Below are 57671 nucleotides of genomic sequence, written 5' to 3'. Positions count from 1 at the left end.
TTTTGGCCGGGCGGTTTTCTTTTTTGGTTTGAGCCTTACTCGCCGCTGCCGAAGCGCCGTGACCACCAGCCCGCCTTGCGTGGCGCGCCCTCGTCCGATGTGGCCGGCGCCGGCTCGGTGGTCGGAGCAGGCGCGGGAGACTCGAACGGCTCCGGCGCGCTCTGGCTGACGGAGGAGGGCGCCGGTTCGACCGGAGCGCTGCTCACGAAGCTGACTTTCTCGCGCACCGTCGAACGCCGCCGCGCCGCGGCCCGCTCGGCCTCTTGCGTGGTTTCTTCAGCTGATGGTGCAGGTGCGCTCTCGACCGGCTCGGGCTGGGCGTAGGCCGCGGGCTGCATCTCCGCCGGCTGCGAGACTGGTTCGGGCTGAAAGTCAGCCTGCGCCAGCGATGGCGCGGGCTCGGACGCGCCGCCGTCGAAATCGGCAACCGCGCTGGTCACTTCGGGAGCCGAGGTCGGCGCGAGTTCGTCCGCGATCGATCCGGCCAAGCCATCTTCCAGCTCGGCACCACGCCGGCGGCGTCCGCCGCGACGGCCGCGACGGCGCGGGCGCCGCTCGCCACCGGCAGGCTGATCGCCGCGGGCCATGCCGGGCTGTTCATCACCTTCGTCCTCGTCGGCTTCGCCGTCCTCGGCGGTCACGCCTTCGACGGCCTCGCCCGCGACGCGCACCGCGTCACTGTCCTCGCGCGGGGCGCCGCCTTCACGGGGCTCGCCACGGCCGCGTCGGCGCCGGCGCCGCTTGCGGCGGTGACCGTCTCCTTCGCCTTCGCCCACTGCGGCTTCGGCGGCATCCTCGGTCAGCCCCTCGGTCTCGTCGGTTTCGATCTCGGATTCGGCTTCGATGTCGAACGCCTCGTCGTCGTCATAGGCTTCCTCGACCTGCGGCGGGAAGGCGGTGGCCTGCGCCGCCAGCAACGCCTTGGCGGCTTCCAGCGTATGCACCTGCTCGCCGCGGTCGATGACGTACGACTGCTGGCCGGCAACGGTTGGATCGGCGCTCACCGCGAGCGACACCTTGAAGGCATTTTCGAGGTCGCGCAGATGGCCGCGCTTGTGATTGAGCACATAGAGCGCGACGTCGGTGCGGGTGCGCACCACCAGATTGTGGGTCGCGCCTTTCATCAGGATTTCCTCGATGCCGCGCAGCAATTGCAGCGCGACCGACGAGACCGAGCGCACATGACCGCTGCCGCCGCAAACCGCGCAGGGCTCGGTCGAACTCTCCAGCACGCTGGCGCGGATGCGCTGGCGCGACATTTCCAGCAGGCCGAAATGCGAGATGCGTCCGACCTGGATGCGCGCGCGATCCTGCCGCAGGCAGTCGGACAGCTTGCGCTCGACGGCGCGGTTGTTGCGCTTCTCGTCCATGTCGATGAAGTCGATGACGATGAGGCCTGCGAGATCGCGCAGGCGTAATTGTCGCGCGACTTCCTCGGCCGCCTCCAGATTGGTCTTGAGCGCGGTGTCCTCGATGTGGTGTTCGCGGGTCGAGCGGCCGGAGTTGACGTCGATCGAGACCAGCGCTTCGGTCTGGTTGATGACGATGTAGCCGCCGGAACGGAGCTGCACGGTCGGCGAGAACATCGCATCTAACTGGCTCTCGACGCCCATCCGCGAGAACAGCGGCTGGCCATCGCGATATTGCCGCACTGCCCGCACGTTCGAGGGCATCAGCATCTTCATGAAGTCGCGCGCTTCCTGGTAGCCGGATTCGCCCGCGACCTGGATTTCGTCGATTTCCTTGTTGTAGAGGTCGCGCAGCGAGCGCTTGATCAGCGAGCCTTCTTCATAGACGAGGGTGGGGGCCTGCGACTTCAGCGTCATGTCGCGCACGGTTTCCCACATCCGGATCAGATATTCGAAGTCGCGCTTGATCTCGGGCTTGGTCCGCGAGGCGCCGGCAGTGCGCAGGATGATCCCCATGCCCTCGGGCACGTCGAGGTCCTGCACCACTTCCTTCAGCCGCGAACGGTCCTGGGCCGAGGTGATCTTGCGGCTGATGCCGCCGCCGCGGGCGGTGTTGGGCATCAGCACGGCATAGCGGCCGGCCAGCGACAGGTAGGTCGTCAGCGCGGCGCCCTTGTTGCCGCGCTCTTCCTTGACGACCTGAACCAGCATCACCTGGCGGCGCTTGATGACTTCCTGGATCTTGTACTGGCGGCGCGGGCGGAACGGGCGTTCCGGAACTTCCTCCAGCACGTCGTCGCCACCGACGGATTCGACGACTTCCTCTTCGGCGTCCTCGGCGTCGTCCTCATCGTCATGGCCGTCGTCGCGTTCGGAGGCCGGGGCGAGTTCGTCGGGAGAAGCAACGGCGTAGCCTTCACCGGCGTGCTCGATATGCGGCGCGTCGTCGGCATGGGCCGCGTTTTCGCGCGCCCGTTCCTCGTCATGATGCTCATCATGCGCGTGTTCGTCGTGAGCGGGTTCGGCCGTCGCCTCAGGGGCGGCCGCCTCGACCGGCGCCACGGCGGGCACGCCGGATTCCAATTCCGCGACCGGTGCTTCGCTTGCGGCATCTGTCCGAGTGTCAGGACCTTGCGCATCGTGATCGTGGTGACGTTCGTGGTCGTGCTGAGGATCGTGATCGTGCGAATGGTCTTGATCGTGACCATGCGTCTCATGCGCATCATGGTCGTGATGCGCCGTGTCCTCATGATGCTCATCGTGATGTTCAGCGTCGTGCGGATGCACTTCGCCGGCATACGCGCCTTCGTGCTGATGCGCCTCGCCTTCATAGGGCTGGGCCGCCTGCGAGGGATCCTGGCCGGCGTTCTCGACGACGCCGCTCTGGACACGGTCGCCATGGCCGCGTCGGCGCGCATTGCGGTGGCGCGAGCGGCCACGGTGGCGGCTAGAGGAGCGGTTCTCGCTCTCTTCCTCGGCCTCGCGATGGGCGCGCTCGTCGGCCTCGATCAGCGCCTGACGATCGGCGACCGGGATCTGGTAGTAGTCCGGATGGATTTCGCTGAAGGCGAGGAAGCCGTGGCGGTTGCCGCCATATTCGATGAACGCCGCCTGCAGCGACGGTTCTACGCGCGTGACCTTGGCGAGGTAGATATTGCCGCGCAGTTGCTTGCGCTGGGCGGTCTCGAAATCAAACTCTTCGACGCGGTTGCCGCGGACCACAACGACCCGGGTCTCTTCCGGGTGGGTGGCGTCGATCAACATCTTGTTGGGCATTTTTGAACTCTTGACGGCGGCGGGCGCGGTGCATGGCGCGCGCAAATTGCGCGGCCCGGTGACGCGACGGTCCACCTGATTCGGGGGTGAGGGGAAGGCCAAAACGCACTTCTTGGCGCCGCGCCGAACGGGGAGCCACCGGAGCGAGGCGACGTGCGAAGCTTTCGCCTCGCGTCGGCGCGATCGTTCCGTGGATCCTGGTCGGCAACACAGTCTGGCGCATCAAGCGTCGGCCCGTCTAAACATGTTGGCGGAAAAGGATACCGCCGCATTTATCGCTGAAGGCCCGGTTCGGCGCCTAAACGCCCGCCGGCCATCGCATATCGGACCGTTTGGGGTCCGGATAATCAGTTTTGCCGTGTCTCAAACCGTCCCTGGAAAAGGTACCTGGGACCGGACGCCGCTCGGGCTCGAAACCGCCACTCCGTGTCAGCCGCGCGCGGCGCTGGCTGTGGAGGGATCGGGAAAGACGCAGGTTCCTTCGACTTGGAAGGCTCCAGCGCTGCACCGGGAGGCTGAACGCGACACAACCGGGAGTATTAGCCGTCAGCACCTCGTACATACGTGGATTGGCGGCTGCGTGCAAGGGAAGCGCAACGAAGGCACAAAAAGGAACCAGCCGCCGGGCGTCGCAGCGCGGCAACACTCGCTCCTTTTCACAGATTCGACCTTAAGGTCTGATTAACCCTGCGGTTCTAATGCGGTAAGGGAGGGCTCCTCCGGAGGCACCGAATCGTTGGCGAGCCGCGCAAATCACCTTGTTTTGCTGGGATGTGGTCTATTGTGCGCCGCAGCATTGCTGCGCACCCAAATGGCCGGCCCCAGCGCGGCCCAGGCACAGGTTTATCAAGCACCCGCCTATCAAACGCCGCTTTATCAAGGACCGGCCGCCATTCCGAGCCCGGCGGCGGCATCGAATTTCCCGATCGCGTCGGACGCTCGCCTGGCCGGCGATACCAAACAGACCCGCTTCATCCTCGATCTCGACAAGCCGGTCCAGTTTCGGGCCTTTGCCCTGGCGGACCCCTATCGCGTGATCGTCGATCTTCCCCAAGTCAGTTTCCAGCTTCCGGCCGGAGTCGGTGTCGCGGGACGGGGATTGGTCAAGGCGTTCCGCTACGGTCTCGTCATGCCGGGCGGATCGCGGATTGTGTTCGACCTGACGGGACCTGCCAAGATCGCCAAATCCTATGTGCTGGAGGCGGCCAACGGCCAGCCGCCGCGGCTGGTGCTCGAATTCGAAGAGGTCGACCGCACCGCCTTTGTACAGTCGCTGGCGCCCGAAAGCCGCCCCGAACTGCGGCCTGCGATCGCCGAGGCCAACGCCGCCGCTGCGCGGGCGGAAGCGCCAGCCGCGCCTCCGTCGCCGCCGGACAAAAGGCCGGTGGTCGTGATCGATCCCGGCCATGGCGGCGTCGATAACGGCACCGAGGCCGGCGGCGGCGACATCATGGAAAAGAATCTGGTGCTCGGCTTTGGCCTCGCGCTGCGCGATCGGATCGAGAAGTCGGGCAAGTATCGCGTCGTCATGACCCGGACGGACGACACCTTCATTCCGCTCGGCGACCGCGTGAAGATCGCGCGCAACGAGTCGGCGGCGCTGTTCGTTTCGATCCACGCCGACGCCCTGCGTCGTGGCGAGGGCGACGCCCAGGGCGCCACGATCTATACGCTCTCCGATAAGGCCACCGACTCCGAAGCCGAGCGGCTCGCGGACACTGAAAACAAGTCGGACGCGATCGGCGGGGTCAGTCTCGCCGACGAGCCGACCGAAGTCGCCGACATCCTGATCGACTTGGTGCAACGGGAGACCAAAACCTTTTCAAACCGGTTCGCGCGGATCCTGATGGGCGAAATGAAGACCACGGTGCGGATGCACAAGCATCCGCTGAAATCGGCCGGCTTCCGGGTCCTGAAGGCCCCCGACGTGCCCTCTGTCCTGGTCGAGCTCGGCTACGTCTCGAACAAGGGCGACCTTGAGCGTCTGGTGTCCGAAAACTGGCGGAACCGGACGGTCGGGGCGATGGCGCAGGCAATTGATGCGTTTTTAGCCAAACGGCTGGCAACTGCCGGACCGGGCAAGTGAAAAGTTCAGTGCGCATTGCGTAGGCGCAGGCTGAAAAGCGTGCCGTCCGGTGGCCCAAGCCCTAGTTTGGCCACAGCGGCAACGGTATAGAAAATCGACTGCTGGTCTTCGGAATCGGTCAATATTGTCCGCCGGACCCTCTATTGTTCGACCGCGTGGCGGCAACTCGTTCGGTGGGATTGCCGTATTGGGATAGACGCCGCAGATTTCGGCGCACAGGTTGGAACGGAACTTCGACAATGCGCTTTCTGGTCCGGTTTTTGGGTTTCCTGTTCGCCGCCGGGACTGTCGTGTTCCTGGTCGGCGTGGCCGGCGTCGCGGGCGCGATCTGGCATTTCTCCAAGGACCTGCCTGACTACTCACAGCTTCAGGATTACGAGCCTCCGGTGATGACGCGCGTGCACGCGTCCGACGGTGCGCTGCTCGGCGAATATTCCAAGGAGCGCCGCCTCTATCTGCCGATTCAGGCGGTGCCGAAGCTCGTCATCAACGCCTTCCTCGCGGCCGAGGACAAGAACTTCTACGAGCACGGCGGCATCGACTTCACCGGCATGGCGCGCGCGGCCGTCCTGTATGCGCAGAACTTTGGCTCCAACAAGCGTCCGCAGGGTGCCTCGACGATTACCCAGCAGGTTGCCAAGAACTTCCTTCTGACCAATGAAGTGTCGTTCACGCGCAAGATCAAGGAAGCCTTGCTGGCGATGCGCATCGAGCGCGCCTATTCGAAGGACCGCATCCTCGAGCTCTATCTCAATGAAATCTATCTCGGTCTTGGTGCCTACGGCATCGCGGCCGCATCGCTGGTCTATTTCGACAAATCCGTGAACGAACTCACGATCGCGGAAGCCTCCTATCTGGCGGCGCTGCCCAAGGCTCCCGCGGTACTGCACCCGGTTCGCAATCGCGATCGCGCGGTCGAGCGGCGCAATTACGTGGTCGATCGCCTGCTGGAAAACGGCTGGATCAAGCAGGCCGACGCCGACAAGGCCCGCAAGGAAGCGCTCAACGTCACCAGCCGCGGCAACGGCGCGCATATCTTCGCCGGCGAGTATTTCGCCGAGGAAGTCCGACGCGACATTTTCGAGCGCTACGGCGAAAAGAAGCTGTACGAAGGCGGATTGTCCGTCCGTGCTACGCTCGATCCGAAGATGCAGGTGATGGCGCGCAAGGCCATGGTCGCCGGTCTCGTCAAATATGACGAGGCGAGCGGCTGGCGCGGCGCACCGTCCAAGCTGGATATTTCCGGCGACTGGGGCGTGAAGCTCGCCGACATCAAATCGCTGGGCGACATTGCGCCGTGGCGGATGGCCGTGGTGCTAGAGACGTCCGACCAGTCGGCGCGGATCGGTTTCCAGCCGGGCCGCGAGCTCGGCGGCGCCATTAGCAAGGTCAGGCAGACCGGCATCGTCACGCTCGATGGCGTGCGGTGGGCGAAGGCCGCATCAGGTCCCGCAAAGGGCAGGACACCGACCTCGGTGGCGCAAGTTCTGGCGGCCGGCGACGTGATCTATGCTGATCCGCTGTTCGACAAAGAGGGCAAGCCGGTCGAAGGCCAGTTTCGGCTGCGCCAGTTGCCGGAAGTTTCGGGCGCGATGGTTGCCATGGATCCGTGGACCGGCCGCGTGCTGGCGATGGTCGGCGGCTTCTCGTTCGATCAGAGCCAGTTCAACCGCGCGACCCAGGCCTATCGGCAGCCGGGTTCGTCCTTCAAGCCGCTGGTGTATTCGGCGGCAATGGACAACGGCTACACCCCGTCGACGGTCGTCGTCGACGCGCCCATTGAAATCGATCAGGGACAGGGCGTCGGTGTCTGGCGCCCGGAAAACTATTCGTCGGGAAAATACCAGGGACCGGTCACGCTGCGCAACGCGCTGCGGAATTCGCTGAATACGGTGACGGTGCGGCTGGCCCAGGACATCGGCATGCCCTTGATCGGCGAGTATTCCAAGCGTTTCGGCGTCTACGACGAACTGCCGAACTATCTGTCCTATGCACTCGGCGCCGGCGAAACCACGGTCATGCGGATGGTTACGGCCTATTCGATGTTCGCCAATGGCGGCCGCCGCGTGAAGCCGACGCTGATCGATCGCATTCAGGACCGCTACGGCCACACCATCTTCAAGCATGACGCCCGCGAATGCCGCGGTTGCGACGCGCCCGGTGGCTGGAAGAATCAGGCCGAGCCGCAGCTCGTGGACCGCCGCGAGCAGGTGCTCGATCCGATGACCGCATATCAGATCACCTCGATGATGGAATATGTGGTGCAGGCCGGCACCGCGACGGTGGTCAAGGAAGTCGGCAAGCCGATCGCCGGCAAGACCGGCACCACCAACGATGAAAAGGACGCCTGGTTCATCGGCTTCTCGCCGGACCTCGTGGTCGGCATCTATGTCGGTTTCGACAAGCCGCGCAATCTCGGCCGCGGCATGACCGGCGGTCATCTGGCCGCACCGATCGCCAAGGACTTCCTGAAGCTCGCGCTCGCCGACAAGCCCGCTATACCCTTCAAGGTGCCCGCCGGCATCAAGCTCGTCCGCGTCGACCCCAAGAGCGGCATGCGCGCCGGTCCGGGCAGTGGCGGCCTTCTCGAAGCCTTCAAGCCGGGCACCGCGCCGCCGGATAACTACTCGGTCATCGGCGTGGCCGATGCGGACGGTCGGATGCCGCAGCAAGGATACCCGCAAGGGTATCAGCAAGGGTACCAGCCCGACTCCGGCAATATCATGCGTCCGGGAACCGGCGGGCTTTACTGATCCGCACGACGTGTTCACAACCTCAAGGCGCATCTTCGGACATCGCGTTATAAACATGCTTGGATCCCGCGGATCTCTGCGATCCGGGTCGCGGGAGAGGAAATGTCCGATGGACATGAGGACAAGCGCTGACTGCTACGGCGCCAAGGTTGGAATGGAACTTCGGTAATGCGTTTTCTGGTCCGGTTTTTGGGTTTTCTGTTTACCGCCGGGACTGTCGTGTTCCTGGTCGGCGTGGCCGGTGTCGCGGGCGCGATCTGGCATTTCTCCAGGGACTTGCCGGACTATTCGCAGCTTCAGGATTACGAGCCGCCGGTGATGACGCGCGTGCATGCCTCGGACGGCGCGCTGCTCGGCGAGTATTCCAAGGAGCGGCGTCTCTATCTGCCGATCCAGGCGATGCCAAAACTCGTCACCAACGCGTTCCTCGCGGCCGAGGACAAGAATTTTTACGAGCACGGCGGCATCGACTTCACGGGCATGGCGCGCGCCGCCGTGGTGTATGCGCAGAACCTTGGCTCCAACCGCCGGCCGCAGGGCGCCTCCACGATCACCCAGCAGGTCGCGAAGAACTTCCTTTTGACCAACGAGGTCTCCTTCACACGCAAGATCAAGGAAGCCCTGCTGGCGATGCGCATCGAGCGCGCCTATTCCAAGGACCGCATCCTCGAACTCTATCTCAATGAAATCTATCTCGGCCTCGGCGCCTACGGCATCGCCGCCGCATCGCTGGTCTATTTCGACAAATCCGTGAACGAACTCACGGTTGCGGAGGCCGCCTATCTCGCGGCGCTTCCGAAAGCGCCGGCCCAGCTGCATCCGGTGCGCAACCGCGACCGCGCGGTCGAGCGGCGCAATTACGTGATCGACCGCCTGGTGGAAAACGGCTGGATCAAGCAGGCCGACGCCGACAAGGCGCGCAAGGAACCGCTGGCCGTGACCAGCCGGTCCAACGCCGCGCATACCTTTGCCGGCGAGTATTTTGCCGAGGAGGTCCGGCGCGACATCTTCGAGCGTTACGGCGAAAAGAAGCTCTATGAAGGCGGCCTGTCGGTCCGCACCACGCTCGATCCGAAGCTGCAGGTGATGGCGCGCAAGGCCGTGGCCGCCGGTCTCGTGAATTTCGACGAGGCGCAGGGTTGGCGCGGAGCTATCAGCAAGCTCGACATATCAGGCGATTGGGGCGTGAAGCTCGCCGATGTCAAATCGCTGAGCGACATCTCGCCGTGGCGGATGGCCGTGGTGCTGGAGACTTCCGACCAGTCGGCCCGTATCGGTTTCCAGCCCGGCCGCGAACTGGGCGGCGCGATCTCCAAGGACCGGCAGACCGGTCTCATCACGCTGGACGGTGTCCGATGGGCGAAGCCGGCCGCGGCGCGCGGCAAACCGGCGACGGCTTCGGTCTCGCAGATTCTGTCGCCGGGTGACGTGATCTACGCCGATCCGCTGTTCGACAAGGAAGGCAAGGTGGTCGAGGGCCAGTATCGCCTGCGGCAATTGCCCGAAGTGTCCGGTGCCATGGTCGCGATGGACCCGTTGACCGGCCGCGTGGTCGCGATGGTCGGCGGCTTCTCGTTCGATCAGAGCCAGTTCAATCGCGCGACACAGGCCTATCGGCAGCCGGGATCGACGTTCAAGCCGCTGGTCTATTCGGCGGCGATTGACAATGGCTACACGCCGGCGTCGATCATGATCGACGGGCCGATCGAGATCGACCAGGGGCAGGGCAACGGCGTCTGGCGGCCGGACAATTTTTCGGTGGGCAGCTATAAGGGTCCGATCACGCTGCGCGATGCCTTGAAACAGTCGCTCAACACCGTCACGGTGCGGCTGGCGCAGGATGTCGGTATGCCCCTGATCGGCGAATATGCCAAGCGCTTCGGTGTCTACGAAGAATTGCCGAACTATCTTTCCTATTCGCTGGGTGCCGGCGAGACCACGGTCATGCGGATGGTCACGGCGTATTCGATGTTCGCCAATGGCGGCCGGCGGGTGAAGCCGACGCTGATCGACCGCATCCAGGACCGCTACGGACGGACGATTTTCAAACATGACGCGCGCGAGTGTCGCGGTTGCGACGCGCCGGAAGGCTGGAAGAACCAGCCCGAGCCCCAGCTCGTCGACCGCCGGGAGCAGGTGCTCGATTCGTTGACCGCCTACCAGATCACTTCGATGCTCGAGGGGGTGGTGCAGGGTGGAACGGCGACAATCCTGCGCGAGGTCGGCAAGCCGATCGCCGGCAAGACCGGCACTACCAGCGACGGCAAAGACGTCTGGTTCGTCGGCTTTTCGCCCGATCTCGTCGTCGGTCTCTATCTTGGTTATGACAAGCCGCGCAGCCTCGGCAGGTCCGCGCAGGGCGGCCGTATCGCCGCGCCGATCGCCAAGGATTTCATGAAGCTCGCGCTCGCCGACAAGCCAGCGACCCCGTTCAAGATTCCCGCCGGCATCAGGCTGGTTCGTATCGATGCCAAGAGCGGCATGCGCCCCGGTCAAGGCGAGGGCGGCCGCATCATCCTGGAAGCGTTCAAGCCGGGCACCGCGCCGCCGGATAATTACGCCGTCGTCGGCATCGCCGACGACGGGCGAGTGCCGATGCAGCCGGGAATCCCGCCTGACACGACCAATATCATGCGCCCCGGCGGGCTCTGGTAGCCCGCTGGTATCAACAAAACCCGAATTCATCGGTCTGAGCCGATTGCGCTTTGCGGCATACGCCGCTACATCCGGCCCGTTGAACATCTATCCAGTAGCGGTTCCAGCCGCAGACAGAAGAGACCATGCGCGCCGAAATCGAACGCCTCGTTGAAGAGATCAAGCAGTCAGTCGGGCTGCTGAGGAGGCATCTTTGACGTCGAGAAATCCACGGCTCGCCTCGCGGAGCTGAACAAGCTCGCCGAAGATCCCAATCTCTGGAACGATCCCCAGAAGGCCCAGAAGCTGATGCAGGAGCGCACCTCGCTGGTGGACGCGCTCGAGGGCATCGGCAAGGTCGAGCGCGAGCTTGACGACAATGTCGAGATGATCGCGCTCGGCGAGGCCGAGAACGATGAAGGCGTGGTGGTCGAGGCGGAGGGCGCGCTAAAAGCCCTGAAGAAGGAAGTCGCCCGCCGCGAGCTGGAAGCGCTGCTATCGGGCGAGGCCGACCGGTTCGATTCCTATCTCGAAGTGCATGCCGGCGCCGGCGGCACCGAAAGCCAGGACTGGGCGTCGATGCTGCTGCGCATGTATACGCGCTGGGCCGAGGAGCACGGCTTCAAGATCGAGTATCTCGAAGAGACTCCCGGCGAAGAAGCCGGCATCAAATCTGCGACCATCCAGATCAGCGGGCACAATGCCTATGGCTGGCTGAAGACCGAAGCGGGCGTGCATCGCCTGGTGCGGATCTCGCCGTTCGATTCCAACGCGCGGCGGCACACCTCGTTTTCTTCCGTGGCGATCTTTCCGGTCGTCGATGACTCGATCAAGATCGACATCAAGGAATCGGACGTGCGCACCGACACCATGCGCTCGGGCGGCGCCGGCGGCCAGCACGTCAACAAGACCGAATCCGCGGTACGCCTGACCCATATTCCGACCGGCGTCGCGGTGGTCTGTCAGGCCGGCCGTTCGCAGCACAAGAACCGCGCCCAGGCCTGGGACATGCTGCGCGCGCGGCTCTATGAAATCGAACTGAAGCGGCGCGAGGAACAGGCCGCCGCCGATCAGGCCGCCAAGACCGATATCGGCTGGGGCCACCAGATCCGCTCCTACGTGCTGCAGCCCTACCAGATGGTGAAAGACCTGCGCACCGGCGTGCAGACCTCCGATACATCAGGCGTTCTCGACGGCGACCTGGACGAGTTCATGGCGGCGACGCTGGCGCAGCGCGCCTTCGGCACCACGCCCGGCGCGGTCGAGGATGTGGATTAATCCATGACCAAAGTGGCCTTCATCGGGCTCGGCCGCATGGGCCATGGCATGGTCGGCCGCTACCTCGATGCAGGCTTTTCGGTTGCAGTCTGGAATCGCAGCAAGGCCAAGGCGGAAGACCTGATCGCGCGCGGCGCACGCTGGGCTTCATCTCCGGCGGACGCTGCCGATGGCGCTGATGCCGTCGTGACCATGGTCGCCGACGACGCGGCGTCGCGTGCCGTCTGGCTCGGCAAGGACGGCGCGGCTGCAACGATGAAGGCGGGCAGCCTCGCGATCGAATGCTCGACCGTCTCGCACCAGCACGCGCTCGACATGGCGCGCGAACTGCGCGGCCGCGGCCTGATCTATATCGATTGTCCCGTCACTGGCCTGCCGCAAGCGGCGGCTGCCGGAAAGCTGACTTTGCTGGTCGGCGCTGACGCGGCCGATCTCGATTCCGCAAAACCGTATCTCGCGCCGATCGGCGATGTGGTCAGGCACTTCGGCGCGGTCGGCACCGGCACTGTCTTCAAGCTGATCAACAACCTGATGGGCGCGGTGCAGATCGCGAGCCTCGCCGAAGGCGTCGCCATGGCCGAGCAGGCCGGGCTCGACATGAATCTCGTGGCGGAAGCCTTGGCGACCAGTGCGGTGGCGAGCCCGCAGGTGATCCGGCATTCAAAGCGCATGGTGGCGCGCGATTTCGCCGGCGCGTCGTTCACATCGGCGCTCCGCTACAAGGATGCGGTCTACGCGGTGAAATTGGCCGAGAGCCTGCTTGCAGAAGCACCGCTGTTGGGGCAGGCCGCGGTCGAGGCCTACGCCCGGGCAAAGACCGAGATGCCCGATGACGACGAGGGCAGGATGATCGAGATCGTGTCGCGGCCGAAATAGCCGCCGCGAACCTGCATTCGGGACGAACCTGCATCCGGGAATCGGGTGGCAAAGTCCGGCGCGGCTGAATAGAGCTGTCTGTCCCGGATTTGAGTCGCCATGACCGCCAATGACACTTCGATTGACGCCCGCGACTGGTCGCTGCTTGGCCTGCTCTCGATCCTGTGGGGCGGGTCGTTCTTCTTCAACGGCGTGGTGCTGAAGGAATTGCCGCCGTTTACGGTGGTGTTCCTGCGCGTGGCGCTTGCGGCCCTCATGCTGCTGCCGCTGTTATCGCTCTACCGCATCCGCTTTCCGGCCGGCCTGTCAGGCTGGCGGCCGTTTATCGCCATCGGCCTTTTCAATAACGTGCTGCCGTTCTCGCTGATCGTGGTCGGGCAGACCTTTATCCCGGGCGGGCTGGCCTCGATCCTGAACGCCACGACGCCGCTGTTCACGGTGGTCGTGATGGCGATGGCGGGTGAGGAAAAGCTGTCCGCGCGGCGGATCGCGGGCGTCATCGCGGGCCTGATCGGCGTGGTCATTCTCCGCGGCGACGGTTTTGGGTTGGAGGGCCGGCAGGGCGTCGGCATTCTGCTCTGCCTTGCGGCCGCCTTCTCTTACGGACTGTCGGCGCTGCTGGCGCGACGGCTGCTGTCGAATTCCCCACCGCTCGGCACGGCGACGTTCCAGATGCTGGCCTCGGCCGCGATGATGACCATGGTCGCAGGATTCGTCGAACGCCCCTGGCTATTGCCGATGCCGGGGCCATCTACATGGCTCGCCGTGATCGGGCTTGCCGGGCTGTCGACCGCGCTCGCCTATATCGTGTTCTTTCAGATCCTGCGGCGTTCCGGCGCCACCAATGTCATGCTGGTGACGTTGCTGATCCCGGTTACCGCGATCCTGCTCGGCTACCTGGTCCTAGGCGAAACGATCTCGCTGCGCGAGATTACGGGCGCGCTCGTGATCGGCAGTGCGCTGCTCGTGATCGACGGACGCGTGCTGAAGTTCTTGCAGCGGCAAGTTACGCGCGACCGGCCTTCCAATCCGCGCACCAGCCGGTGAACCTTCCGCTGTCGCGCTCGCCGCCATGCCAGGCCGCATAGACTTCGCCGCCGCCTGCCACCAGCACGACGACATCGAGCCCCTTGGAGCGGCGCAGCGTGTCGATCGCCTGTTGCGGGGTCTGGGCTATCGGTCCCGCAACATTGAAGGACGTGTTGATGGACAGCTCGACGCCGATATGGCGGCCGAGCGCCTTGAGATAGGCATAGGTGAGGGGATCGTCTTCAGCGCGCACGATCTGGATACGGCCGGTGCCGTCGGCGTGAATGACGGCCGGGATTTTCTCGCGCGCGTGCGGCTTCGAATGCGCCGTCAGCACCATGTAATTATAGGCGTTGTAATCGGCATCCGAGGCGCCGGGCAGCAGTTCGAAATATTCTCGCGCGGCTTCCAGCGTCGCCATCGGCGCCAATGGGCGAATGGCCTCGCGGTATTTGACGCGCTCGTTCAGCCGTTCGCGCGCTTCCGCGTCGCAGGGGTTGGCGAGGATCGAGCGATGGCCGAGCGCGCGGGGACCGGTTTCGGCCGCGCCCTGATAGAGCGCAATCACGCCGCTCTGCGCGACCATGAATGCCATCAGGTCGGCGATCGCGTCGCGGCCTTCAGGCGTCGAGATATCGCCGATGCGTTGCGAGGCGATGTCATTGGCCTCGACCGCGCTGACGATATCCTCTTGCGATGGCGGCGTGCCGCAATAGAAAGCATGCGTCATCGGCGCGCCGCGCGGGGCGCTGGCGAGATGCGCGAATAGCCAGGCGGCGCCGATGGTGACGCCGGGATCGCCGGGAACCGGCGGCACCCAAAGACCCAGCCGCGTGTTGCGCTGCTGGGCTTTGGCGAACCAGGCCTCATCGAAATATTCGAGCAGCCGCATATTGCCGACCGCGTTCAGCGCCACGCCGCCGGTCAGCACCAGCCGGTTGGCGCCCGTGGTGCGCAACAGATGATCGACGACATGGATCATCGCGTCCTCGAACACCAATTGGGTCGCGGCGGCCTTGTCGAGGCGGTCCCTGGTATCGGGGCGGTGATGGATGTCCTCGACGCGCAGCACCGCATCCGGATTCCAGAGCTGGTCCGGCTTGAGCGGTTCGCCGAGTATCTCCGTCAGCGTCTGCTTGTAGGGATGATCGAAGGGGTCGCAATACCAGTTAGCCATCGCGCGGTTGAGCCGGACTTCGCCATCGCGGCCGAAATGCAGCACGTCGCGCAACCGCGCATAATAGGGATTGCTGGCGCGGTCCATGTCGCCCCACGCGGCGGCGCCCATGTAGCGGCCCTCGCTGGACAGCCAGGTCCAGCCGCCCTGTGTCGAGGAAATCACGCTGTAGAACGCGCCGAGTGAATCGAACATGCTGTCGTTGCAGTAGAGCCGGCGCATCGCGCCATGCTCGACGACATAAAGTGAGATCGATCCCTGGTCGCCGGTGCCGTCAAGTACCGCAATCGCCGTCGGCTCGCCATCGTCGGCGAACGGCGAGGCGGCGTAGGAAAACCAGGCGTGGTTGTCGTGATGCGGCAGGCAGATCAGCGGCACGCGCTCGGCAAGCCCGAGTTGGCGGGCAAGGATTTTTGGCGTCCGCGTCATCTGGTCGAGGCGGCGGCCATCGAAGCCAGCGGCCTCGGTGGTGCGCACGAGTTTTATACTCTGCGGCATTTCCTCGATCACCGAGCGCGCCAGCGTGCCGGCGAGCGTCGGATAATCCCAGCTCGTGAGCCAGGCATCGATGTCGCCGATGTCGCGGCCGATCTCCCGTAGCGTCGCCACCGCGGCGTCGACCGACAGTTTTGGATACTCTGTCGTGTGCTTGTTGCCGGAAAAGCGCTCTTCCTCGTTGTTGACGATCAGCCGCGGCCCGTGAGCCTGCGTCACCTCGACCAGCGCCAGACCTGAATTATGCGTGCCGGGTGCGCCGAGGCCAGCGAGATAGACCGTTTCGCCGCGCGCAAGTTTGTTGCGGACATGCGCGATTCGCGCATCGGCGAATTCCGAGCCGAGCTGGTGAAATCCCGCAGCCCCCATGGTTGTCGCCGCCAGCCAGCGTGCGAAACGGAAACCGAGGCCAGCGAGCCTGGGATGCCGCGGACCAATTCGTATGTCTGGTTTCAATCTGTCCAACCTCCGGGACTTGAACGTATGGCCTTGCACGCATGGTAATGACGCGAACCTGCATCAATCACAATTGCCGCCGGGCAACAATGCTGTTTCGTCATACGGAATAAGCACATGCTTGCAAGTGTTGATGTGACTTGCGACACTTGCCCGCAACAAGACAGAAAAAAATAGGGGGAGAAAACGATGCCGGTTCGCATGCAGAACCTTGTTGCCCTGACCGTGTTCGCCGTCGCCGCAACGGTCGCCACCACAGCCCACGCGCAGAAGAAATACGATCCCGGCGCCAGCGATACCGAAATCAAGATCGGCAACATCATGCCCTACAGCGGCCCGGCGTCGGCCTATGGCACGATCGGCAAGGCGCAGGCGGCCTATTTCAACAAGGTCAACGCCGAGGGCGGCATCAACGGCCGCAAGATCAATTTCGTCAGCTATGACGACGCCTTCAGCCCGCCGAAGGCGGTCGAGCAGGCGCGCAAGCTGGTGGAAAGCGACGAGGTGCTGCTGATCTTCCAGCCGCTCGGCACGCAGTCCAATTCGGCAATCCAGAAATACATGAACGCCAAGAAGGTCCCGCAGCTCTTCGTCGCGACCGGTGCGACCAAATGGGGCGATCCGCAGAACTTTCCGTGGACCATGGGCTGGCAGCCGAATTACCAGAGCGAAGGCCGGATCTACGCCGCCTATATCCTGAAGAACTTTCCGAACGGCAAGATCGCGGCGCTCTGGCAGAATGACGATGCCGGCAAGGACCAGATGAAGGGCTTGCGCGATGGCCTTGGCGCCAAGGTCGGCATGATCATCGCCGACAAGTCCTATGAGGTCTCCGATCCCACCATCGATTCGCAGATCGTCGCGCTGAAGGATTCCGGCGCCGACATCATGATGACCTGGGCGGCGCCGAAGGGCGCGGCGCAGGCGATTCGGAAGGTGGCCGAGCTCGGCTGGAAGCCGGTCTATTTCATCGGCAATGTCTCGACCTCGGTGGCGGCGGTCCTCAAGCCGGCCGGCCTCGATAATTCGAAAGGCATCATTTCAACGGCCTATCTGAAGGATCCGACCGATCCATTGTGGAAGGACGATGCGGGGATCAAGACCTGGCTTGCGTTCATGGACAAATATTTCCCTGACGGAGACAAGACCAACGCCAACAATATCTACGGCTATGCGACGGCGCAGACCATGGTGCAGGTGCTGAAGCAGTGCGGCGACAATCTCACGCGCGAGAACGTGATGAAGCAAGCCGCGAGCCTGAAGGACTTCACCAGCGAGGTGCTGCTGCCCGGGATCAAGATCAACACGGCCGCCAACGACTTCTTCCCGATCGAACAGATGCAGTTGATGAAGTTCAACGGCGAAGCCTGGGAAGTGTTCGGCGACATCATCGCCGGGGAGGTCGGGCATTAGACTCCGGTTCTGAGTTAATCAGAACCGGACTCTAGAATCTTCTTTTGACGCCTTTTCTTAACGCGAACCGGTGTCCGCTCTGGAGGGATAAGGCACCGCAGCGTGGTGCCTCTCCTCGACCCTCACTATCCCGGAATATCCGGCTCCACGAGCAACGCGAGCTGGGCGAGCGACTGTTGCCAGCCGAGATAGCAGGCTTCGACCGGAATCACCGTCGGCACGTTCGTCTGTTCGATGTTGATTTCGGTTCCGACCGAAACCGCTTTCAAGGTCACGGTGACCTCGATGACGCCAGGCAAATTGGGATCGTCGAAACGATCGGTGTAGCGGATACGCTCATTGGGCACGATCTCCAGATATTCTCCGCCGAACGAATGGCCCGAGTTCGTGGTGAAATTCGTGAACGACATCCTGAATGTGCCGCCAACCTTCGGCTCGAAATGGTGGACCTTGCAGGTGAAGCCGTAGGGCGGCAGCCACTTGGCCATGGCCTCCGCATCGAGGAAGGCGCGAAAAACCTTCTCCGGCTTGGTGGCGAGGACACGGTGCAAACGAACGGTATTGCCTTGGGAATTGCCTTGGGACATGACGTTATTTTCTCCATCACTGAGCGGAGTATATCGCAGGATTTAGTTGGGTTAGCTCCGTCTCTGCCACAAGGACGCCTGGCCGCCCTGCGAGCCGACATGGCGGCAAAAAAATTCACCGACGCGGGGCGCGCGCCGGTTCCATGTTAGGTGACTGTGGAACGGCGAGGGTAGGAGCGCGACGCCGGCCAGTCCCATTGCACCGAGTGCGTCCTGCCAAACAGGTCGGGATAGTGGACCTTGAAGATATGAAGCACCGACAGGCGCCGGGCGGTGTGGTGTACTGGGATCAGACGGCTCATTGATCTTGGGTTTGCTCTTCGCGGAGGCGTTCGATCCGCCTGTTCAGGAATTTCTGAATCTCGGAGATGTCGAACTCGATCTTCTCGGATCGCGCTGGCGCCTGTGATTCGAGCTCGACCACCACACGCTTGCCGCCGTGTGACGTGGCGACGATAGCGACGGATGTCGTGTCCGCGTTGGCTCTCAGCGCGTCATGCACGCGACTTGCATATTCGCCAGCCCGCAGGACGTTGAGACCGAAGGCAAGCAACCGGCCATAGACGTAGAGTGCGAGCAGATCGGTTTCGTCGAAGGTGCGGCGAGAGCCGGGAGCGCTACCCGGCAGGCAGGGGTAACCACCGATAGCGATCGTCAAGATGAAGTCGTCATAGGAGACGTCCGCCGTCCTGCACGCATCCGCCAGCCACAAGTCAAAGCACATAGACCTATCACCGTTGGTTAACCCGCCGTCGCGCCTGTCGCGCTCGGTCAGGACATCGCCGGTGGTGGAGGCGGAAACTCGAACCGAACGGCCAGACATGCGTCGATCCCCATGGTTGACGGTTTTTAATATGTGGGAAGATTTCACACGTCAATCAAAAAGTGGGATTGTGTCCCACGCGGCGTGCCGGTACAATTTTGCCATGAATGCCAAATCCCTGATCTCGAAGCCGGCTTCGCACCAGCCGAACGCCGCGGCGAAGCTGCATGCGCCGCTGGCGCGGCTGTTGCGGCCGCTGGTCCGGCTGTGCATCCGCAGCGGCATGACATTTCCGGCACTGGCGCAATTGTTGCGCGAGCTCTTTGTCAACGTCGCCGAGCACGACTTCGCGCTGGAGGGAAAAGAGCAGACCGACAGCCGCGTCAGCCTGCTCACCGGCATCCACCGCAAGGAGGTGGCACGGCTGCGCGGCGCCGGCGCGCCGGTCCACGAAGCGCCGGCCACGCTGTCGCGCACCAGCGCGATCATCGCGCGCTGGCTCGCCGCGCCAGAATTCACCGATGCGAAAGGCGAGCCGCTGCCGCTGCCACGCACGGCAGAAGACCATGCGCCGTCGTTCGAGCAACTGGTCGAGTCGATCACAAAGGACGTGCGCCCGCGCGCGGTGCTCGACGAATGGCTGGACCGCAAGCTCGTCACCATCAATGGCGACGACGAGATCGTGCTGATCGAGACCGGCTTCGTCCCGCGCGGCGACGACGATCGCAAATGGCACTATCTCGGCCGTAACCTGCATGATCACGTCGCGGCGGCAGCGGAGAACGTTTCCGGGCCGGCGCCGCGCTTCCTCGAGCGCGCAGTGCATTACGACGGTCTCTCGCCGAAATTGGCGAAACGGCTGGAGGCGCGCTCGCGCGAACTTGCGATGGAGGCGTTGAAGGTCGCAAACCGCGAAGCCAACCGCGCGCTCGCCAAGGACAAGGGCGGCAACAGCCGGTGGAATTTCGGCGTCTACATCTATTCCGAAGATCCGGACGGTGCGGCTGATGATGCAGGTGAAGGCGGTCAGTGTTGACGAAGCCCCCAATCATCACGCGTCGCTTGCTCCTGGCGGGATTTTGGCTCGCCGGAACGTCCCCACTATGGGCACAGGCCAAGCGCGGCAACGACCAGGGCATCGGTGGCACCGGGATTTCGCGCGGCGATGATCACGGGATCGGCGGCACCGGCATTGTCGGCGTCATCCAGCGGTTCGGCAGCATCTTCGTCAACGGTGAGCGCATCGGCTACGCACCGGACGTGCCGGTGCGGATCGACGGCGAGGCTGCGTCAGTGAAGGCGTTGCGGATCGGGCATATCGCGCGCGTGGTGGCGCAGCGCCAGTCGAACGGCACGCTGACCACCAGGCGCATCGACGCGGTCAGCGAAGTCATAGGGCCGATTGAAAGTATCAAGGGCGGCGAGATGACCGTCCTCGGCCAGAAGGTCGTGTCGACGGGTCGTGAAAGCTGGCGCGTCGGCACGCAGGTGGCGGTCTCGGGACTGCGGCGCACCGACGGCGTGATCGTCGCAAGCTTGGTCGAGCAGCGTTGCAACGCCACCACGCGGGTGACAGGACCGTTGGAACGCGATCGTGACGGCTTGCGGATCGGTGGCTTGCGGCTCGGCGGCGTCAATGCCGCGCTTGTTGGTCAACGCGTTCAGGTCGAAGGAAGCATTCTGCAAGGCGCGATGCAGGTCGCACGCGCAAGAGTCGATGATCTCTCTGAATTGTCTGGCGCCACGCGCTTGTCGATTGAAGCCTATGTGCGGCGCGTCGGCCCGAATCTGCAGCTCGGTTCAGGATATGTGGCGCGCGACACCTCGCGCTTCGAGCCGGGCCAGGATATGCGCGTGGTGGTAAATGCCGTTCGCGATGGCGCGCAGGGCCTGCGCGTTGAATCGGTCCAGTCGGTAAGTCATTTCCCGGGATCTTCGATGCAGGGTCCGCCCGGGCCCGATCGGGCCCCCGGCGGAGCGCCAGGGCACGGTGGTGGCGGTGGATCCAATGTCCCCGGTGGCAGCCGCCCTGATGCGCCCAGCGGGCGCGGCGGCCACGGCGGCTTCGGTCCAGGCGAGCCCCCAGGCGGCGGTCCCCCGGGACCGGGCGGCTTTGGTCCTCCGGGAGGTGGTCCTGGTGGCTTCGGCGGCGGTCCCGGCGGCGGCGGTCACGGTGGCGGCGGCTTCGGCAGAGGTGGGCGACACTGACGGCTGGTCTCAGCGTGGCGCGGCTTCTTTCGGAGATGAGCTCTCAGCCCGCGCTGAGCCTCACGCCCGCGCGCAGAAATTTCTGCGGGTCGACCGCGTCGCCATCGATCCGTGTTTCGTAGTGCAAATGCGGGCCGGTGGAGCGGCCGGTGGAGCCGACGGCGCCGATCACCTGTCCGATCCTGACGACGTCGCCGACCTTGACGTGAATTTCCGACAGGTGGCCATAACGAGTCGACAACCCGTTGCCGTGGTCGATCTCCACCATGCGGCCATAGCCGCCCATCCATCCCGATGACAGCACCTTGCCGTTCGCGGTGGCGCGGACGGGATCGCCGGTGGCGGCGCGGAAGTCGAGGCCGGTGTGCATGGCGGGGCGGCCGAGGAAGGGATCGCTTCGGACACCGAAGCCCGAGGTGAATTCGACCTCGCCAACAACAGGCTTGCGGTAGGGCACCAGCGCCAGGGTCGCGTTGAGACGCTGCATCTGCGAGCGGGTGATGTTGATCCGGTTGAGCTGGCGCTCGAATGCGCCGGCATCGGCCGAAAGCTTTACCGGTACGAACGGGCCGCCAATGGCCGAGCGCGGCGTCGCCGCTTCGAGCTGCGCCATGTCGAGGCCGAGATCGTTGAACACGCCGCGCATCCGGCGGACACGCGATTCCATGCTGTCCTCGACCGCGGTCAGCGCCGCCATCTGGCGCCGCTCGACGGAATCGAGCGAGGTCTGCAGGCGGACCAGCACGTTGTCGAAGCCCTGAACCTTGGCAAACTGATTTGGTTGCGGCTTGACGGCGATGGGCGCGCGCGATTCCAGCCGCGCTTCGCGATCCGGTGGCGCCACGAAGATCACGGTGTCGCTGATCGGGGAGGGTTTCAGGGTGCCGGAAGCCGGCGTCTCCATAGCCGCGCCGCGCGCCGGAGGCCTGATCGAACCGGTGGCCGCGGCATCCGGGATCGCGCCGAGGGCGGTGGCGCGCGATTCCAGCGCGGTCTGGCGGCGCATGATCTGGTCGAGCTTCTGGTCGAACTGCTCCTGATCGAGCAACTGGCGGCTGGTGGTGCGGTCGACCTTGGCGCGCAGCTCCGCGATGCGGTCTTCATAGGCGTATTGCATCTCGGCCTGACGGGCGATCAGCCGGGTCAGGACGTCGTCGCGAAACGCGAAATAGGTGGCGGTCGCCGCCGACCACATGCCGAGCAACACGATCGTGCCGACAACGATCCAGAACACGACAGGGCCGAGCCGGACCTGCTTGCCGGCATGCACGATGGTGTAGCCGTCACCGTCGATCGCGGCCGCCTTTGCCGCATAGTTGGCGGGACGGCGGGGCGGCGTCCGGCCGTGATCGTGGGGATGGTGGTGATCGGAATAATGATGACCGGAACGGTACGACATCGGCACTCCCGCGCCGGTCGGAGATGAGTTCCGTACGGCTCAATTTGCGTGCCGATTTGACCCTTTCATGGTTAATTTTTGGGAAATGGAACCTGTCAAATCAGATGGCGCGGACGGCGGCCAGCACGTCGTCGGCATGGCCGTCGACCCGCACATGGCGCCAGATTTTGGCGACCCGACCATCGGCCCCGATCAGAACCGTCGTTCGAATGATTCCCATGAAGCTCCTGCCGTACATCGATTTTTCGCCCCAGGCGCCATAGGCCTCCAGCATCTCATGCTGCTCATCCGAGATCAGAGGAACCGAAAGCTGGTGCTTGCTGCGGAAGGATTCCTGGGCCTTTACGGTGTCGGCCGAGATGCCGAGTACCGCGGCTCCCTCGTCGGCAAACGCGCTCTCGAGCCGGGTGAAGTCGATCGCTTCACGGGTGCAGCCGGGGGTGTCGGCGCGGGGATAGAAGAACAGCACCAGTTTCTTGCCTGCATAGTCGGCCAGCGAGACGCTACTGCCGCCATCGCGGGGCAGGCTGAAGGAGGGAGCCATCGCGCCCTCGACCAGTTCGGTTCCCAGATCCGGTTTGGGCGGAGCCGATAGATTGGATTTTAACGGTTTCGATGGCGGCTTGTGCGACGCTTCGGCAGGAGCGGCTTTGGCGGTTTTGGCCATCTTGTCCGGCTTTCTGACGGTTGCCTTGGCGGCGGATTTGGCTGCCTTGCTGGCGACCTTGGCGGCAGGCTTTTTGGCCGATGTCGTGTCGCTGCGGCTAGCGGCTTTGCGAGCGGGTTTGGCCGCGACTGGTTTTGGGGCGGGCGTCTTGCGGCTTTTGGGGGCTGGCTTGGAGGATTTCTTGCGCGTTTTCTTGGACATACGCCTTCCTTTCGTCGCTTTCCGCAGATCAACCATTAGGGTATTGCGGGTCTTGCCTCTGACCGTCGGATTCGCTCCGGCCGCTGGGCAAGTTTGATGACCCGGGAGTATGGTTACAAGGAATTCGACGCTACCCCCGTCCGCTCGTCGATGGGACCGCCCAATCAATCCTTGGGCCCGACCACGAGTAACAGTATTAATCGAGGATTGGCAGCGATGCCGGCACAGGAGCGCTCGATAACGATCGAAGAGCGCGCCGTTGGCGGCGATCAACCTCAGCGCCGACACCGAGAGGCAATGGCTAGGAACACTTCGCCCAAGGGGTCGAATCCGCGTGCCGAGGCCCACAACTCTCAGTGGGATGATGCGGGCGGCTGGGATCAAGAGCCTGACGAGGCGGCGCGCCATCGGGCAAAGCGGCTGCTCGCCCGCCCCAGTTCCGGCCGGCTGGGCGACAAATTTGCAGCGCTGCAGCTCCGGCTGACCGGCGAACGCTGGGTCAAGCGCCTGGCGATCGTGGTTGCCGTGCTGGCGGTAATCTTCACCAGTTGCTTCGGCGGTCTGTGGTGGCGGCTCGGCGCCGGGCCCATCAATCTCGATATGGCAACGCCTTGGCTGGCGGCCGCGATCGAGGAAAATATCGGCCATGGCAATACGGTCGAAGTCGGCGGTACGCAGATCGAGCGGGCCGGACGGATTCGAATCGCGGTGCGAATCCGCGACATCGTGGTTCGCGACCGTGACCAGGTCGTCGTCGCCACCGCGCCGAAGGCCGAGGTGAAACTGTCAGGCACGGCGCTTCTGATGGGGCGGCTGCGTGCCGAAAGCCTCAATCTGGTCGATGCCGAACTTGCGGTGCGAATCACGCCGGACGGCCAGGTGACGGTGTCTGCCGGCGACACCGCCAAACCGCTGGCGACCGGCGTTGCCTCCAAGCGCGATGCGGGCATGGCGCCGACATTCCCCCGTCCAGCGCCTGCGCCCGCCCAGGGCGTGACGGCGACGGTGCCCGACACGACGCAGAACGGATTGCTGGCCAGCCTCGATTGGCTCGACAGCCTCAGCCTTAGCGGCCTCGACGGTCAGAACCTGAACGAGATCGGCCTCAAGAACGGCAATCTCGTCGTCGACGACCAGCAGCGCGGCAACAAATGGACGTTCGACAATATCAGCCTCAGCATGCGCCGGCCGAGCGGCGGCGGGGTCGCGGTGAGCCTTGGCGAGGAGGGCGCACGCCCGTGGTCGCTCAAGGTCGTGGTCGGGCCGCCGCAGAACGGCGTGCGGTCGGTCGATCTTCGCGCCGACAAGGTGCCGGCCGCCAACATCCTGCTGGCGATGCGGGTCAAGGATCTCACCTACAGCGCGGAATTGCCGCTGTCTGGTGAGCTGAAGGGTGAACTGGGGCGCGATGGCGTGCCGACCTATTTGCGCGGCAAGGTCATCGCCGGGGCCGGGAACCTGATCGACAGCGATACGCCCGATTATCCGATGCCGATCGATTCGGCGGAGATGAGCGTCGAATGGGATTCCGGACGGCGGGTGCTGGTCGCGCCCTTCAAGGTCGTTTCCGGCGCGAACCGGATTACGTTGCTGGGCCATCTCGAACCGCCGAACGGCGCCACCACCGAATGGCAGGCGGGTCTCAGCGGTGGCACGATCCTGCTCGCCGGCACCGACAATGAACCGCCGCTGATCTTCAACCGCATCGCGATCGGGCTGAAGTTCGACACCGACCGCAAGCGCGTGCTGCTCACGCAGGCCGATATCAGCAATGGCGAGATCGGCATCGCTGGCACCGGCAGCATCGACTATGCGAACGAGGCGCGTCTGCAGCTTGGTTTTGCGGGCACGCCGATGTCGGCATCGGCGCTGAAACGGATGTGGCCGATCCTGATCGTGCCTGAGGTGCGCGAATGGGTGATCGAGCGGATCGAGAAGGGTACGCTTCAGCGTATCGAGGTCGGCGTCAATTCGCCGGTGCGTAACTTGTCGCGCAGGGGGCCGCCGATTCCGGATGATGGCCTCGCCGTCAACATCGTGGCCTCCGGCGTCACGGTGCGCCCGGTGGATGAAATGCCCTCGGTTCGCGATGCCGATTTGAAGGCGCGGGTCACCGGCCGCACCGCGACGGTGACGATCGGGCAGGGCGTCGCCGACACGCCGGCCGGACGCAAGATCAACATTTCGGATTTCATCTTCGAGGTGCCGGACATGGCGCCGAAGCCGTCACCCTCGCGGGTGAAGTTCAGGGTCGATGCTCCGGTGCCGGCCGCCGCAGAGATTCTCGCCTCAGACCGTCTCAGCGACGTCTCCGGCACCTTGATCGATCCTAACTCCAGCAAGGGCAACATTACCGCCTCCATCACGATGGGCATGCCGGTCAAGGGCTCGCTGACCAAGGCCGACACCACCTACGCCGTCACGGCCGATCTCTCCGGGTTTGCCGCCGACAAGCTCGTGATGAACCAGAAACTGGAATCCAATACGCTGAAGCTGGTCGCCAACAACGCCGGCTACCAGGTCAAGGGCGACGTCAAGATCAACGGTCAGCCAGCCTCGCTTGACTATCGCAAGCAGAACGAGGGCGACGCCGACATCAGGCTGCAGGCGACGCTCGATGACGCCAGCCGCCAACGCCTCGGGATCGATCTCGGGTCCGCCGTCAGCGGCTCCATTCCGATCAAGGTGATCGGCAAGATCGGCGAGAACGACAGCCGCGTCGGCATCGAGGCCGATCTGACCTCGCTACGTCTCGACAACATCCTGCCGGGCTGGGTCAAGGTGCCCGGCAAGTCGGGCAAGGCGACGTTCATCGTGGTGAAGAAGGAACAATCGACACTGTTCCAGGACATCGTGGTCGAAGGCGGCGGCGTTTCGATCAAGGGATCGCTGGAAGTCGACCAGAATGGCGACCTGTTGAATGCGAACTTCCCGACCTACGCGCCGTCGGACGGCGACAAGACCTCGCTGAAAGCCGAACGCGGTGCCGACGGTATCGTGAAGGTCATGATGCGCGGCGACGTGTTCGACGGCCGCGGCTTCCTCAAGTCGGCGATAACAGGCAAGGAGACCGATCCCAAGAACAAGTCCAGGAATATCGACCTCGACATCGACCTCAAGCTCGGCGCGGTGGCGGGATTCAACGGCGAGGCGTTGCGCAGCGTCGATAGTAAGTTCTCCCGCCGCAACGGCATCGTGAAAAACTTCACGCTGTCCGGCAAGGTCGGGCGCGATACGCCGGTGACCGCGGATTTGCGCGGCCGCGCGCAGGGGCAGGGCCGGGACATCATCATCCTGCAGACCGGTGATGCGGGTGCCTTCTTCCGGTTCACCGACATGTACTCCAAGATTATTGGCGGCCAGCTCGAACTCGCGTTGGAGCCTCCGACCGTCGAACCCAGCGCCAAGGAAGGCCTGATCAACGTCCGCAACTTCTCCATCAAGGGCGAGGCTTCGCTCGACCGTGTGGCTGCTGGCGGCTCAACCGGCACGCAGAGCGGCGTGTCCTTTACGGCGTTGCGAGCCGAGTTCACCCGGCAGAATGGACAGCTCGCGATCCGCGATGGTGTCGTGAAAGGACCGATGGTCGGGGCGACCATCGAAGGCAGCATCGATACCGTCGTCAACCAGGTTCGGATGAGCGGCACCTTCGTTCCGATGTACGGGCTGAACAACATGTTCGGCCAGATTCCGGTGCTCGGCCTGTTCCTCGGCAACGGCAACAATGAAGGCCTGATCGGCGTGACCTATGAGGTCGTCGGTACGCCGGGCCAGCCCGTCCTGCGCGTCAATCCGATTTCGGCGATCTTTCCGGGCGTGACGCGAAAGATCATGGAGTTCAACACCGGCAAGCAGAACAACCCGATCGAATTGCCGCCGAATAATTAAGGCGGATCGGGTTGGAGTCGAATCGGTACGCCGTCAGCGCGAAGCATTAACGATTTCGTGTCCCGGCCGCAGTGCAGATGCTCTTAGGCGGCACACCGCGGGGCCCAGACACAAAATCGCGAAAACAACCCCATGCAAAGTAGAATAAGCCCCGGCTCGCAGCACTTTGGCCGCTTTCGTCCAGGGCAGGAGATGGTCCGTCACGGCCCACCCCAATCTCATTCTGCTCCAGATATGGACGCTTAACGCACCATCCTCGCTTGCCCGATAAGCGCACAAAGCACGATACCGGCAGCAATGCTGGTGTGACCGCTGAATATCACGAGGCCGATGCTCCAGCCCTTCTCGGCGACAAGAATGCCGAGCGCAAACAGTAGAGCGCAAGTGCCGGCAACGCGAAGGACGTAGGTCGTGGTCGGCCGCAGCGGTCTGCCGATGATATCGCGCTGTTGGCGGCGCACGGCAAATGCCAACGCAGTAAAGCCTGCCAGGCTGAGCGCGAAGGGCAGCAGGTGATTCATCCTGCTGCCTCGCGGGAGGTGGCGACCGGAGCCTGCCGTTTTGGCTTGAGCCTGGACTGGGAAATCGCCCCCTGCCGGGCTGTGCGTATTGCCAAAACGGCATGAAGCAAAGCCAGCGCCCAGCACATCATATCGATACCGGCGAAGACCCGGTCGCCTTCGACCAGGCTATGCCACAGCGGACGTTGCGTCGTGAATGCGTTGAGAAGCGGCAACAGAAACAGCAGCGCTGATGCCGCCCATAATTGCTCGACCCAGGCTGACCTGGCTGGACGTACCAGGGCATGCAGCAGCGTCAGGCCCCAGACGATAAAGAACGCGTGAACCTCCCAGTCAGCGCGGCTCTCCAACGGGTGCGGCAACAGGCGGTTGGCCCACAAGAATGCAGTCATTGCGATCGACAGGCCGGCGATGCTGGCGATGTTCAGTCGCTCTACAAGGCGGAAGCCGAAATAGGGACAACCCGGGTCAGGCAGCTTCTGTCGCCGCTTTACGGTCCACATAACCAGGCCCGTACCCACCATGGCCGTACCCATGAAGCTGACGAGAAAGTACAGCCATCGCATTTCGGTGTCGCTGAAGCGCCCGAGGTGGAGTGCGTAAAGTACGCCCCGGGTTTCGGCCGCAGCCCCCACCGACTCACGGACCGTCAGCAGTTTGCCGGTGGCCCCTTCGAACTCCATGTATTGCGGACTCATGGAGACGCGGCCCGCTTCTCCTCGCGCCACCGACACACGCGCTGCCGCATCTCCGGGATGAACGGCCGTTACGCGCCCTATACTGTCGCGGCCCCAACGTTCCTGGGCCTGCCGCACCATGTCCGCCACCGATGCCAGCGCCGTTTTCTGCCCGCTGGGTTTGCCCGGCTGGATGAAGGCGCTGAGCTCGGCCGAAAGTTGCTGGCGCTCTGCCGGCGTCTTGAAAGCTGCTTGTTCGCCCCATGGCATGTACAGCGCCATCAGCGTCACCAGTCCGGTGTAGGTGATCATGAAATGAAACGGTAGACCAAACACCGACAGGGAGTTGTGCGCGTCCAGCCACGAGCGCTGTCGCTTCCCCCAGCGGAAGGTGAAGAAATCGACGAAGATCTTCTTGTGGGTGATGACGCCGCTGACAATGGCCACGAGCATGAACATCGCGGCTGCGCCCGCCAGCCATCTGCCCCAGACCACCGGCATGTAATGGAACTGGAAGTGGAAACGGTAGAAGAACTCGCCGCCCAGCGTGTCGCGCGAGGTGACGCGCTGGCCGGTCGCGGGATCGAAGTTGCCTTCACCGAAGCCGCGCTGGCCCGGGTTGCGAGGAGTTGTGCGCCAGAACGCATAGACACTGTTGTTGCGCGCGTCGGGCAGGCGGATGCTCCACTGCGATGTTCCGGGCTCTATGTTGCCAATCTCATCCGCGAGCCGTTGTGCCACCACGGCCTGATCGGGAATTTGAGACAGGCGCGGCAACTCCGGCCGCATCCATTGCGAGAGTTCATCCTTGAAATACGACACGGTGCCGGTGAGGAACATGGCATAGAGCACCCAGCCGAGCAGAAGGCCGGCCCATGTGTGCAGGCTGGACATGCTTTGCCGGATGCCGGGGCCCGCAACTCGCGCATCGTTGTCCGTATTCACGCGCAGGCCCTTCGTCAGGAAACGGACCAGGCCAGCGGCAACAGCGGCACGGCCACGATGAGCAATCCCGCCCAGGCCTTCAGCGCGCTGCGCACGGCAAAGACCCAGATCACGGCACCGGCGTAGATGGCGAAGCTCGCCAGCATGCCGGTGAGCACGGCCTGCGGCTTGCTCAAGGGTAGGGCGAGCACGGCAACGCTGAAAAGTGCGGCCAAGGCATAGCCGCCGAACAGCGCAGCCACGATGCGCGAGATCAGCGGGCCCGTGGAGCGGACCCGATGTATCATAAAACTCATTTGCCCGGCGTTGCGGGCGGGCCCGCAGGAATGGCTGTCAGGCCCTTGGCGTTCACGAAGGTCACCGTGGTGGCATAGCTCACGGCATCATATTTCTCGGCGCCGCCGGCCCCTGCGCGCTCACCCGCGCTGCGGTCGTTGAAGCTGACTTCAACCACGTAGGTGCCCTTCCAGGGCATATCGAACTTCACAAGGCCCTGCTCATCGGTGTGAGCATCCTTGGACCAACCCGACTCGGTCACCAGCGTCACTTTGGTCTTGGCTTTGGGCTGATCCTTGAAGAAGAGCTTGAATTGGCCGTCCTCGCCGGTCGGGACGAGATCGAGCACGAGCTTGGGCTGCTGCGCGGTAAAGCTCGTGATGTAACGGGCCGCGGGATAGAACCAGTTGGTGACGTCCTTGCCTTGCTGCTTCCAGACATAGAGCGGGTAGTTCGCATCCTCCGCCAAGATGCCGTCGCCGGAGGCCGCGGAGAACGGCAGCGTAAAGCCGTTGGCGGTCTTGGTGGCGTCAGACTTTTGCTCGCCCTTGGCGGAGACGAGCGTACCGGTGACCTTTGCGAACTTGTCGAGCAAGCCCGGCGACGCTTCACGAAGATTCTCGCCGAATTCGCCAAAGCGAACGACAGCATTCTGCCCTTCGGATTGCTCAATCCAGATCTGGTGCGCCTGCACAGGCGTTACTGCCCCAAGCAAGGCAATCAGGGCGATGAAGCGTTTTGTCATTAGTGGCACCTTGGCAGTGTTACGAGCGGGTAGTTGGGTATGATCATGTTCAGCAGACGCAGAAAGCGCCGGAGCGTACGCGCCCCGGCGGTTCTGCAATGCTCCAACGCTTCTAGGCGTTGGAAAGTCAATCGCGTTTGCGTGACAACCCTCCTGTCTAGAGATCGAATGCCGCAGAGATGATGTAAGTCCGAGGCGATCCAACGGTCACGAATGAACCGGTCGTGAGCCAGTATCGATTGTCGAAAACATTCTCGATATTGGCGCGTATCGTGACGGGACGCCCGTTGAAAATAGTCGCGTAACGCGCGCCGATGTCGAACCGGGTCCAGTCAGAGAATTTCTGCCAGGGATTGTTGGCGTTCGTGAGATACGAGCCCGATGTATAGATCACGCGGCCATTGAGAGAGAGGCCCGATACCCACGGCGTGTCCCAGTCGAGACTGGCGGAGAACGTCTTGTCCGGCACGCCGGCGGCGTCCTTGCCGATTTCAGCGAGAGTGGATGTTTTGGTTATCTCCGGACGCAGGAAGGTGGCGCTGACCATGCCGCGCAGACCCGGAAGCAGCAGGCCATAGGCGTTCAGTTCCAGGCCGCGGTTCTGCTGTTCGCCGTCATAGCCCCGGATGTTGGCCGGCGACGTGACCAGGAGAGGACGCGCGATCTGGAACACAGCGGCGGTCGTCGTGATCGTGCCCCAATCCACCTTGATGCCGGCTTCCTGCTGCTTCGACTTGAAGGGGGCGAGTATTTCGCCCCGGTTCGCAAAGGTGTTTGGGACGATGATGCCCTGGCTCAGTCCCTCGGCATAGTTTGCGTACAGCGAGACGTTCTGCAACGGCTTGACGACTATGCCCGCAAGCGGCGACACAGCCTCAGCACCGTAGCTGCTCGACTGCACACCCGTGGTCGTGTTGAAAACATCCTGCTCCACCCTCTGATGACGAGCACCGACCGTGAAGAGGACAGTCTCGTTCAGGAACGACATCGTGTCGGCGATCGCGATGCTCCGGAACATCACCTCGTTAGCCTTTCGCGGCGGCAGGCGCGCGCCGGTAACGACCGGAAGCGGAGACGGGTTGTAGATATTCGATGGCACCGACTGGGCCGCCGTGTTGGCAACGTATGCGCTGCCGTTCTCCTGGAAATAGCCGCTGAACGCGAAATTGACCGCATGTCCGACGGGTCCGACCTGGAAGCGCGACCGGATGCCCGCGTTGCCGCTCGTCGTCTTGGTGTAGGAGTCGTAGTAGGCGTTGATGAGCCTGAAATTGCCGAGAGCGTCCATACCACCGGGCGGAAATTGCGGAAGGACACGGGAATCCGGGAACGTCTGGTAGTTCTCGCCCTCGCGATAGCCGATCCCGGCATAGGCCGTCAGCGCTTCGGAAATGTCGTATTCGGCTGCCGTCGCGATGGTGTTGTCCCGCTGCTTCAGCAGTGTTCCGGGGTACCAGTTGCTCCGCGCGTCGGGTACAACAGGAATGAAGGGCACGGTGGTCTGGATGCCCATCTGCGGACGAAAGTTTTTGGTGTCCTCGTTCTGTGAGATGGCATCGAGCGTCCAGCGGAATCGCTCGCCGCGATAGTCAACCCCGAGCGCGCCGAGACCGATCCGCGAGTTGCCGTCGTCGATCGAAGCTTCGCCGTTGCGCCCCACGCCGTTGAAGCGAATTCCCCACTCCTTGTTTTCGCCATAGCGGCCGCTGTTTTCCAGATGAAGGCCATAGCTCCCGGCGCTCATGAAGAACGGAGTTACACGCGTGAAGGGTATCTCGCCGGCTCGTTTGGTGACGATGTTGACGCCGCCGCCGACGCTGCCGCCGGGGGCGATGCCGTTGATCAGCGCGCCCGGGCCCAGCAGCAGTTCGATCCGCTCGACGAAATAGGTGGGAACACGGTTGGACGAAACAAGCCCGTAGAGGCCGTTCAGGCCGATGTCGCTTGCGGGCACAGGGAAGCCGCGGATCTGGAGCGTGTCGTCGAATCCGTTCTGTCCGGTGCTGGGCCGGACCGAAGCATTGTTGATCAGCGTATCCGCTGCCGTTCGCGCCTGCTGATCCTGCATCAGTTGCGACGTATAGTTCGTCGTGCTGAACGGGACATTCATCACGCTCCGGTTTCCAAGCAGGCCGAGCGTTCCGCCCTGCGCCAGCTGACCGCCGGCATAAGACGGCGCGGGAGTTCCGATCGTATGGGTTGTCCCCATCGTCGTGGCTGTCACGCTTGCCGACACGGGACGCTCGCTCGGCTGCCGCGGCGCAACGCGCGCAGAACGCTGAGCCGCGCCACGAGGCCGCGTAGCGCTCGTCACACGCGCTCTCTGTCCAGGTGCATCGACGGACACCGGAGGCAACACCTGCGGCGCTGTGCTCTGCGCTCTGCTTTGAGTAGCTCCCATACCGGTCACGCATAACGCAACAGCGCTCATGGCCGCGCCAACAAGCACGCGGCTCTTATTGTTCTTGAAGCTCACCAACGCCCCCAAATCACCCAGTTGATGTCTGACTAGGAAATCGAAGGTTCGGAAGCAACGGCACTGATTTAGAATTGCTGTACGCTTGTTCGTTGTATTTCGAACAGGCGCGTCCTAGCGTCGCAGTGCGGGCACGACCAAAAACGGAATCATTCCCAGCACCACCGCGACCAGCGCAAACGCGATCACGGGATCGTAGCTGTGGGTCCAGTCGTGGATCAGGCCGCCGGCCCAGGCGCCGAGCCCTGAGCCAAGGCCGCTGCCGATGGCGACCGTGCCGAAGATGGTGCCGACGCGCTCGCCGCGAAAGATCTTCATCGCGGTCGCCGTGATCAGCGGGCCGCGCGAACCGATCATGCTGCCGAAGGTCACGACGAAGGCGCCCAGCAGCCAGACGTTCGGATAGAACTGCAGCAGCCACAGCAGGATGATGCCGACGATCGAGATGGCGTAGCTCAGCAGCACCGACGGCCTTCGTCCGATCATCGCATCGAGTTGCGTCACGCCCAGCATGCCGAACAGCAGCACGATTCCGGAAAAGCCCCAGGCGGTCGCCGCCTGCAGCGGCGGGAAGCCGGCGTCGATCAGATAAGCGACGATCTGCGCCGAGATCGCGTACATGCCGACTGCCGTGAAGAAGAACGTCGAAAACAGCGCCCAGAACGCGTGGTGGCGCATCGCGCTCGCAAGCGTCCAGCCGCCGTCGATGAAATCGGGATCGGCCTTCCCCGCGATGTGCGGCGAGCCCGTCGAAAACAGGCGCCACGGCAGCAGCAGCAACGGCAACAACAGGCACAGCGCAACGATGCCGAAGATCTGGTAGGCGCCGCGCCAGCCGAAATGATCGATCAGAAGCTGCGACGCCGGCAATAGCACGAGCACACCGGCGCCGGTCGCGGAATAGACGATCGCCATCGCCGTCGGCAGGCGCGGGCCGAACCAGCGGCCGAGCAGGATCGAATTCGGCACGTTGCCGATGAAGGCGATGCCGATCCCGACGGCGAGCCCAACGCTGAACTGGAATTGCCACAGCGCTTGCGCCTGCGAGGCTACCAGGAACGCGCCGCCGAGCAGCAGCAATCCCACCGAATAGACGGTGCGGGGGCCGTAGCGGTCGAACAGCCGGCCGACCACCGGCGCCATCAGTCCGCCCGCCAGCCAGGTCAGCGAATAGACCGAGACCACCTCCGCGCGGTCCCAACCGAAATTCTCCGAGATCGGTTTCAGGAAAACCGTAAAGCTCTCGCCGAGGCCGCGGCCGATAAGCGCTAGCGTAAAGCAGAGCGCCAGCACGTTGAGCGCAACCCGCTCCGGCTTGAGCGACCTGGCTAACGCATCTCCCTCTGGCGTCTTGTTATCCATCGGACGCAGGGAGCGCGTTTCCGTCCACCCCCGCAAGCCTCAAAAACGAATACGGCTATGCAGGCAGGCTCAAGCCGGCCTGAGCAGGACGTGCTTTTTCTTCCCCATGGAAAGTTTGATGACGCCTTCCGGCGTGAGGTTGGACGGCGTCAGAACCATCTTCTCATCGGTGACGGCGGAATCGTTGACGCGCAAGCCGCCGCCCTTGATCTGGCGCCGTGCCTCGCCGTTCGATGCGACGAGACCCGCTTTCACGAACAGTCCCAGCACGCCGGCGCCGGCTTCGAGCTCGCCGGAGGAAATTTCCACCGTCGGCAGGCTTTCAGCGATCTCGCCTTGCTCAAAAGTCTGCCGGGCGGTTTCGGCGGCCGTGTTGGCGGCGTCGCGACCGTGCAACAGCGCGGTCGCTTCCGTCGCCAGCACCTTCTTGGCTTCGTTGATCTCGCCGCCCTGCAATGCCGCCAGCTTTGCGATCTCGCTCATCGGCAGGATCGTGAACAGCTTTAGAAACTTGACGACGTCGGCGTCCTCGACGTTGCGCCAGTATTGCCAGAAATCGTAAGGCGAGAACTGGTCGGCATTGAGCCACACCGCGCCCTGCGCGGTCTTGCCCATCTTGGCGCCCGACGCGGTCGTCAGGAGCGGCGTCGTCAGCGCGAACAATTGCGCCGTGCCCATGCGGCGGCCGAGATCGACCCCGTTGACGATGTTGCCCCACTGATCGGAGCCGCCCATCTGCAACCGGCAGCCGGTGCGCCGTGCCAGCTCGACGAAGTCGTAGGCCTGGCAGACCATGTAGTTGAATTCGATGAAGCTCATCTCCTGCTCGCGCTCGAGACGGAGCCGCACCGAGTCCATCGTCAGCATGCGGTTGACGGAGAAATGCCGGCCGACGTCGCGCAGCATTTCGATGTAGTTCAGTTTCGTCAGCCACTCGGCATTGTCGAGCATGATGGCATCGCTCGGGCCCGAACCGTAGCGCAGTACCTTCGCGAACACGCCGCGGATCGAGGCCTTGTTGGCCTCGATTTCCTCGATCGAGCGGATTGCACGCGATTCATCCTTGCCGGAGGGGTCGCCGACCATGGTGGTGCCGCCGCCCATCAGGGTGATCGGCTTGTTGCCGCTCTGCTGCAGCCAGTGCAGCATCATCATGGTGAGGTAATTGCCGATATGCAGCGACGGCGCCGTGCAGTCGTAGCCGACATAGGCGGTCGCCTGGCCCTTCGCGGCAAGCGCGTCGAGGCCCTCGAAATCGGAGCATTGGTGGATGAAGCCGCGCTCCTGTAAAATGTTCAGGAAATCTGATTTAAATGCGGTCATGGCGGGCTGCTTTGATCATTCTATTTTCACTGTAATTGTAACTGTTTGCGGAACCGTGGCGGAACGGGCTGCCGCAAATCCGGCCGCTGTGGCATTATAAGATGTCCGTGTTTGGCACAAGCTGATCGTCGTCGGCGGGACGGATCGAGCAGGGCGTTGCAAAGGCACGATTTGCGATGATGTTGACGGCACTTGGTCTGATGAGTGGCACCTCGCTCGACGGGGTCGATGTCGCTTTGATCGAGACCGACGGCCGCCGGGTGAACGCCCTGGGACCGTCCGGATACCGGCCCTATACCGACGTGGAGCGCGGCCTGCTGCGACAGGCGTTGTACGAGGCCGCCGACCTGTCGGATCGCGCGGCGCGGCCCGGTTGCCTGCGCGAGGCCGAGCGGGTCGTCACATCTGCTCATGCCGAGGCGGTGGCCGCCTTTACCGCACAGCACCGGATGCGCTTCGACGACATCGACATCGTCGGCTTTCACGGCCAGACCGTGCTGCACCGGCCTGAGAAAAAGTTGACGGTCCAGATTGGCGACGCAGCGGCGCTAGCCAGGCTCATCCACGTTCCGGTCATGTACGATTTCCGCGCTGCCGACGTCGACGCCGGCGGGCAGGGCGCGCCCTTTGTGCCGGTCTATCACCGCGCGCTCGCCCAATCGCTGGAGTGGGAGGGGCCGACCGTCGTGGTCAATATCGGCGGCGTCGCCAACATCACCTATATCGACGGCGACACGCTGATCGCGTGCGACACCGGCCCGGGCAACGCGCTGCTCGACGACTACATGTTCCGCTGGCTGAACCAGCGTTTCGATAACGAGGGCCGCACCGCCGCGCTGGGCAAGGTTGATGCGGCCTGGATCAATCGCGCGCTGCAAATGCCGTTCTTCTCACTGCCGCCGCCGAAATCGCTCGATCGCAACGATTTTGAGAGGTTGAAGCTCGGCGACATACCCCCCGAGGATGGCGCGGCGACGCTGACCGCCTTTACCGTTGCCGCGATCGCCAGGGTGATGCCGCTGCTGCCGAAGGAGCCCAAGAACTGGATCGTGGCCGGTGGCGGCGCCCGCAACCTGACCATGCTGCGGATGCTGCGCGAGTGCCTGGCGCCGGCGACCGTCCGGGCAGCGGACACGCTGGGCTGGGCGTCCGACGCGATCGAGGCGCAGGCCTTCGGATTCCTGGCCGCGCGCGGCCTGAAAGGCCTGCCGCTGAGCTACCCCGCCACCACGGGGGTACCATTCCCGATGACCGGCGGCATCATCGCGCGGCCCTGATCTGGGTTCAAGATATGTTGATGCAATTGCATTGACCTTGACGGCTACATGCATACGCATCTAATTTGGATGCAGATGCATGTAGCGAGGCCTGCTGGCCTCACCTGGAGGTCCGTCATGGCGCCAAAACTCACGCTGATCAGCCACAAGCTTTGTCCGTATGTGCAGCGTGCCGTGATCGCGCTCAGCGAGAAGGGCATTCCGTTCGAGCGGGTCGACATTGATCTCGCCAACAAGCCGGACTGGTTCGTGAAAATTTCGCCGCTCGGCAAAGTGCCGGTGCTGCTTGTCGAAACAGAGGACGGCGAAGCCGCACTGTTCGAGAGCAATGTCATCTGCGAATATATCGAGGAGACGCAAGGAGGCGCGAAACTGCATCCGCAGGACGCGCTCAAGCGGGCGCAGCACCGCGCGTGGATGGAATTCGGCTCGACGATTCTGAGCGAGCTATGGGGACTGGAGACGACAGGCGATTCCGCGATCTTCGAAAGCAAGCGGCAAGCGGTTGCCGCGAAGTTCGCGCGTGTCGAGGAAGCGCTGGGACCGGGCCCGTTCTTTGCGGGCAAAGATTTCAGCCTGGTGGACGCTGTGTTCGCACCGATCTTCCGCTATTTCGATGTGTTCGATCAACTGACCGATCTTTCGGTCTTTGCCGATACGCCCAAGGTCCGCGCGTGGCGCGAGGCGCTGGCGCAGCGGCCGAGCGTGCGCACGGCAGTCGGGCCTGACTATCCGCAACTGTTGCACGCGTTCCTGGTGCGCCATAACGCGCACATGCTGAAACTGGCGGCGTGAGACGCAGATGTCGCCGTAGACCGGATTTCGCTGCGCTCCATCGGGGCTACGAAACAACACGGTCACGTCAGCGGACGTTGGCGAGCCGCATGTCGAGATAGCCGGTCACCGTCTCCATCAGCGGCTCCAGCTTGCCGTCGAAGAAATGGTTGGCGCCCGGGATGATCTGCTGGTCGATCACGATGCCTTTTTGCGTCTTCAGCTTCTCGACCAGCGTGTTGACGTCCTTCGGCGGCACCACCGCGTCCTTTTCGCCATGCACGATCAGGCCCGAGGACGGGCAGGGCGCGAGGAAGGAGAAGTCATAGAGATTGGCGGGCGGCGCGATCGAGATGAAGCCCTCGACCTCGGGCCGGCGCATCAAGAGCTGCATGCCGATCCAGGCGCCGAACGAGAAGCCGGCGACCCAGCAGGCGCGCGCTTCGGGATTGATGGTCTGCGCCCAGTCCAGCGCGGAAGCCGCATCCGACAATTCGCCGGTGCCGTGATCGAATGAGCCTTGGCTGCGGCCGACGCCGCGAAAATTGAAGCGCAGCACCGAGAAGCCGCGATGCGCAAATGCGTAGTAGCACTGGTAGACGATCTGGTGGTTCATCGTGCCGTGAAACTGCGGATGCGGATGCAGGATCATCGCGATCGGCGCGTTCTTCTGCTTGGCCGGATGGTAACGGCCTTCGAGGCGGCCCGCGGGGCCGGTGAAAATAACTTCAGGCATTCATGATCCTTGGAAGTGGTCCTTGGCAACGGCCGTGATCCGGCAGAGAAGAAATGCGATCAGGCGTCGTTGGGTGGTGCGCAAACGGCGCTCCCGTGAAACTGGTGGCGGCGTTCTAGCATGAGGCGAGGGGCAAAAAGCAAGCATCTTGAACATCTGGAAGGCTGTTCAAAGCGTTAGGCTGCGATTGCAAGAGACGCCGCGATCCCCAGTTGCCATAAGGCAACTCGCGCCGGCGGCGAGGCCGAGCCTTGCGGGAGCTGCTGGCCGATATAGGTAATATTGTACGGACATGCCCGACCGGGTCTATCTCGACTGGAATGCGACGACGCCGCTTCGCCCCGAGGCCAGGCAGGCGATGGCGGCTGCTTGGGAAGTGGCCGGCAATCCGTCCTCGGTCCATGCCGAAGGCCGTCAGGCACGCCGGCTGATCGAGGACGCCCGTGCCGCCATCTCGGCGGCTGTCGGCGCGCGTCCGCAGGACGTGGTGTTTACGTCGAGCGGCACGGAAGCGAATGCGCTGGCGCTGACGCCGGGGCTACGCAAGGGCGCGGGCGAACCGGTCCGTCGGCTGTTGGTCTCGGCCATCGAGCATACGTCGGTGTTATCGGGGGGACGTTTCACGCCGGAGGCGATCGAGACTATCCAGGTCACCCGATCCGGCCTGATCGACATCGACCATCTGCGGGGGCTTCTCGCCGTTGGGCCGCGGGCGCTTGTTTCGGTCATGCTGGCCAATAACGAGACCGGCGCGCTTCAACCGGTGGGCGAAGTCGCTGACATCGTGCATGAAGCAGGCGGGCTGCTTCATGTCGATGCAATCCAGGCGTTGGCAAAAATACCGTTTGATATCAAATCGATGAAGGCCGATCTGGTCACGCTTTCTGCGCACAAGATCGGCGGCCCGAAGGGCGTCGGTGCGCTGGTTCTGGCCGAGGACGTGCAAGGGCTGGAGCCGCTGCTGCGTGGCGGCGGTCAGGAGCTTGGCCGCCGGGCCGGCACCGAGAATGTCGCGGGTATTGCGGCCTTTGGCGCTGCCGTGCGGGCCGCCATGGGGGCTTTAGACGGCGATACAGCCCGGCTACGGAGCTTGAGGGACCGCCTTGAAGCCGGCCTGAAGCAAACTCCTGACGTGATTGTGTTCTCCGAGGACGTCCCGCGGCTGCCTAATACCACCCTGTTCACCGTTCCCGGGCTGAGGGCCGAAACGGCCGTGATTGGCTTCGATCTCGGCGGTATTGCGGTATCCTCGGGTTCCGCCTGCTCGTCCGGCAAGGTCCAACCCTCCCACGTCCTCGAGGCCATGGGCTATGGCAAGGAACTGGCCCAGGGAGCGGTGCGGCTCAGTCTGGGCTGGTCTACCTCGGAGGCAGACATTGATTTGGCGCTTCAGGCTTGGCGAAAGCTCGCCGATGCCTTACTTAGAGTGCGACGAAACACAGCTTGAAACGTTCTAAGTGGGTTTCGCTGAAATGGTTCGTCACTGATTTGGAATTGTTCCACCGCGGTCCTTGAAACCGCGAGCGGAGGATGGAATGCCAGCCGTACAAGAGACGGTCGAGCGCGTGAAGCGCATCGACGTCGACCAGTATCGATATGGGTTTGAGACGCTGATCGAATCCGACAAGGCCCCCAGGGGGCTGTCGGAAGACACCGTCCGCTTCATTTCAGCGAAAAAGAACGAGCCGGCCTGGATGCTGGAATGGCGTCTGGAGGCGTATCGCCGCTGGCTGACCATGACCGAGCCGACCTGGGCCCGCGTCAATTATCCCAGGATCGACTACCAGGATCTCTATTACTACTCGGCGCCGAAGCCGAAGAAGCAGATCGGCTCGCTGGATGAGATCGATCCGGAAATCCTCAAGACCTACGAGAAGCTCGGCATCCCCCTGCGCGAGGTCGAAGTGCTGGAAGGCGTCGTCAGGCCGGAAGGCGAGCGCAGAATCGCGGTCGATGCCGTGTTCGACTCGGTTTCCGTCGCCACCACGTTCCAGAAGGAATTGAAGGCGGCCGGCGTGATCTTCATGCCGATCTCGGAGGCGATCCGCGAACATCCCGAGCTGGTGAAGAAGTATCTCGGCTCGGTCGTGCCGACCTCGGACAATTACTTCGCGACGCTGAACTCGGCGGTGTTTTCGGACGGCTCGTTCGTCTACGTGCCGCCGGGCGTGCGCTGCCCGATGGAGCTGTCGACCTATTTCCGCATCAACGAGCGCAACACCGGTCAGTTCGAGCGCACGCTGATCATCGCCGACAAGGGCGCTTATGTCAGCTATCTCGAAGGCTGCACCGCACCGCAGCGCGACGAGAACCAGCTGCATGCCGCCGTCGTCGAACTGGTCACGCTCGACGACGCCGAGATCAAATATTCGACGGTGCAGAACTGGTATCCCGGCAATTCCGAGGGCCTCGGCGGCATCTACAATTTCGTCACCAAGCGCGGCGACTGCCGCGGCAACAATTCAAAAATCTCCTGGACCCAGGTCGAGACGGGATCGGCGATCACCTGGAAGTATCCGAGCTGCATCCTGCGCGGCGACAATTCACGCGGCGAGTTTTATTCGATCGCGATCTCGAACGGTCATCAGCAGGTCGATAGCGGCACCAAGATGATCCATCTCGGCAAGAACACGACCTCCAGGATCATCTCCAAGGGTATCGCGGCCGGCGTGTCTCAAAACACCTATCGCGGCCTCGTCACCGCGCATCGGAAAGCGACCGGCGCGCGCAACTTCACCGCCTGCGACTCGCTCCTGATCGGCGACAAATGCGGCGCGCACACCGTGCCCTATGTCGAGGCGAAAAACTCGTCGGCGACCTTCGAGCACGAAGCGACGACGTCGAAGATCTCCGAGGACGTGCTGTTCTATTGCATCCAGCGCGGCCTCAGCCAGGAAGAAGCCGTCGGCCTCGTGGTCAACGGCTTTGTGAAGGACGTGCTGCAGCAACTGCCGATGGAATTCGCGGTTGAGGCACAGAAGCTGATCTCGATCTCGCTCGAAGGTTCGGTTGGGTAGGGCCTCATCCTGAGGAGGCCGCACAGCGGCCATCTCGAAGGATGGGAGGAAAGATTGTGGGCCACGTCCTTCGAGACGCGCCTATCGGCGCTCCTCAGGACGAGGGTAAAAAATGGAAAGACAAGATGTCATTGCTTGAAGTCAAAGATCTAAAGGTCCGTGTCGAGGATAACGAAATCCTCCATGGGCTGACGCTCACGGTGAACCCGGGCGAGGTGCATGCGATCATGGGGCCGAACGGCTCCGGCAAATCGACGCTGTCGCATGTGATCGCGGGCAAGCCGGGTTATGAAGTCACCGACGGCGAAATCCTGTTCAGGGGCGAAGACCTGCTGGAGATGTCGCCGGACGCGCGAGCCGCCAAGGGCGTGTTCCTGGCGTTCCAGTATCCGGTGGAGATTCCGGGCGTCGCGACCATGACGTTCCTGCGCACCGCGCTGAATGCCCAGCGTAAGGCGCGCGGCGAGAGCGAATATTCAACGCCGGACTTCCTGAAGAAGGTGCGCGAGGTCGCAAAGTCGCTGAACGTTCCGCAGGACATGCTTCGCCGCGGCGTCAATGTCGGTTTTTCCGGCGGCGAGAAGAAGCGCAACGAGATTTTGCAGATGGCGCTGTTCGAGCCGGCCGTTTGCATTCTCGATGAAATGGATTCCGGCCTCGATATCGATGCGCTCCGTGTCGCCGCCGACGGCGTCAACGCACTGCGTTCGCCCGACCGCGCCATGGTCGTCATCACCCACTACCAGCGGCTGCTGAACTACATCGTGCCTGACTTCGTGCACGTAATGTCGAAGGGCCGGGTCGTCAAAAGCGGCGGCAAGGATCTGGCGCTGGAGCTCGAGGCTTCCGGTTACGCGCAGTTCGAAGACGCAGCCTGACCGCGGATGGATTTGTGATGAATTTAGCGTTGGCAAAGAACGAGACCGGACGCGCGCTGAGCGACAGCTTCGCCATCGCGCGCGACCGGTTGCCGGGCACAGGCAGCGTGGCCGAAGCGAGAAGTGCTGCCTTCGAGGCCTATGACCGTGTGGGCCTGCCGCACCGGCGAATCGAGGACTGGAAGTACACCGATCTGCGCGCGCTGATGCGCGAAGTGCTGCCGTTGGCGCCTGCGCCGGATGCTGCCGCTCTGGCGCGGGCCGCTGCGGCAGTAAAGGTAAAGCCGCAGACGATCAAGGGCGTGCGCCGGCTGGTGCTGGTGGACGGCGTGTTCGCGCCAAAACTCTCCGAACTGGCCGGGCTCGAAAAGGGGCTCGCCGTCCGCACCCTGCGCGACGTGCTGGAGGCCGGCGAGGCTGCACTGCAGGCGCAGCTGTTCACGCCCGACAACGCTAATCCGATGGTGGCGCTCAACAGTGCGATGATGACCGACGGCGTGGTGATCGAGATCGGCAATGGCGTCGTGCTGACGCAGCCGCTGCATGTCATTCATATCGCCAGCGGCTCCGCGCCCGCGGCGATGTTCACCCGCTCGCTGTTGCGCCTTGGCAAGGACGCCGGCGCGACGCTGGTCGAGAGCTACATCGCGGCCGATGGCGCGACGGCCTATCAGGTCCACGACTCGCTGATCGTTACGATTGGCGACAATTCGCGGCTCGACCAGATTCGCCTGATCGAGGATGGCCGCGAGGCCGTTAATATTTCCTCCGCCGTGATTACGCTGGGCGCGCATGCGCACTTCAACACGTTTGGCATGACCTCCGGCGCCGCCGTCAGCCGCTATCAGGCGACCATTACGTTCGCCGGCGAACATTCCCGCGTGGAAACCAATGGCGTCAATCTGCTCAATGGCCGCCAGCACGCCGACACCACGCTGTTCATGGACCACGCGGTGCCGCATTGCGCCAGCCGCGAAGTGTTCCGCGCCGTCGCCGACGACCGCGGCCATTCGGTGTTCCAGGGCCGCATCATCGTGCGCCCGGATGCGCAGAAGACCGACGCCAAGATGATGACGCGGGCGCTGCTGCTGTCCGACGAGGCCGAGGCCGACAACAAGCCGGAGCTCGAAATCTTCGCCGACGACGTCACCTGCGGCCATGGCGCCACCACCGGCGCGCTCGACGAGAGCCTGCTGTTCTACCTGCGCGCCCGCGGCCTTTCCGAGAAGGAAGCCCAGGCGCTGCTGATCCAGGCGTTCGTGGGCGAAGCCATTGAATCGATCGTCAACGACGATCTGCGCGAACTCGCAATTGCAGCCGCGCAACGCTGGCTGGAGGCAAGGGGATGACAATGCATCCGGCGGTTTCCAACGGTGCATATGACGTCGCCCGCGTGCGGGAGGATTTCCCCGCGCTGGCGATGAAGGTCTATGGCAAGCCGCTGGTCTATCTCGACAACGCCGCCTCCGCGCAGAAGCCGACCGCTGTGCTCGATCGCATGACGGAAGCCTACAAGAGCGAATACGCCAACGTTCATCGCGGCCTGCATTACCTCGCCAATGCCGCGACCGAGGCCTACGAGGGCGCGCGCGGCAAGGTAGCAAAATTCATCAATGCGGCGCGTAGTGAAGAAATCATCTTCACCCGCAATGTCACCGAGGCCATCAACCTCGTGGCATCGTCCTGGGGCGAGCCCAACATCAAACCGGGCGACGAGATCGTGCTCTCGATCATGGAGCACCACTCCAACATCGTGCCCTGGCACTTCCTGCGCGAGCGCCATGGCGCCGTGATCAAATGGGCGCCGGTCGACGACGACGGCAATTTCCTGATCGAGGAATTTGAGAAGCTGCTGACGCCGCGCACCAAGCTCGTCGCCATCACCCAGATGTCGAACGCGCTCGGCACTTTCGTCCCGGTCAAGGAGGTCGTGAAGCTCGCCCATGACCGCGGCATTCCGGTGCTGGTCGACGGCGCGCAAGGCGCGGTGCATCTGCCGATCGACGTGCAGGACCTCGATTGCGATTTCTATGCCTTCACCGGCCACAAGATCTATGGTCCGACCGGGATTGGCGCGCTCTATGCCAAGCATGAGCACCTGGTGGCGATGCGGCCCTATAACGGCGGCGGCGAGATGATCCGCGAGGTGGCAAGGGATTGGGTCACCTATGGCGACCCACCGCACAAGTTCGAGGCCGGGACGCCGCCAATCGTCGAGGCGATCGGGCTGGGCGCTGCGATCGACTACGTCAATTCGATCGGCAAGGAGCGCATCGCCGCCCACGAGCACGATCTCTTGAACTACGCCCAGGATCGCCTGCGCGAAATCAATTCGCTGCGCCTGATCGGAACCGCGCGCGGCAAGGGACCGGTGATTTCCTTCGAGATGAAGGGGGCTCATGCCCATGACGTCGCGACCGTGATCGACCGGCAGGGCATTGCGGTGCGCGCCGGCACCCATTGCGTGATGCCGCTTTTAGAGCGGTTCAACGTCACAGCCACCTGTCGCGCGTCGTTTGGGATGTATAATACCCGGGAAGAAGTCGACCATCTGGCACAGGCGCTGATCAAGGCGCGGGAATTGTTCTCATGAGTGACACAGCCGAAGTCAAAACCGCCAACATGGAAACCATCTCGGCGCTGCCGCCCGAGGAGACCGAGCGGCTGGGAAGTGAAATCGTCGCCGCGCTGAAGACGGTTTTCGATCCGGAAATCCCGGCCGACATCTACGAGCTCGGCCTGATCTACAAGGTCGACCTCAAGGACGACCGCGGCGTCGACGTGATGATGACGCTGACCACGCCGAACTGTCCGGCGGCCGGCGAATTGCCGACCATGGTGGAGAACGCGATCGCCAGCGTTCCCGGCGTCGGCGTCGTCAATGTGAACCTGGTCTGGGATCCGGCCTGGACGCCGGATCGTATGTCCGACGAGGCGCGCCTCGTCCTCAATATGTGGTGAAGGGATCCGTTGCCTAAACTATCCGGTGTCATCGAGACTGCGCTTTACGTTGATGATCTCGATCGCGCTCGCGCATTTTATGAGAAGGTGCTCGGGCTTGTGCCGCTGACGGCCGACTCGCGATTTCTTGCCTATGATGTTGGCGGCCGCAGCGTGTTGCTGCTCTTTCTCCGCGGTTCGGCGCCCGAGCCGATCCAACTACCCGGCGGGACCATTCCGCCGCATGACGGCAGTGGCCCTGTTCACATGGCCTTTGCCATTGCGGCGACTGAGCTGCCAATATGGGAAAAGTCGCTTGGTGAGCACAATGTCGCAATCGAAGGCAGGACGGACTGGCCGCGCGGCGGAAAAAGCATCTATTTTCGCGACCCGGACAATCACCTGCTGGAATTGGCGACACCGGGAATTTGGGCGATTTACTAGGATGCTTGCAGCTGGTTTCGACGGGTTCTGATCGAGTTCATGACGAGAGACCTTCACAGCGGGAATTTCGTTGTTATTTTAATGGCAAGATAGTTCGTCGCCATGATGCGACGCGGGAGATCGACTGCAATGGATACCACCGTCCAGTCTTCCAAGCCGAAGCCGCGGCCGCGCCCGCAGGTCATGAAACTGACCGAGGCAGCCGCGCAGCGGATTACGGAACTGACCAAGCGCGCCGATTCCGAGATCGTCGGGCTTCGCGTCGGGATCAAGAACGGCGGCTGCGCCGGCCAGTCCTACACGGTGGAATATGCCCATGAGGTCCGCCCGACCGACGAGGTGGTCGAGGACCGCGGCGTGAAGATCCTGGTCGATCCCAAGGCGGTGTTGTTCCTGCTCGGCACCGAGATGGACTACAAGGCCGACAAGATGCAGGCCCAGTTCATCTTCAACAATCCGAACCAGGTCTCCGCCTGCGGTTGCGGCGAGTCGGTGCAACTGACGGCCGCGAAGGTCTAACGACCGCATCGCCGGGGCGGTGAGCGATGGACCGTGATTTCCTGATCGACCTGTTTGCCGATTTCGGCCCGGTCACCATCCGCAAGATGTTCTCCGGATTCGGCATCTCCGCCGACGGCACCAATTTTGCGCTCGCGCTGCGGGCCGGGCTTTATTTCCGTGCCGATGACCAGACCATTCCGCAATTCGAGGCGGAGGGCTCGCAGCCGTTTCAGTATCAAACGCGCGCCAAGACCGTCACTGTGAACTCATACTGGCAGTTGCCGGCGCGGCTGTTCGACGATTCCGAGGAATTGGCCGATTGGGCGAGGGCGGCGCTGGCCGCTGCGCAACGCGCGGCGTTACGCAAGCGGCCGAAGGCGCGCAAGGTGGCGAAGCCGAAGGTTTCGAGCAAGGCTGCGAGCAAGCCGGCTGTTGGCCGTAAGCCGGCGGCGAAGCGGCCGGCAGCGAAGAAGAAGGCGACGCGCCGGTAGTTGGCGCTCAGGCTACCTGGCTGCGGGTCTCGGCGGCGTACTCGGGATCGACTTCGCAGATCACGCGGTTGCGGCCGTTACGCTTGGCGGCGTAGAGGCAGGCGTCGGCGCGCTCGATCAATGAATCCGTATCATCGTCCGGTTTCAGCATGGAGACGCCGACGGAGATGGTGACGCGGCCGAGAATTTCGCCAGTGGATTTCTTCTTCAATTCCTTCGCCATCACGGCGCGGCGAATGTGGTCGGCGACTGTCAGCGCCTGGCGCAGCGCCGTGTTGGGCAGCACCACCGCAAATTCCTCGCCGCCATAGCGGGCGGTGATGTCTTGGCCCTTGATGGTCTGTTTCAGCGACATTGCAACCAGCCGCAGCACCTGATCGCCGGTGAGATGGCCGTAGGAATCGTTGAACGATTTGAAGTGGTCGATGTCGAACATCATCAGCGACAGCGGCTCGCCGCTTGCCAGCGCCGCCCGCACCGCCATCTCGATCGAGCGGTCGAAATATTTGCGGTTGCCTAATCCGGTCAGCGGATCGGTCAGGCTCTCGGCGCGGATCGCCTCGAGGCTGTGCTGAAGATTGCTGATCTCGGCTTTCGACAGCGCCAGCCGGCTTTCCAGCGCCTTGTTGGTCTCGCGCATCTCGCGGGTCGATTTCACGAGGCCGTCGACGACCGCCTTGATCTGTTCGCGGGTCTTTGCAGTCCTGAGTTTCTCGTTCGCGCCGTTCAGCTTGGCGTCGTAGCTCTCGGACATCCCGAGCGCCTCGGTGATCAGGTTCATCACGTCGTCGATTTCGCCGATCACGCGCGCGCCGACCTTGTCGATGCGGTCGGAGGCCTTGATGTGGGAGAGGTAGGTTTCGTAGATCTGTTCGAGATCGGACTCGCTCAGTCGGCCGTTGCGCGCCAGCGTCTCGTTGATGATCTTGTTGAGGGGGGCATTGTATCCGGTCGCGTAGACATACCAGATTTCGTAATTGCGCGGGACCGCGGTTTGCCGGAGGGATTTGATCTGGCCCAACGCGACTTCGGCAAACGCCAAAGTGCGTTCGTGTTCGTCCAGCAGCTTGACCACTGATCCGTCCCCAATATCGAGCAAGCGCTCGTTGCCGTGCCGCAATGATTAAATTATCGGCGGCAGGTTAATGGAGGAGAATGAACGGCCGGTAAACGGTTCCGGCCGTTGGGTCGTGCCGAGTTCGTTCAGACGCGGGCGCGAACCGGCCGCAGCAGGAACGCCGGAAGATGCGAGTGATCGGCGGGCTCCGATTCAACATCGCGCTGGGCGCGCCGCGGTTCCGGACGACCGATCGAGGGCACGCGCGAAGGCTGCGCAGGGGCGGGCGGCGTGAAGGAAGCGGCCGCTGCCTGCGGCTGCGGGCCGGCACTGCGGCCTGCGCCCTTGGCATGCCGCGGTTCGCGCTCGCCGCTCCTGTCGGAATCCCTGGCGGGACGCGGCTCGCGTTCGCTGCCATCGCTACCCTTGGCAGCACGTGGCTCGCGTTCACGTCGCGGCTTGCGGCCGCCGCGTGAACCTTCCCGAGATCCCTCGCGTGAACGGTGGGGCTGGTCGGTCTCGTCGGAGGCAGCCGACTGCACGGCATAATCGCCTTCGGCGGCAGGAATGGTCTGGCCGATCAGCCGTTCGATCGCAGAAATCGATTTGCTGTCGAGCGGGCTGACGATCGAGATCGCGGTGCCGGCGCGACCGGCGCGTCCGGTACGGCCGATGCGATGCACGTAATCGTCGGCATGATGCGGCACGTCGAAATTGAAGACGTGGCTGACAGCGGGAATATCGAGGCCGCGGGCCGCGACGTCGGAGGCCACGAGCAACGGTATCTCACCCTTGCGGAACTGATCGAGCGCTGCGGTGCGCGCCGACTGGTCCATGTCGCCATGCAGGGCACCGACGCTGAAGCCGTGCTTCTGCAGCGATTTGTAGACGACGGCGACTTCGCGCTTGCGGTTGCAGAAGATGATCGCGTTGTTGAGATCCTTGGCGTCACGCAAGAGGCGGCGAAGAATTTCGCGTTTCTCATGCGGCTCGCGGCCGCCGCGAACCTGGAACTGCGACACGCCTGTCGCGGTTGTGGCGGGTTTCGAGACTTCGATCCGCTCGGGATTATGCAGGAAGTCTTGGCTGATGCGGCTGATTTCCGGCGGCATCGTCGCGGTGAAGAACAGGGTTTGCCGCGTGAACGGCACCAGCTTGCAGACGCGTTCGATGTCGGGGATGAAGCCCATGTCCAGCATGCGGTCGGCTTCGTCGATGACCAAGAGTTCGACACCGGTGAGCAAGAGACCGCCGCGTTCGGTGTGGTCGAGCAGGCGGCCGGGGGTCGCGATCAGGACGTCGACGCCGCGGGTCAGTTTACTGTCCTGGTCGCCGAACGAGACGCCGCCGATCAGGAGCGCAACGTTGAGTTTCTGGCCGATGCCGTATTTGTCGAAATTCTCTTTGACCTGGGCGGCGAGTTCGCGGGTCGGTTCGAGGATCAGGGTGCGGGGCATTCGCGCCCGGGCGCGGCCCTTTTCCAGCATGGTGAGCATGGGCAGGACGAAGGCGGCGGTCTTGCCGGTGCCGGTCTGGGCGATGCCGAGAACATCGCGGCGCGCCAGAACGTGCGGAATTGCCTGTTCCTGGATGGGGGTAGGGGTGGTGTAACCGGTGGCCGCAACCGCGGCGAGGACCTTATCGGAAAGTCCGAGATGGGAAAAAGACATTGAGCCTCTAGTCGACACCGCCGTTCGGAATCGAGGGTAAAAAGGCTGTCGCGTTTTGCCCCGAAACGGCGCGCTTTTGAAAAGCTGGGGGCTCTGACTTACGCAGACGAGCGGCTAACCTAGAGAATCGCGTTTCGATCCAAGGCCGCGTTGAGCCGGAACATAGGGGCGAAATGGCCAAAGTCAATCTGGGAACGGCCATATCGCCGAAAAAGCTTAATGTTTTCGCACGAATAACGGCCAAAACCGTCATTTGGGCGTCAAATAGGGCCGCTGTATTCCTGACAACGGTGGCCGTTGAACCGTGGGCATTGGGATGCCGACTATGGCATGAAGTGGCTTCGCACGGCCCAAACCAGGACCATTCGTGCGCTGGGGGAATTCGATGAAGGCTTGGCTTTCCAGATTGATCGCGGTGACGAGCCTTGCAGGTTGCATCGCGGCGTTTGCCGCGCCCGCGCATGCGGAAAAGCGCGTCGCGCTCGTGGTCGGCAACAACGACTACCGGAACGTGCCCAAGCTGCAGAAGGCGGTCAACGACGCCCGCACCATGGGCGATACGCTGAAGCAGCTCGGCTTCACGGTGATGGTGGCGGAAAACCAGAACCGGCAGGCGTTCAGCCAGACCCTGCTCGCGTTCGACAAGGCGGTCGATGCTGGCGACACCGCGTTCTTCTTTTTTGCCGGCCACGGCTTCGAAATCGCCGGCCAGAATTTCCTGCTGCCGACCGACGTGCCGGCGGCGACCGAAGGCCAGGAAGAGCTGGTACGCGACGCCTCGGTCCTCGCCGACCGCATCATCGAGCGGCTGCAGAACCGCAACGTGCGCACCGCCATCCTGGTGTTCGACGCCTGCCGCAACAATCCGTTCGAGCGTGCCGGCACGCGCGCGATTGCCGGCCGCGGCGGCCTTGCGCCGATGACGCAATTGCCGGAAGGCGTGTTCTCGATCTTCTCGGCCGGGCCGCGGCAGACCGCGCTCGACCGGCTCTCCAATGACGATGCCAATCCCAATTCGGTGTTCACGCGTACCTTTGCCAAGGAGCTGACGCAGCCCGGCGCGAACCTCGTCCAGGTCGCGCAGCGGACGCGGCGGGCGGTCAGCGAACTGGCGGAGACGGTTCGCCACAAGCAGATCCCGGTCTATTTCGACCAGATGGTCGACGACGTGTTCCTGAACGGTCTGGCGAGCAAGGCGCAGCCGGAAGCGGCGGCGAAGCCTGCCGAACAGCTGCCAAAGCTGGCGGCGTTGCCGCCGGTGCAGCAACTCAAGCCGCAGAACGATTCCGTCAACGCGCCGATCGCGATGTTCTCGCGCCACAATGGCGGCTGGACCGTGGTGTTCTCGATCGCCGACCCGACGCTCGGCATTTCCTGGCGGCTGGGGGACAGCGGCAATTTCCGCGAAACCGGCTTCATGGATACGCTCGACCCGCGGACCCGCAAGCGGATGCCCAATCCGTCGGTCGAATTGCCGGCCGATGCGCCGGCGGCCATCATCCAGGTGCGCTATGTCGACACCAATGGCGAGTTGCAGGGCCCGTTCCCGATCCGCTTCGACCCCGAGGCCGCCCTGATCCGCGACCAGCGCAAGATCCTCGACATGACCGCGACGAGCTGGCTGTCGTTCCGCGAATTCAACGGCCTCTTGGTCTACTACACGCATCTGATGTCGTATCGCTGCGCGATCCGCGAAGTGCGCATCGGCATCGACTCTACGGTACCCGACAAGGTTCTGAAGATGCCGCCATGCGATCCCCGGGATCCCAGCGTCATTCCGCACGAAGCGACGCCGTACCTGAAGCTCGCGCCGCAGACGAAGTCGGTTTCGGTGGAGCTGACTTATCGCGACGGCAGCGTCTCGGAGATCAAGAGTTTTAGGCGGTAGGACATTGGGGCCCTTCGAGACGACCGCTTCGCAGCCTCCTCAGGGTGAGGGGACAGAGCGTAGCGTGGCTGCTTCCACGTCATTGCGAGCGAAGCGAAGCAATCCATTCTTTCTTTTCGCGGCGCCATGGATTGCTTCGCTTCGCTCGCAATGACGTTGATGCAGTTTCGCATTCTCGCGACGCATTGCGCCCGAGGCTTGCATGAACCTTCTCTCCAACGAGAGGGAGCGGGGAATGCCGGTGCTTGCTGCACCATGGCTCAATCGATCCGGTCGGACCGAAGTCGCCACCGACAGCTTGGCACCAGCCACGGGTGTCGGGACCACACGGTTTTGCCGTACGCGTATAGCGCCGTTCGTTTTGCGCGCCGTGAACCGCTCATGAGGCTCAACTCGCCCTGCGATCACATCTGCGCGCCGGCGCTCTCGCGTCCACCGCATCCCGTCCCGCGTTCGTGACGACGCGCGATCCGCCCCTCTTGTCGAGACGGGACAGCGCGGAAATAGCCGCTGATTTGGGTCGGATGGAAAGCGGAATATTTTTGCTCAGGAGGCTGGATGACCCAAATCAGCCTGAAATTATCCAATAAAACGCCGTTTGCGCGCAGCGATAGTAGGAGCCTTTCGAGGGCGGGGCGTGCCGCAAGGCGATGTCGCGCGGATAGGTAGTATTTGTTGAGTATGCGTATGTATACGGGTATTTCAGATGACCTTTCGAAAGCCGAGCCGATCGCGCTGGGACCGCGTCCGCCAGCATCGCTGCCGTTTCTTCCTTGCAGATCATGATCGAGTGGCAGGTGTGCGATGTCAGAGCTGACCGCTCCCGTCGTACGGCCGGGATTTTCTGAACTCATCGGCGCGTGGCCGGAATCCCGGCTCTGGCTTCTCAGCGTCGATCTTTACCCGGCACTGGCCGGCGCTTCGCTTCCGTGGTCGACGACGGCGGTTTCCATTTTCATGGTGCTGTGGATGCTCGCGGTTCTTCCCACGATCCATTGGCCGGCACTTTTCGAGTCGTTGCGTGCACCAGCCAGCTTCCTGCCGCTGGCCTTCTTCGCACTGGCGACCGCGGGCCTGTTCTGGACCGAGGACACCTGGCCGGTCGGAATTCAAGGCGTCGTGCCCGTCGCAAAGCTGCTGGCGGTGCCGCTTCTCCTCTACCACTACGAACGCTCCCAGCGCGGGCATTGGGTGCTGTTCGCGTTCCTGGCTTCCTGTGTCCTGCTGATGGGATTGTCATGGGTGACATACTTCGCCGACTGGAAAGCCTCCTCGCCGGGTGCGCTGGCTGGAGTCCCCGTCAGAAACTACATCGATCAAAGCCACGAATTCGCGCTGTGCCTGTTTGTCATGGCGCCGCTGATCTTGTGGTTCGCGGCGAACGGTCATCGCGCGTGGACCTTGGCTTTCGCAGCCGTCATGTTGGGCTTCTACCTCGACATGCGGTTTGTCGCGACATCGCGAACGGCATACGCCTACTTCCCTGTCCTGTTGATCCTCTTTGCCGTCAAATATCTGAATCGCAGACACGCGATTTGTTTTCTGATGCTTGCGGCAGTTGTCGAGTTCGGCGTTCTGCTCTCATCACCCTATTTGCGTGACCGGATCGGGCGCACGGTGCAGGACTACAAGGTGGATCGCGACACCAGTGCCGCGACGTCGAATGGCCTGCGACTGGCGTATTGGCGCGTTTCCATCAGGTCGATTTCCGAGGCGCCGGTTTTCGGGCACGGCACTGGATCAACCCAGCAGCTTTTCAGCCGCGAAGCTGAAGGCAAGAGCGGCGAATGGGGCAACATCATCCGCAACCCTCATAACCAGACACTTTACGTCGCAATCCAGTGGGGCGTGCTCGGTTGCCTCGTGCTCTATGCGATGTGGTACTTCCATCTGCAGCTGTTTCGGGAATCCCTTTTTGCATCGTGGATCGGCCTGGTGATCGTGGTTCAGAACTTCATCAGTTCGCTGCTCAATTCCCACCTGTTCGACTTCCACGAAGGGTGGATATACGTGCTGGGCGTTGGTGTCGCGGGCGGTATCGTCGCTCGCGCGCAACGCCCGGGTACAGGTTGAAGCCGTCGTGGAGATGCTGGACCCGTTCTCGACAGCCTCCGCTCGACGTCGATGTTGCCATGAGCCGTTCAATCTCGCCGCAATCGCGGATCAGCCGCAGACGCGCACCCGGCGGACCCGCCAGCCATGGCCGTCCCAGAAACGCTGAGTCACCCATTCGCAACTGCCAAAATCGTCGTATGGCCCGCGACCTGCTCCGTAAGGGGCGGGCTCAATATAGCGGCCCGGAGCGGAGACGCCCCGCTGTGCGCTTGCGGGCGTCGCGGCGAGCGAACCGGCAATCGTTGCGACCGCGACAAAGGCAGCAAATGTCTTCTTCATTCCAGGCCCTCTTGTGCGTGCATGCATGCGGCCACGCGACAGCCGCACCACCAAAGAAGCTAAGAAATTCCAGCCGTTACCTGTCAACCCTCAGCGGGCCAATGTATCAGGTCAACTGAGTGCATTGATAGGGGCCGGCTTCGAGTTGCTTGTTGCAAAGCCTGATGTCCATTGTGCGTCAATCGCGCCATTTTGACCGTCGGCCGACATTACGCATCAGATTCCATATTCACCAAGATTTCCCCGGCGATGATTTCCGGGTCTCCAAGATCAAGGTCATGCAGGCTTGCTTGAACAAACTCCCGGACTTTATCGTTCGCCGCATTGGCGCTTTCGCGGTCCTCGAATATCATCACAGCGACACCGACGCCCGCGCCCCCATCCATTACATAATACGATCTGAATCCGCGCGATTCCCTCAGGATCTGACCAATGCCGCTTTTGGCGCGGCGGGCAGCATCCGCAACCGAATGAACCTTGGTGTACTTTCGAATGAACATGTACATGAGGCCACCCATGCGTCTCAGTTCCAGCCCCAAGGCATCAAACCATATCGGGCCGTTGCTGGACTAGGGCCAATTTCCGTGATGGGCCATTCGCGTCGGTTTGGCCGCGTACCGATGACTTCCGGTCTACCCCCATAAACAGACATCGTTACCGTGCGTCGGGATGTCTCAAATGTGCTAGAAGCGGACGCTGGACCGCTTCTTTACCCGTTGGAATGTGCTCCGAACGGCGTGCGCGACGAGACTATTTAGAGCGACCTGACCGACGCGGTTGAATGCGTTCGGAAGAAGACAGACTCTGAACCAACAATTGCGCCGGTAGGCTCAGGCCTTTCTCACGCACTAAAACGACGAACTGGCGCTTGGCCCATTTATCGCTGAGGGGGATCACCTTGAGCCCTAGCGCCTGCTGAATCGCGCTCGCCTCCTCAGCGGGTACAATCGCCACTGCCAATTGGGCCGCCACGATCCGGTAAGCGGCGTCAACGGTCGAGACCTGGATGCGGTAGCGCATCTGCTTGCCGGCGGCGGCCGCAGCACTGCGCTGGGTCGTCTGCATGATGCTGCGAGCGACGATGTCGACATGCTCGTAGTCAATCGTGTCGACGAAGGAGACAGAACGTTTTCTCGCCAATGGATGGGCGGGATGGACGACTACCGCAAGATGGTCGCGGTGATATGGCAAGGTCCGCAGGCCGCGCATGTCGACGGCGTCCCAACACACTCCGATATCGGCGCGCCCTTCCTCAACGCCGCGCACCACTTCCCAGATTTCGCGCTCCTCCAGGCTGACGCGTACGTCGAGATAGCGTTGCGCGAACAGGCTGATATCTTCCGGCAGGAATTGCGCCACCGCCGATTTACTGCCGAAGACACGCACGTGCCCTTGCACTCCCTCGGCAAACGCACCCATTTCTGCCTGCATCCGGTCGAGCAATTGCAGCGATTCCCGCGCATAGCGGCACAGCACCTCCCCCGCCGCCGTCACCGCAACGCCGCGCCTGCCGCGTTCGAGCAAGGTGACGCCTGCGGCTTCCTCCATCTGGCTGATGCGCTTGCTCACCGCGGACGGCACGATCGCCTCGCGCCGGGCGGCTGTGGCGATGTTGCGTTCCTCGCAGACCGCGATGAACAGCCGCAACGAAACGGGATCGAAATTTCGCATGATCTGTCCTGCCGTCAGATTTAGACATCTTATATGAGAATAGCTGAGGTGAAAATTTACCATTTCTGAGATGGCTGACAAGTCGGCAGTTTCACCTACATTGGGTGGATCAAAAAATGATCCTGGGAGATATTCATGCGTGCGGTTGTGTGTGCTTCTTTGCTGTTCTTGACGGCGTCTGCGGCGATCGCCCAGGATTTCCCCAAGCGGCCCATCACCATGATCGTGCCTTTTGCCGCCGGAGGCCCTACCGACACCGTGGCGCGCGTGACGGCCGAGAACATGGGCCGTCTGCTCGGACAGCAGGTGATTGTCGAGAACGTCGCCGGCGCGGGCGGCACTCTGGGCAGCAATCGGGTCGTCCGTGCTGAGCCCGACGGCTATACGCTTCTACTTCATCATCTCGGACTGGCCACAGCCGTCACGCTGTATCGGAAGCTTCCGTTCGATCCGACCACCGACCTGAAGCCTGTCGGCGTCGTGTCCGATGCCAACATGGCAATCATTGCGCGCCCGGACTACGCCCCGAATACGCTGGCCGAAGTCATTGCAGACATCAAGGCCCGAGGCGATCACGTCACCTTCGCGCATTCGGGCCTGGGTGCGGCGTCGCAGCTTTGCGGTATGCTATTCATGGCGGCTGTTCAGAAGCAGATGAACGTCGTTCCATTCCGCGGAGGCGGCCCGGTTCTTCAGGCGCTGATGGGGAAGCAGATAGATCTTGGGTGCGAACAAGCCACGACCGCCGCGCCGCTGGTCCAGGCCAACAGCGTGAAGTCTTACGCCGTCACCAGCGCCAAGCGGCTGCCATCGATGCCTAACGTGCCCACCTCGGCCGAGGCCGGCCTGCCTGGCATGGAGATTAGCGTTTGGCATGGTATCTATGTGCCAGCGAAAACGCCCGATCCTATCGTGCAGGTGCTAACCAAAGCCTTGGCCGAGGCGCTCAAAAATCCGGCGCTGGCCAGCAGGTTCGCGGATATCGCGACCGATCCGACGCCGGACAAGGCAACGCCGCAAATCCTTCGTGAAACGCTGAAGAGCGAGATTGAGCGCTGGCGTCCGATGATCAACGCAGTCGGCCAATACGCCGATTAAGCTTCCGCCCCCTCCGATAAGGACACATCCTTTCATGCGCATTGTCGACATCCGGGAGCGTACCGCTCCGATATCTTCTCCCATCGCCAACGCCTTCATCGACTTTTCGAAGATGACGCTGAGTCTGGTTGCCGTGGTCACCGACGTCATCCGCGATGGCCGGCCAGTCATCGGCTACGGTTTCAACTCGAACGGTCGCTACGGGCAGGGAGGGTTGATCCGCGAGCGTTTCGCGCCGCGCGTGCTGACGGCTGCGCCGGACAGCCTGCTTGACGAAGGTGGCCTTCTGGATCCCGGCAAAATCTGGGCGGCCATGTTCACTAACGAGAAGCCGGGCGGACATGGCGAGCGTTCGGTCGCCATCGGCACGATCGATATGGCGGTGTGGGACGCCGTCGCCAAGATTGCGAGCAAGCCCCTATTTCGACTCTTGGCGGAACGCGCCAAAGTGCAGGCCAACCCGCGTGTCTTCGTCTATGCGGCCGGCGGTTACTACTATCCAGGCAAGGGCCTCGAAGGCCTGGCAGCGGAGATGCAAGGGTATCTCGACCGCGGCTACACGGTCGTGAAGATGAAGATCGGCGGCGCGCCGCTCTCGGACGACTGCAGGCGCATCGAAACCGTCTTGAGAATGTTACCTGCGGGCTGCAAGCTCGCCGTCGACGCCAACGGCCGCTTCGATCTCGATACTGCGGTGGCTTATGCGAAGGCGCTGCGCCAATACGATCTGTTTTGGTACGAGGAAGCTGGCGATCCGCTGGATTATGAGTTGCAAGCGAAGCTGGCCGAGCACTATCCCGGCCCGATGGCCACCGGCGAAAACTTGTTCTCGATGCAGGATGCCCGCAACCTGATCCGCTACGGCGGCATGCGGCCTGATCGGGACTGGCTGCAGTTCGACTGCGCGCTGAGCTACGGGCTGGTCGAGTACTTGCGCACGCTGGAAATGTTGAAGAGCTACGGCTGGTCGTGGAGCCGCTGCATTCCACACGGCGGACACCAAATGTCGCTCAACATCGCAGCGGGGCTCGGGCTCGGCGGTAATGAATCATATCCCGATCTGTTCCAACCGTATGGGGGATTCCCCGATGGGGTGCGGGTGGAAGCCGGGCATGTCACCATGCCGGAGCTTCCGGGCATCGGCTTCGAAGGCAAGTCCGACCTGATTACCGAAATGCGAAGCCTAGCGTCGTAAGCGAAATATGTAGCCCGCGCCCTTGGTCCGCTAATGGAATGGTCCGGCCGTGCTCCGGCCCTGCCAGTACGAGAAACTGGCAAGGGGCGCTCAGAGGAGCACGCCATGTCTCAGAAACTCAACGCAGCGATCGCCGTGATCGGCATCGATATCGGCAAGAACTCGTTCCACCTCGTGGGTCATGATGACCGCGGCGCCATCGTGCTGCGGCAGAGGTGGT

General features: G+C 63.0%; 44 protein-coding genes and 1 pseudogene. 26 read left to right on the top strand and 19 right to left on the bottom strand.

Annotation, left to right across the window (positions count from 1 at the left end; all coding sequences use genetic code 11):
• Positions 1-35 precede the first annotated feature (35 nt).
• Positions 36-3185: an Rne/Rng family ribonuclease gene (locus tag C7G61_RS31380; protein WP_108521294.1), complete on the bottom strand. Its 3150-nt coding sequence runs from the start codon at positions 3183-3185 to the stop codon at positions 36-38.
• Between the two features lie 736 nt (positions 3186-3921).
• Between C7G61_RS31380 and C7G61_RS31375 the strand changes: the two genes are divergently transcribed.
• From C7G61_RS31375 to C7G61_RS31350, 6 genes are all read left to right on the top strand, one after another.
• Positions 3922-5271 (top strand): N-acetylmuramoyl-L-alanine amidase, encoded by a 1350-nt coding sequence (locus C7G61_RS31375; protein WP_108521186.1) that lies wholly within the window; start codon positions 3922-3924, stop codon positions 5269-5271.
• 239 nt (positions 5272-5510) lie between these two features.
• Positions 5511-8024, top strand: a complete 2514-nt coding sequence (locus C7G61_RS31370) for a penicillin-binding protein 1A (protein ID WP_108521184.1) — start codon at positions 5511-5513, stop codon at positions 8022-8024.
• Positions 8025-8192: 168 nt separating this feature from the next.
• Positions 8193-10679, top strand: a complete 2487-nt coding sequence (locus tag C7G61_RS31365) for a penicillin-binding protein 1A (RefSeq protein ID WP_108521182.1) — start codon at positions 8193-8195, stop codon at positions 10677-10679.
• A 125-nt stretch (positions 10680-10804) separates the two neighbouring features.
• A protein-coding gene (prfB, locus tag C7G61_RS31360; RefSeq protein WP_108521180.1) for a peptide chain release factor 2 occupies positions 10805-11936 on the top strand; the annotation gives its coding sequence in 2 pieces (ribosomal slippage) (positions 10805-10873 and positions 10875-11936; 1131 coding nt in all).
• Positions 11937-11939: 3 nt separating this feature from the next.
• Positions 11940-12812 carry an NAD(P)-dependent oxidoreductase gene (locus C7G61_RS31355; protein WP_108521178.1) on the top strand — a complete coding sequence of 291 codons (873 nt, stop codon included), beginning with the start codon at positions 11940-11942 and terminating at the stop codon, positions 12810-12812.
• A gap of 99 nt (positions 12813-12911) precedes the next feature.
• Positions 12912-13859 (top strand): DMT family transporter, encoded by a 948-nt coding sequence (locus tag C7G61_RS31350; protein WP_108521176.1) that lies wholly within the window; start codon positions 12912-12914, stop codon positions 13857-13859.
• Here C7G61_RS31350 and C7G61_RS31345 read toward each other — a convergent pair.
• The gene (locus tag C7G61_RS31345) at positions 13819-15969 is read right to left on the bottom strand and encodes a carbamoyltransferase C-terminal domain-containing protein (RefSeq protein ID WP_244608547.1); all 2151 of its coding nucleotides are present in this window, start codon (positions 15967-15969) and stop codon (positions 13819-13821) included. The genes C7G61_RS31350 and C7G61_RS31345 overlap by 41 nt on opposite strands.
• Positions 15970-16158: 189 nt before the next feature.
• Here C7G61_RS31345 and C7G61_RS31340 point away from each other — a divergent pair, with 189 nt between their 5' ends.
• Complete coding sequence (locus C7G61_RS31340; protein ID WP_108521172.1) at positions 16159-17382, top strand: ABC transporter substrate-binding protein; 1224 nt, start codon at positions 16159-16161, stop codon at positions 17380-17382.
• 125 nt (positions 17383-17507) lie between these two features.
• Here the strand turns inward: C7G61_RS31340 and C7G61_RS31335 are convergent, their stop codons facing one another.
• Together C7G61_RS31335 and C7G61_RS31330 are read right to left on the bottom strand one after the other, a co-directional pair.
• Positions 17508-17969 carry an SRPBCC family protein gene (locus C7G61_RS31335; RefSeq protein WP_108521170.1) on the bottom strand — a complete coding sequence of 154 codons (462 nt, stop codon included), beginning with the start codon at positions 17967-17969 and terminating at the stop codon, positions 17508-17510.
• 298 nt (positions 17970-18267) lie between these two features.
• Positions 18268-18792, bottom strand: a complete 525-nt coding sequence (locus C7G61_RS31330; RefSeq protein WP_145963713.1) for a hypothetical protein — start codon at positions 18790-18792, stop codon at positions 18268-18270.
• A 103-nt stretch (positions 18793-18895) separates the two neighbouring features.
• Here C7G61_RS31330 and C7G61_RS31325 point away from each other — a divergent pair, with 103 nt between their 5' ends.
• Positions 18896-19768 (top strand): DUF6502 family protein, encoded by an 873-nt coding sequence (locus C7G61_RS31325; protein WP_108521166.1) that lies wholly within the window; start codon positions 18896-18898, stop codon positions 19766-19768.
• Positions 19765-20940: a DUF5666 domain-containing protein gene (locus tag C7G61_RS44965; protein WP_190242047.1), complete on the top strand. Its 1176-nt coding sequence runs from the start codon at positions 19765-19767 to the stop codon at positions 20938-20940. Before C7G61_RS31325 ends, C7G61_RS44965 begins: the two co-directional genes overlap by 4 nt.
• 43 nt (positions 20941-20983) lie before the next feature.
• On the opposite strand, the gene C7G61_RS31315 is transcribed toward C7G61_RS44965, so the two are convergent.
• Together C7G61_RS31315 and C7G61_RS31310 are read right to left on the bottom strand one after the other, a co-directional pair.
• Positions 20984-22339: a M23 family metallopeptidase gene (locus tag C7G61_RS31315; protein ID WP_190242046.1), complete on the bottom strand. Its 1356-nt coding sequence runs from the start codon at positions 22337-22339 to the stop codon at positions 20984-20986.
• A gap of 100 nt (positions 22340-22439) precedes the next feature.
• Complete coding sequence (locus tag C7G61_RS31310) at positions 22440-23207, bottom strand: peroxiredoxin (RefSeq protein ID WP_108521162.1); 768 nt, start codon at positions 23205-23207, stop codon at positions 22440-22442.
• A gap of 216 nt (positions 23208-23423) precedes the next feature.
• Here C7G61_RS31310 and C7G61_RS31305 point away from each other — a divergent pair, with 216 nt between their 5' ends.
• Positions 23424-27095 carry a YhdP family protein gene (locus tag C7G61_RS31305; protein ID WP_108521159.1) on the top strand — a complete coding sequence of 1224 codons (3672 nt, stop codon included), beginning with the start codon at positions 23424-23426 and terminating at the stop codon, positions 27093-27095.
• A 242-nt stretch (positions 27096-27337) separates the two neighbouring features.
• On the opposite strand, the gene C7G61_RS31300 is transcribed toward C7G61_RS31305, so the two are convergent.
• The 7 genes from C7G61_RS31300 to tyrS form a co-directional block, all read right to left on the bottom strand.
• The gene (locus C7G61_RS31300) at positions 27338-27616 is read right to left on the bottom strand and encodes a DUF3325 domain-containing protein (protein ID WP_108521157.1); all 279 of its coding nucleotides are present in this window, start codon (positions 27614-27616) and stop codon (positions 27338-27340) included.
• Entirely contained in the window at positions 27613-29187 is a 1575-nt protein-coding gene (locus C7G61_RS31295) for a PepSY-associated TM helix domain-containing protein (protein ID WP_108521155.1), read from the bottom strand. Before C7G61_RS31295 ends, C7G61_RS31300 begins: the two co-directional genes overlap by 4 nt.
• A 65-nt stretch (positions 29188-29252) precedes the next feature.
• Positions 29253-29534, bottom strand: coding sequence for a DUF3649 domain-containing protein (locus C7G61_RS31290; RefSeq protein WP_108521153.1), 282 nt, complete (start codon positions 29532-29534; stop codon positions 29253-29255).
• Positions 29531-30259: a cobalt ABC transporter substrate-binding protein gene (locus tag C7G61_RS31285; RefSeq protein WP_108521151.1), complete on the bottom strand. Its 729-nt coding sequence runs from the start codon at positions 30257-30259 to the stop codon at positions 29531-29533. The genes C7G61_RS31290 and C7G61_RS31285 overlap by 4 nt, the downstream gene beginning before the upstream one ends.
• Before the next feature lie 157 nt (positions 30260-30416).
• Positions 30417-32738: a TonB-dependent receptor gene (locus C7G61_RS31280; protein WP_108521149.1), complete on the bottom strand. Its 2322-nt coding sequence runs from the start codon at positions 32736-32738 to the stop codon at positions 30417-30419.
• 111 nt (positions 32739-32849) lie between these two features.
• A complete protein-coding gene (locus C7G61_RS31275) occupies positions 32850-34097 on the bottom strand; it encodes an MFS transporter (protein ID WP_108521147.1) in 1248 nt (415 codons plus the stop codon).
• 69 nt (positions 34098-34166) lie between these two features.
• Positions 34167-35420 (bottom strand): tyrosine--tRNA ligase, encoded by a 1254-nt coding sequence (tyrS, locus tag C7G61_RS31270; RefSeq protein WP_108521145.1) that lies wholly within the window; start codon positions 35418-35420, stop codon positions 34167-34169.
• Positions 35421-35596: 176 nt separating this feature from the next.
• Here tyrS and C7G61_RS31265 point away from each other — a divergent pair, with 176 nt between their 5' ends.
• Both C7G61_RS31265 and C7G61_RS31260 read left to right on the top strand, forming a co-directional pair.
• Entirely contained in the window at positions 35597-36697 is a 1101-nt protein-coding gene (locus C7G61_RS31265) for an anhydro-N-acetylmuramic acid kinase (protein WP_108521143.1), read from the top strand.
• Positions 36698-36814: 117 nt separating this feature from the next.
• Entirely contained in the window at positions 36815-37492 is a 678-nt protein-coding gene (locus C7G61_RS31260) for a glutathione S-transferase family protein (protein WP_108521141.1), read from the top strand.
• A gap of 67 nt (positions 37493-37559) precedes the next feature.
• Here the strand turns inward: C7G61_RS31260 and C7G61_RS31255 are convergent, their stop codons facing one another.
• A complete protein-coding gene (locus C7G61_RS31255) occupies positions 37560-38207 on the bottom strand; it encodes an alpha/beta hydrolase (protein ID WP_025589847.1) in 648 nt (215 codons plus the stop codon).
• Positions 38208-38499: 292 nt separating this feature from the next.
• Between C7G61_RS31255 and C7G61_RS31250 the strand changes: the two genes are divergently transcribed.
• From C7G61_RS31250 to C7G61_RS31210, 9 genes are all read left to right on the top strand, one after another.
• Positions 38500-39654 (top strand): cysteine desulfurase family protein, encoded by a 1155-nt coding sequence (locus tag C7G61_RS31250; RefSeq protein WP_108521138.1) that lies wholly within the window; start codon positions 38500-38502, stop codon positions 39652-39654.
• Between the two features lie 88 nt (positions 39655-39742).
• A complete protein-coding gene (gene sufB / locus C7G61_RS31245; RefSeq protein ID WP_108521136.1) occupies positions 39743-41224 on the top strand; it encodes a Fe-S cluster assembly protein SufB in 1482 nt (493 codons plus the stop codon).
• Positions 41225-41349: 125 nt separating this feature from the next.
• Positions 41350-42102 (top strand): Fe-S cluster assembly ATPase SufC, encoded by a 753-nt coding sequence (sufC, locus tag C7G61_RS31240; RefSeq protein ID WP_108521134.1) that lies wholly within the window; start codon positions 41350-41352, stop codon positions 42100-42102.
• Positions 42103-42119: 17 nt separating this feature from the next.
• Entirely contained in the window at positions 42120-43451 is a 1332-nt protein-coding gene (gene sufD, locus C7G61_RS31235) for a Fe-S cluster assembly protein SufD (RefSeq protein WP_108521131.1), read from the top strand.
• Complete coding sequence (locus C7G61_RS31230; RefSeq protein WP_108521129.1) at positions 43448-44695, top strand: cysteine desulfurase; 1248 nt, start codon at positions 43448-43450, stop codon at positions 44693-44695. The genes sufD and C7G61_RS31230 overlap by 4 nt, the downstream gene beginning before the upstream one ends.
• Entirely contained in the window at positions 44692-45063 is a 372-nt protein-coding gene (locus C7G61_RS31225; RefSeq protein WP_108521127.1) for an SUF system Fe-S cluster assembly protein, read from the top strand. Before C7G61_RS31230 ends, C7G61_RS31225 begins: the two co-directional genes overlap by 4 nt.
• A gap of 9 nt (positions 45064-45072) precedes the next feature.
• Positions 45073-45486 carry a VOC family protein gene (locus C7G61_RS31220; protein ID WP_108521125.1) on the top strand — a complete coding sequence of 138 codons (414 nt, stop codon included), beginning with the start codon at positions 45073-45075 and terminating at the stop codon, positions 45484-45486.
• Between the two features lie 129 nt (positions 45487-45615).
• A complete protein-coding gene (locus tag C7G61_RS31215) occupies positions 45616-46005 on the top strand; it encodes a HesB/IscA family protein (protein ID WP_108521123.1) in 390 nt (129 codons plus the stop codon).
• Positions 46006-46031: 26 nt separating this feature from the next.
• Positions 46032-46478, top strand: a complete 447-nt coding sequence (locus C7G61_RS31210) for a TfoX/Sxy family protein (RefSeq protein WP_108521121.1) — start codon at positions 46032-46034, stop codon at positions 46476-46478.
• Between the two features lie 7 nt (positions 46479-46485).
• Here C7G61_RS31210 and C7G61_RS31205 read toward each other — a convergent pair whose 3' ends face one another.
• Positions 46486-47553, bottom strand: coding sequence for a GGDEF domain-containing protein (locus C7G61_RS31205; protein ID WP_108521291.1), 1068 nt, complete (start codon positions 47551-47553; stop codon positions 46486-46488).
• A 128-nt stretch (positions 47554-47681) separates the two neighbouring features.
• A complete protein-coding gene (locus tag C7G61_RS31200; protein ID WP_108521119.1) occupies positions 47682-49205 on the bottom strand; it encodes a DEAD/DEAH box helicase in 1524 nt (507 codons plus the stop codon).
• Between the two features lie 385 nt (positions 49206-49590).
• On the opposite strand from C7G61_RS31200, the gene C7G61_RS31195 reads away from it, so the two are divergent.
• Both C7G61_RS31195 and C7G61_RS31190 read left to right on the top strand, forming a co-directional pair.
• A complete protein-coding gene (locus C7G61_RS31195; protein WP_108521116.1) occupies positions 49591-51093 on the top strand; it encodes a caspase family protein in 1503 nt (500 codons plus the stop codon).
• 804 nt (positions 51094-51897) lie between these two features.
• Positions 51898-53166, top strand: a complete 1269-nt coding sequence (locus tag C7G61_RS31190; RefSeq protein WP_108521113.1) for an O-antigen ligase family protein — start codon at positions 51898-51900, stop codon at positions 53164-53166.
• A gap of 90 nt (positions 53167-53256) precedes the next feature.
• Here the strand turns inward: C7G61_RS31190 and C7G61_RS31185 are convergent, their stop codons facing one another.
• The 3 genes from C7G61_RS31185 to C7G61_RS31175 form a co-directional block, all read right to left on the bottom strand.
• Positions 53257-53487, bottom strand: a complete 231-nt coding sequence (locus C7G61_RS31185) for a hypothetical protein (RefSeq protein ID WP_108521110.1) — start codon at positions 53485-53487, stop codon at positions 53257-53259.
• 209 nt (positions 53488-53696) lie between these two features.
• Positions 53697-53993: a hypothetical protein gene (locus C7G61_RS31180; RefSeq protein WP_190242051.1), complete on the bottom strand. Its 297-nt coding sequence runs from the start codon at positions 53991-53993 to the stop codon at positions 53697-53699.
• Between the two features lie 244 nt (positions 53994-54237).
• Complete coding sequence (locus C7G61_RS31175) at positions 54238-55158, bottom strand: LysR family transcriptional regulator (RefSeq protein WP_108521106.1); 921 nt, start codon at positions 55156-55158, stop codon at positions 54238-54240.
• A gap of 135 nt (positions 55159-55293) precedes the next feature.
• On the opposite strand from C7G61_RS31175, the gene C7G61_RS31170 reads away from it, so the two are divergent.
• The 3 genes and pseudogenes from C7G61_RS31170 to C7G61_RS31160 all read left to right on the top strand — a co-directional run.
• The gene (locus C7G61_RS31170) at positions 55294-56256 is read left to right on the top strand and encodes a tripartite tricarboxylate transporter substrate-binding protein (protein ID WP_108521104.1); all 963 of its coding nucleotides are present in this window, start codon (positions 55294-55296) and stop codon (positions 56254-56256) included.
• A gap of 34 nt (positions 56257-56290) precedes the next feature.
• Positions 56291-57451 (top strand): mandelate racemase/muconate lactonizing enzyme family protein, encoded by a 1161-nt coding sequence (locus C7G61_RS31165; RefSeq protein WP_108521102.1) that lies wholly within the window; start codon positions 56291-56293, stop codon positions 57449-57451.
• Between the two features lie 105 nt (positions 57452-57556).
• Positions 57557-57671 (top strand): annotated as a pseudogene (locus C7G61_RS31160) (IS110 family transposase); the annotation flags it as partial.

The sequence above is a fragment of the Bradyrhizobium algeriense genome (assembly GCF_003062295.1).
GTDB classification, from domain to species: Bacteria; Pseudomonadota; Alphaproteobacteria; order Rhizobiales; family Xanthobacteraceae; genus Bradyrhizobium; species Bradyrhizobium algeriense.
This window is presented reverse-complemented; position numbering and strand designations above follow the sequence as displayed.

Bases quoted from the DNA above. Each gene is read 5' to 3' on its own strand.
- C7G61_RS31305 (WP_108521159.1), top strand. From the start codon at position 23,424: ATGCCGGCACAGGAGCGCTCGATAACGATCGAAGAGCGCGCCGTTGGC.
- C7G61_RS31170 (WP_108521104.1), top strand. From the start codon at position 55,294: ATGCGTGCGGTTGTGTGTGCTTCTTTGCTGTTCTTGACGGCGTCTGCG.
- C7G61_RS31180 (WP_190242051.1), bottom strand. From the start codon at position 53,993: ATGTACATGTTCATTCGAAAGTACACCAAGGTTCATTCGGTTGCGGAT.
- C7G61_RS31265 (WP_108521143.1), top strand. From the start codon at position 35,597: ATGATGTTGACGGCACTTGGTCTGATGAGTGGCACCTCGCTCGACGGG.
- C7G61_RS31370 (WP_108521184.1), top strand. From the start codon at position 5,511: ATGCGCTTTCTGGTCCGGTTTTTGGGTTTCCTGTTCGCCGCCGGGACT.
- C7G61_RS31210 (WP_108521121.1), top strand. From the start codon at position 46,032: ATGGACCGTGATTTCCTGATCGACCTGTTTGCCGATTTCGGCCCGGTC.
- C7G61_RS31190 (WP_108521113.1), top strand. From the start codon at position 51,898: ATGTCAGAGCTGACCGCTCCCGTCGTACGGCCGGGATTTTCTGAACTC.
- C7G61_RS31380 (WP_108521294.1), bottom strand. From the start codon at position 3,185: ATGCCCAACAAGATGTTGATCGACGCCACCCACCCGGAAGAGACCCGG.
- C7G61_RS31300 (WP_108521157.1), bottom strand. From the start codon at position 27,616: ATGAATCACCTGCTGCCCTTCGCGCTCAGCCTGGCAGGCTTTACTGCG.
- C7G61_RS31200 (WP_108521119.1), bottom strand. From the start codon at position 49,205: ATGTCTTTTTCCCATCTCGGACTTTCCGATAAGGTCCTCGCCGCGGTT.
- C7G61_RS31330 (WP_145963713.1), bottom strand. From the start codon at position 18,792: ATGTCTGGCCGTTCGGTTCGAGTTTCCGCCTCCACCACCGGCGATGTC.
- C7G61_RS31335 (WP_108521170.1), bottom strand. From the start codon at position 17,969: ATGTCCCAAGGCAATTCCCAAGGCAATACCGTTCGTTTGCACCGTGTC.
- C7G61_RS31175 (WP_108521106.1), bottom strand. From the start codon at position 55,158: ATGCGAAATTTCGATCCCGTTTCGTTGCGGCTGTTCATCGCGGTCTGC.
- C7G61_RS31350 (WP_108521176.1), top strand. From the start codon at position 12,912: ATGACCGCCAATGACACTTCGATTGACGCCCGCGACTGGTCGCTGCTT.
- C7G61_RS31365 (WP_108521182.1), top strand. From the start codon at position 8,193: ATGCGTTTTCTGGTCCGGTTTTTGGGTTTTCTGTTTACCGCCGGGACT.
- sufB (WP_108521136.1), top strand. From the start codon at position 39,743: ATGCCAGCCGTACAAGAGACGGTCGAGCGCGTGAAGCGCATCGACGTC.
- C7G61_RS31285 (WP_108521151.1), bottom strand. From the start codon at position 30,259: ATGACAAAACGCTTCATCGCCCTGATTGCCTTGCTTGGGGCAGTAACG.
- C7G61_RS31310 (WP_108521162.1), bottom strand. From the start codon at position 23,207: ATGTCCAAGAAAACGCGCAAGAAATCCTCCAAGCCAGCCCCCAAAAGC.
- C7G61_RS31295 (WP_108521155.1), bottom strand. From the start codon at position 29,187: ATGTCCAGCCTGCACACATGGGCCGGCCTTCTGCTCGGCTGGGTGCTC.
- C7G61_RS31260 (WP_108521141.1), top strand. From the start codon at position 36,815: ATGGCGCCAAAACTCACGCTGATCAGCCACAAGCTTTGTCCGTATGTG.
- sufD (WP_108521131.1), top strand. From the start codon at position 42,120: ATGAATTTAGCGTTGGCAAAGAACGAGACCGGACGCGCGCTGAGCGAC.
- C7G61_RS31355 (WP_108521178.1), top strand. From the start codon at position 11,940: ATGACCAAAGTGGCCTTCATCGGGCTCGGCCGCATGGGCCATGGCATG.
- C7G61_RS31255 (WP_025589847.1), bottom strand. From the start codon at position 38,207: ATGCCTGAAGTTATTTTCACCGGCCCCGCGGGCCGCCTCGAAGGCCGT.
- C7G61_RS31185 (WP_108521110.1), bottom strand. From the start codon at position 53,487: ATGAAGAAGACATTTGCTGCCTTTGTCGCGGTCGCAACGATTGCCGGT.
- C7G61_RS31340 (WP_108521172.1), top strand. From the start codon at position 16,159: ATGCCGGTTCGCATGCAGAACCTTGTTGCCCTGACCGTGTTCGCCGTC.
- C7G61_RS31215 (WP_108521123.1), top strand. From the start codon at position 45,616: ATGGATACCACCGTCCAGTCTTCCAAGCCGAAGCCGCGGCCGCGCCCG.
- tyrS (WP_108521145.1), bottom strand. From the start codon at position 35,420: ATGACCGCATTTAAATCAGATTTCCTGAACATTTTACAGGAGCGCGGC.
- C7G61_RS31290 (WP_108521153.1), bottom strand. From the start codon at position 29,534: ATGAGTTTTATGATACATCGGGTCCGCTCCACGGGCCCGCTGATCTCG.
- C7G61_RS31225 (WP_108521127.1), top strand. From the start codon at position 44,692: ATGAGTGACACAGCCGAAGTCAAAACCGCCAACATGGAAACCATCTCG.
- C7G61_RS31325 (WP_108521166.1), top strand. From the start codon at position 18,896: ATGAATGCCAAATCCCTGATCTCGAAGCCGGCTTCGCACCAGCCGAAC.
- sufC (WP_108521134.1), top strand. From the start codon at position 41,350: ATGTCATTGCTTGAAGTCAAAGATCTAAAGGTCCGTGTCGAGGATAAC.
- C7G61_RS31250 (WP_108521138.1), top strand. From the start codon at position 38,500: ATGCCCGACCGGGTCTATCTCGACTGGAATGCGACGACGCCGCTTCGC.
- C7G61_RS31315 (WP_190242046.1), bottom strand. From the start codon at position 22,339: ATGTCGTACCGTTCCGGTCATCATTATTCCGATCACCACCATCCCCAC.
- C7G61_RS31165 (WP_108521102.1), top strand. From the start codon at position 56,291: ATGCGCATTGTCGACATCCGGGAGCGTACCGCTCCGATATCTTCTCCC.
- C7G61_RS31195 (WP_108521116.1), top strand. From the start codon at position 49,591: ATGAAGGCTTGGCTTTCCAGATTGATCGCGGTGACGAGCCTTGCAGGT.
- C7G61_RS31275 (WP_108521147.1), bottom strand. From the start codon at position 34,097: ATGGATAACAAGACGCCAGAGGGAGATGCGTTAGCCAGGTCGCTCAAG.
- C7G61_RS31230 (WP_108521129.1), top strand. From the start codon at position 43,448: ATGACAATGCATCCGGCGGTTTCCAACGGTGCATATGACGTCGCCCGC.